Below are 57671 nucleotides of genomic sequence, written 5' to 3' on the forward strand. Positions count from 1 at the left end.
TTCACCCAACCGGAGCAGTTTCTCCAGGTGCGCGGCGTCTTTGGCGTCGGTCTTGACTCGATCACCCACTGGCCGTTGAAGTTTCGATGGTGCGGCCACGGTGCACGCCATCCCTGCCGCAATCATCGCGCGGGCCAACCCATATCCGGTCGGACCGGCTTCGTAGGCCACCTCGACCGGCCCGACCAACGCCCGCAGCCACTCGATGATCGACCGGTAATCCGGCGTCAACCGCGCTTTTCGCACCTGTCCGGTCCGCACCTCACAAGCGTGCACCACCACCGAACGTGCATGAACATCCAACCCAACACTTGTACCCTGAGTAATCACCGGAGGCCTCCTGAGTCTGCAATGTGGCTCTACCAGTGTGTTCTGGCAACCCACGTCTTGACTTGCAGCTCGAGGCCTTCGGCCCCGAACCTCCTCATACCGTCTAGGCCAAGGGCTGTTTGGCAATGAACAGATGCATGTGGGGAACAGTGAATGCGACCACTCCGTGATTGGGTGCGAAGACCAACCCCTTGCTGATGAGATTCGCACGAGTTGGCCCGAGACTGCCGATGCTCCGACCCAGACGGCTCGCGATCTCGCCGGATTGGCTATCCTCTCCGGAATCTTGCGCCATCGCGCGCATATAGTCCTTCTCGGCTTTGGTGGCGCGGTCCCAGCGAACGCTGAAGAAGCCTCTGTCGAGGTGGTTGTTACCCAGCGCAATTCCATAGGCGGCGTCGCGCCTGTCAATCGGCGACCCTCCTGCGACATCCCAGGTCTCCTTTCCGAACTGCTGCAGGAAGTAGGGGTAGCAACCCGAAGCGGTGATTACCTCGTCCAATGCGGCATCGCTCCATTCCACGCCCTCGTCGCGCGCGGGCAGAATCAGAGCCGCGCGTGCAGCAGATTCGTCAAGCTCTTCTACTCCCACGTAGCGAAACCGCTCCGAGTAGGACCTTGCCTGAGCCAGCATGCCCCGCAGACTCGGAAGACCAGCGAAGGCAAGCAAGAATCGCCAATCATCCTGTGCCGCCTGATGGGCGACAACACAGAGCGCTCTGAGATCGTCCACCTCCAGATCCTGGGCCTCATCTATGAGCACGGCCAGACCGACACCAATCGACGCAGCCGCGTCTGCAAGCTCGCGAATGAGCTTGCGCAGGTCGGTCTCAATGACGCCAGTATCCGCACCACCACCAGGAGAGGCCGTGAAATCGAGACCGAAAGACCACACCCCATCTGAGCTGTAGGAGGCCTTGAAGCTAGACGCCGTCTTGAGTGCTTTCACCACCCGCTCGCCAACCCCCGGACGAACCATGTCACTCAGCGGCTCATACAAGGCTTCGCCGAGCGCTTCGCGAAAGTTGAGATCATGCGAGGCCTCGATCCGAGCGACCACCCAGTCACGTTCCCGCGCTTCAGATGCAAAGCGTGCGAGCAGCACGGTCTTCCCGACACCCCTTCTTCCGATGAGGACCTGCGGCGAGTCAATCCGGTCCTTCTCAGCACGCCTGAGCGAGTTCTGCCACTCGGCAATCGCTGGATCACGACCGACCAGAGCCGCGGGTCTACGTCCTGCACCAGGTGAATACGGGTTACCGACCGCGTCCATATCTAGGAGAATATAGCGATCTATAGCAAATTGCTATACTCCGCTATAAACAGGTACACCTCGCTTCTGATCGACTCGCACCTGCCCAGCCGCCAGCCGTACGCGGATCCGTACCGCCCCGCGCCACGTCAGACCGGTCGCCGCAACACCCCGTGCGCCACGAGGCCGACGACGATCGCCCAGAACGCCCCGCTGATCCCCCAGAACGTGACACCCGCCGCGGCGGTGACGAAGGTCAGTGCCGCCGCGATGCGGAACTCGTCGTGGGCGAAGGCACCCAGCAGGGCGTTCGCGAAGGTCGCCAGCAGCGCCAGGCCGGCAACGGATTCCAGGAGTCCCTGCGGCGCGATGGCGGTGATGGTGACGAGCACCCCGGACAGACCGGCGAGCACCAGATACGAGATGCCGGCGGACACCCCGGCGATCCAGCGACGACTCCGATCGGCACCGGCCTCCTCACCGGCGGCCAGTGCCGCCGACAGTGCGGCCAGGTTGATGGCGTGCCCGCCCAACGGTGCGCCGATCACCGTGCCGACCCCGGTGACGAACATGGCCGGGCGCCACGGTGTTTCGTAGCCGAAGGATTTCAGGACGGCGACGCCGGGCACATTCTGCGACGCCATGGTGACCACGTACAGCGGGATGGCCAACCCGATGATCGCCGAGACGTCGAACGACGGTGTCGTCCAGGCGATCTGCGGCCACCAGTCGATGGCGATACCGTCGTCGATTCCGTGCACCCCGACGTAGGCGCCGATCACCACGAGTGCGGTCACCAGGGCCAGGACAAGCGCCCAGCGCGTCCACCATCGGGTCGCGGCGAGCCAGACCACCAGGATCGGCAGAGTCAGCAGTGGTTGCACGGCAAGTGATTTCATCGGCGCCAAGCAGAGCGTGAGCAGCACCCCGGCCAGCATGGCCTGCGCTATCGGCGTCGGGATGCGCCCGATCAGATCCCCCAGGGCCGGGATCAGACCGGTCGCGAGGATGAGCACGCCGACGACGAGGAACGCCCCGACCGCCGCCGACCACCCGGCGTGATATTCGGCGCCGGCGGCCACCAGCATCGCCGCGCCCGGCGTCGACCAGGCCAGGGTGATGGGTTTGCGGGTCGCGACGCACAGGACGACGATGCCCACCGCGAAGGTGACGGTCAGGGCCAACAATCCCGACGCGGCCTGCTCCGACGACGCCCCGACCGCCCGCAACCCGGCGACCACGACCACGAACGACGAGGTGAACCCGACGAGCGCGGTGATGATTCCGGCCGTGATGGGTTCGCTCATCGAGGGTGCTCTGGTGGTCACGTCGGCCAGCATAGCGTGTATCGTTCTGTTTACAGAACGCGGAAGGGAGGATCGACGCCGTGCCCGACAAGGACCCGGATGCCACCGCCGCACGCCGCCGGGCGATCGGTGACCGGATCGCCGGGCTGCGTTCCGCACGCGGGATGAGCCTGTCCGCGTTGGCCCGCGCCGCCGGCATCGGCAAGGGATCGTTGTCCGAACTCGAAGCGGGACAACGCAACCCCACCATCGACACGCTGTACGCGGTCGCCGGGCCACTCGGCGTCCCGCTGTCGGCGCTGCTCGGCGAGGACGCGGGCACCGAGGGTTCCGGCACCCACCTGTCGGCGCGGCTCCTGCACGTCGAGCATCATTCCGACGGCGCGACAACCGAGGTCTTCTGGCTCCACGTGTTGCCCGGCGGAATCCGCACCTCACCCCCGCACGGCGACGGCGTCGTCGAGCACGTGCACGTGGTGTCCGGGCGACTGGTCGCCGGCCCGACCGGGGCCGAAAAGGCTGCCGGACAAGGTGAATCGCTGCAGTGGCCCTCAAACACCGAACACACCTACCGCAGCGACGACGGCGCCCTCGCGGTCCTCACGATCCACTCGCCGGCGCCGCACTGAGAACACGCATCGAAAAAGCACGGCACCGGAACATGACACGGCCCCCGCGGAACGAATCCGCGGGGGCCGTGCTGGTTGTCGATGGTGCCGATCAGGCCTCCGGGCCGGTGGCCTTCTTCGCCGGAGCCTTCTTGGCGGGAGCCTTCTTGGCGGCGGCGATCTTCTTGGCCGGCGACGAGTTGGCGGTACGCGCCTTGCCCTCGACGGTGCCGGCGGCGCCGTCGACCTTCGACGCGGCGGTGGCCGAGTTGGCCTTGATGGTCTGACCGGCTTCGGTCACGGCCTCGCCGGCCTCGTCGAGCTTCTCGCCGACCTCGAGGGCGGCCTCGTCGATCTTGTCGCCGAGCTTGTCGGCGGCGTCGTCGAGCGCATCGCTGGCCTCGCCGACGCGGGCGCCGACCAGTCCGGCGATCTTCGCGGCCTGCTCACCGACGGAGCGGGTCTGGTGCGATACCACTCCGAGGGCGTCCTCGGTCAGGTCGACGGCGTCGTTGTAGGTCTTCTCGGCGCGGGTCAGGCCTTCCTGGACCATCGGCTGCTGACGCAGACGCTCGAGGGTCTCCTCGCCACGCTCGGCCAGCGAGTTGTAGAAGCTGGTCGCGAGTTCGACGTAGGGCTCGACGAACTTCGTGATCTCCTCGGTGGTCAGCTTCGCGCGGATCTCGTCGATCGAGGGAACATCCTCGGGCAGGCTGTTCAGCTTGGTGCGGGTTTCCTCGAGCTTGGTCTTGGACTCCTCGAAGCGCGTGGTCGCGCTCTCGGTGGCGGCCTCGGTGCGCTCACGCAGCTGCGTGACGGCATCGGTGACCTGCTGCAGGGCCAGATCGCCCGCACCGACCACGGCATAGAAGGGATTCGCAAGGGTACGTTCGGTGGTGCTCATATCGGCCTCCTCGATAAGGGTTGGGCAGAAGTTTTGCGGCGCAAGAATTTTCGGGCAGCAGACCAGGTGGGTGATCGATGACTGCCGGTTGGGGATCACTTGTGCAGCGCTTCCACTTACCAGTATCCACGTCTCGCTTGCAATTGCAAGCAGTTTGTTAGCACGGTCATAACAGGTACGGTCGTACCATCTCGCACGAAGAGCCGAACTCGGCTCCGGTTATCCCGAAGTTGTTGCCGCGCAAAAGATCTCCGGAAGCACGCGGCCATGGCTCGAGCCCACCCCTTGAACTCACCACGAGTTCATTATCGCGCATCGGGAATCCGCCAAGCCTAACGACGGGTTGCGGGAGCCTCGTAATCGTAGAAACCGGCACCGGCCTTCTTGCCGAGCCGCCCCTGCGCGACCATGCGCGCCAGGATGGGCGGCGGGCCGTAGAGGGGTTCACCGAATTCCTCGTACATCCCCTCGGCGATCACCTTGACCGTGTCCAGACCGACCAGATCGGCCAGCCGCAACGGACCCATGGGATGCGCACAGCCCAGCACCATGCCCTTGTCGATGTCCTCGGCCGCGGCAAAACCGCTCTCCACCATGCGGATTGCCGACAGCAGGTAGGGAATGAGCAGTGCGTTGATGATGTAGCCGGATCGATCGGCGGAGCGGATGACCTGTTTGCCCAGGACCTCGCTGGCGAATGTCTCGGCCCGATCGGCGACCCCCGCAGCGGTCAGCGGGGTGAACACCAGCTCGACGAGCGGGAGGACCGGAACCGGGTTGAAGAAGTGCATGCCGATGACCCGGCAGGCGTCGCCGGTGGCCTTGCCGAGGACGGCGATGGGGATCGACGACGTGTTGGAGGCGAGTACCGCGTCGGGGTCGGCGACCACCTTGTCGAGCGAGGCGAAGATCTCGGTCTTGACGCCCTCGTCCTCGATGACGGCCTCACACACCATTTGACGATCGGAGAAATCCCCGAGATCGGAGGTGAACCGCAATCGGCCGACGGCCTGTTCACGTTCCCGCTCGGTCAGTTTGCCCGACGACACGCCACGGTCGAGCGACCGCAGGATGCGGGACCGGCCGGCCGACACCGCCGCCTTCGTCGGCTCGAACACGAGGACGTCGACGTGGGCCCGCGCGCACACCTCGGCGATCCCGGAGCCCATCTGCCCGGCGCCGACGACACCCACGCGCGAGATCATCTCACCGGACACAACCACGACTCCTCACAGATCACCCAGATGCCGACAGGCGGCCCGCAGCGAAGGCCGCGGACCGCCTGTCTTGTCAACTCCGAAACCGCGTGCTTGCGGTCTGGCCGAGTTCCTAGTGGAACTGGCCTTCCTCGGTCGAGCCCTTGAGAGCCGCGGTCGAGGTGTTGGGATCGACGGTGGTGGCGATCTTGTCGAAGTAGCCGGCACCGACCTCACGCTGGTGCTTGGTGGCGGTGTAGCCACGGGCCTCGGCAGCGAACTCGCGCTCCTGCAGGTCGACGTAGGCGGCCATCTGCTCACGGGCGTAGCCGTAGGCCAGGTCGAACATCGAGTAGTTCAGGGCGTGGAAGCCGGCCAGGGTGATGAACTGGAACTTGAAGCCCATGGCGCCGAGCTCGTTCTGGAACTTCGCGATGGTCGCGTCGTCCAGGTGCTGCTTCCAGTTGAAGGACGGGCTGCAGTTGTAGGCGAGCAGCTGGTCCGGGAACTCGGCCTTGACGGCCTCGGCGAACTGGCGGGCGACCTCGAGGTCGGGCTTGCCGGTCTCCATCCAGATCAGGTCGGAGTACGGGGCGTAGGCCTTGGCACGCGCGATGCAGGGCTCGATGCCCTTCTGCACGTTGTAGAAGCCCTCGGAGGTGCGCTCACCGGTCACGAACGGCTTGTCGCGATCGTCGACGTCCGAGGTGATCAGGGTGGCGGCCTCGGCGTCGGTACGGGCGACGACGACGGTCGGGGTGTTGGCGACGTCGGCGGCCAGGCGGGCCGAGGTCAGGGTGCGGATGTGCTGCTGGGTGGGGATGAGCACCTTGCCACCGAGGTGACCGCACTTCTTCTCCGACGCGAGCTGATCCTCCCAGTGGGTACCGGCGGCACCCGCGGCGATCATCGCCTTCTGCAGTTCGTAGACGTTGAGGGCGCCACCGAAGCCGGCCTCACCGTCGGCGACGATCGGGACGACCCAGTTGTCGACGGCGTTGTCACCCTCGACGCGGGCGATCTCGTCGGCACGCAGCAGCGCGTTGTTGATGCGACGCACCACCTGCGGCACCGAGTTGGCCGGGTAGAGCGACTGGTCGGGGTAGGTGTGGCCGGAGAGGTTCGCGTCACCGGCGACCTGCCAACCGGACAGGTAGATGGCCTTGAGGCCCGCGCGCACCTGCTGCACGGCCTGGTTACCGGTCAGAGCGCCGAGAGCGTTGATGTAGTTGTCACCGTTCACGCCCTCCCACAGGATCTCGGCGCCACGCTTGGCGAGGGTGTGCTCCTCGAGGACGTTGCCCTGGAGTTCGGCCACCTGCTCGGCGGTGTACTCGCGTGTGATGCCCTTCCAACGCGGGTTGGTGTCCCAGTCCTGCTGGATCTCCGCGGCGGTGCGGGGCTTTCCGACGTTGCTCATTAGCCACTTCGCTTTCGTTGTGCTGCTCGGCCGACGTAAGGGGCCGTGGGTGGTTGCGCCGGTACGGCGAACCCTGCTGACAGACATCCGGGGGCACGGTTGCAAACTCTCCGTAGCTCTCCGGCGGTGTCTGCAATCAAGAGTGCCACAGGGCAAACCCGCAGGTCCAGTCGGGTTTATCGTGCGAAAGGCGGCCAGCTTTCGCGAAGATTTTGCAAATCTTGCGAAGGTGAGAGTGTGAAGGAACCCGGCGGCGCTCTCAAAAAGTACGCGCGTACTGGGTTTTTCCCATCGTACGTGGCCGACCCGTCGTGCACGCGCCGAGGCGCCCTGGCCGCACACGGCGTCGTCCGCCGCTCACCTGCTGTGACAGGATTCACAGACAAACGCCGAAAGGTCAGGTGTCCTCCCCCGCGACCACGACCGGTTCACGGCGTGTGATCAGGGACGACATCGCCGTCAGGTGTGACCTTGGGCCGCGGTGGTCACGGCCGTGCCGAAGAGGGTGACGAACTCCTCGCGGGACATCGGTGGACGTGCCACGGGCGCCGGCGCGGGAGGCCGCACCGCGTCGGTGGTCTCGCCCGACACCGTCAGCGACACCGTCGCCGGCGACCGCACCGGCACGCCACCGGGCCGGGTGAGCAGCGCATATCCGCTGTAGGAGACGGCGGTCTGCACGCCCTTGTCGGGCAGGGTGGTGGTGGTCGCCGACTCCACGACGTGCATCTGTTCGACGTCGTCGGCGTGATCAGTGAGTGGCGGCTGCGGCAGGACGGTCGACACGGTGACGATCGTGGTGCCGGCCAGGTTGCCCTGCCGGATGGTCGTCTCGGTACGCGCGCAGGCTCCCGTGGTGGCGGCGATGTCCGCACCGAGATCGCGTGTCTGCATGGTCACCAGTTCGACGAGATTCCCGAAACCCGACTGGGCACCGAGGACCGCGGTGTCGGCCTCGGTCAGCCGGTGATTGAGGTCGGCGTCCGCGCTCGGCCGGCACTGCTGCGGGGTGACGGTGGTCGACTGTGCCGCCGACAACTGCGTCGCGTTGGCGTCGATCAACTGCTTCACGGGCAACTGCACCGGGGTGAAGCCGGCCGGCAGCCCCGCCGGGTCGAGGAGCAGATCCGCGGGGGCCACCGAGGCGGCCGGAATCGTCGTGGTGCCCTGCGAACATCCCGTCGCCAGAATCATCGCCACCGACAACGTCACCGCTGCCCCGACCGTCCCCGCCATCGCTCTGCGCCGAAGAGCGCGCCTCACCCGCACGCGGTCACCGTATCCTGTGATGACGAGGAGGTGGGGCGATGCCGAAGACGTATGTGGGGTCCAGGTTGCGCCAGCTGCGCTCGGAACGAGGGTTGTCCCAGGTCGCACTGGCCCAGACGCTGGCGATCTCACCGTCGTATCTCAACCAGATCGAACACGACGCGCGGCCGCTGACCGCCGCGGTGCTGGAGAAGATCACGCACACCTTCGGGGTCGATGCCGGATTCTTCGACTCCCAGGACGATGTGCGTCTGGTCGCCGAGTTGCGTGAAGTGCTCCTCGACGACGACGTGGAGGCCGCCGACACCGCCCACGACGCGCAGGGGATCAGCACCATGGTCTCCGGCCACCCCGAGATCGCGGCGGCCATGGTGAACCTGTACCGCCGCTACCGGATCGCCACCGATCAGCTCGCCGCCGCCACCGATGAACGCGGCGACCGTTCCATGCGCGGCGCCATCAGCGCCCCCCACGACGAGGTCCGCGACTACTTCTCCCAGCGCCGCAACTACATTCACGAGCTCGACGTGGCGGCCGAGGAGATGACCACGCGCATGCGGATGCACTCCGGTGATGTGCGCCGCGAGATCATCGACCGGCTCGAGAAGCGCCACGGCGTGACCGTCGCCCGCCGCGTCGACCTCGGTGACTACGTGCTGCATCGCTTCGATCCGGCCTCACGGCGCCTCGAGGTGTCCGCGGCGTTGTCGGCGGGACAGCGCGCCTTCAAACTGGCCGCCGAACTCGCCTACCTGGAATACGGCGACCTGATCGGGCAACTCGTCGACGAGGGTAACTTCAGCAACGACGACGCGCGCTCGCTGGCCCGCTACGGACTGGCCAACTACTTCGCCGGCGCGGCACTGCTGCCCTACGCCCAATTCCATGGCGCCGCAGAAGATTTCCGCTACGACATCGAACGCCTCTCGGCCTTCTACGCGGTCAGTTACGAGACCGTATGCCATCGCCTGTCCACCCTGCAACGCCCCAACCTGCGCGGCATCCCGTGGTCGTTCGTCCGCGTCGACCGCGCCGGCAACATGTCGAAACGACAGTCCGCCACCGGTTTTCACTTCTCCGCCTCCGGTGGCACCTGCCCGCTGTGGAATGTCTACGAGACCTTCGCCTCGCCGGGCAAGATCCTCACCCAGATCGCCGAGATGCCCGACGGCCGCGAGTATTTCTGGATCGCCCGCACCGTCGAACGACGCGCGGCGCGCTTTGGCCAGCCGGGCAAGACCTTTGCCATCGGCCTCGGCTGCGAGCTACGGCACGCCGCCCGCGTCATCTACTCCGACGGCCTCGAGATCGGACCGCAGGCCCGCATCACCCCGATCGGCGCCGGTTGCCGCGTATGCGAACGTCAGAGTTGTACCCAACGTGCGTTCCCGTCACTGGGCACCGAATTGCGGATCAACGAGCACGGTTCGACGGTCTCGCCGTATATGACGGTGTGACGCATGCAGATCGGCGATCGAGTACCGGCTGCCACCGGGTCAGGAGTGATAGTCCGCCGGCGAGGTGAAGTCCTGCAACATCTCGGCGAAGTCACGCAACCGTTGGGTCGGCCAGGTGGACAGCGCTTGCCGGTAACCGGCGCCGTCGCCCGATTCGAGGTCTCGGATACGTTGGCCGGTGGCCTCGGTGAGTGCCATCCGGATGATGCGTCCGTCGTCGGGATCCACATGTCGTTCCACGAGATCCAGCTTTTCCAGTTGCGACAGCTGACGACTGAGGACGCTCTTGTCGCTGCCGAGGCGATCGGCGAGGTCTTTCGCGCGCTGCGGGCCCCCACCGTACAGAGCGGCGATGATCCGGAACCCGATCGGCTGGAGGTCGGGATGGATCTGATGCGCAAGGTCCTTCCAGCGCAGCCGCACCGCCTGTACCAGCTGCTCGATACCGTCCTCGACCGCGAGCAGAGCCGCCGAATGCGCGGCGGCGCTGTCCGGGAGCGTTCTGGCCTCGTCGGAGCGTTCGGTCACCATCACCACAGTCTGCCCGACCTCTCCCTCACCGGACCTGCCCCGGGTCCTCCGATCTGCGCGTCACGGCACTCTCGAGCACCCGTTCGGCGGCGATGGATTCGGGTGAATCACTCGACGTGATCGCCCCCGCCAGATCGACCGCGGCCTTCCCTGCTTGCTCACCCAACTTCTCGGTGCCGGTGCTGCGCGACAGGCTCTTGTTCGGCAGCAGGAGCGTCGCGATCACCGCGACGACGCCGAGCGGCACCGACCACAGGAAGATCTCCGCTGTCGCTGTGCCGTAGGCACTCTCGATGGCCGATCCGAACACCTCCGGCAGGGAGCCGAGGTCGGTCACCGCACCGCTGCTCAATTGTTCGTGCGCGCCCTGCAACTGCTCGGGGGTGAGCCCGGACACGTCGGCGTCAGCGATGTTCTGCTGCATCAGGGTCGGCACACGGGCACCGAGTAGCGCACCGAGCGCGGTGACACCCACGGCGCCGCCCAGGCTGCGGAAGAACGTCACGCCCGCACTCGCGGCACCGAGGTTCTTCGCCTCGACCGAGTTCTGAACCACCATCACGAGATTCTGCATCACCGAGCCGATCCCGAGGCCCAGCATGAACATGTAGACGGAGACGAGGACGAAGTTCGTGTCGTAACCGACGGTCCCCATGAGGGCAAGACCCACGGTGAACACGATGGTGCCGCCGACAACGAAGCCCTTCCAAATGCCCCACTTGCTGATCAGGTTGCCGACGAGCATGCCACCAATGAGCTGTCCGGCGACCATCGGCAGGGTCATCAGACCTGCCTGGGTCGGACTGGCACCGCGCGCGTACTGGAGGTACTGGCTCAGAAACACGGGCACTCCGAACATCGCCACGCCCAGACCGATCGACGCGATCACCGCGAGGGTGAACGTGCGGTCGCCGAACAACCGCATTGGGATGATCGGCTCAGCGGTCTTGAGTTCGACGAGAACGAACAGGCCGAATGCCGCGACAACACCGCCGAGCATGGCGGTGGTCTGCCACGACCACCAGTCGTACTTGTCACCAGCGAAGGTGATCCACAGGGTCAGCGTCGCAGCGCCCGCCGCGATCAGAACGGCACCGAGGTAGTCGATCCGGACCGCACGCGCCGGACGTTTCGGCAGATGCAGGGTGAGCTGGATGACGATGATCGCCACGACCACCAGCGGGGCGAACAGCCAGAATGTCCACTGCCAACCCATACCGTCGGTGATGACACCGCCCAACAACGGACCGCCGACCTGGGCGACACCCATGATGCCGGCGATGACGCCCATGTACTTTCCGCGATCACGCGCCGAGACGATGCCGGCGATGATGACCATCACCAGAGTGTTCATCGCACCGACGCCGACGCCCTGGATCGCCCGGCCGGCGATCAGCCAGGACGGGTCGAACGCGAAACCGGCCAGCACCGATCCGGTGACGAAGAACCCCAGACCGATCTGCACAAGCAGCTTCGGGTCGATCAGATCAGACAGCTTGCCCCACAACGGTGTCGCGATACTCGACGTCAGCAGGCTCGCGGTGATCGCCCACGTCAGGATGTCCTCACCACCGCCGAGATCCGACACGATCCGCGGCAACGCCGGCGAGATGATGGTGCTCGAGGCTATCGCCGCGAACATTCCGACGATCAGCCCCGAAATCGCCAGGATCACCGACCTCTGGGCGCGCGGACCCGTCTCGGCCGGCGCGATGGATGTAGCCATGGACCATGACCTCCTACGTAAGTTGACTCTGGTCAACTCTATAACTATGAGTTGATATTGGTCAACTCATATGAAGGTTCATCTATTCCCGTCATTCCCGCGGGCAAACAAAACGCTCAGCGTTCCGCGGAACGCTGAGCCGACCGTTCGGCCCCGGCTACCGCCGTGTGCCGGCTTCGGGACCTCGCAGTACCTCCTCGTCGACGCGGCACCCGCGTATCGGCGCGGTCATTGCAACGAAGGAGCCTGCACGCGGGCGGCGCGTCGACACGAACCGCCCGCGTGAAGGCAGAAAGCTTGCGTCAGAACACCATCACGCGAACGTTTTCGGCGACACACGCCGGTTTGTCGGCGCCCTCGATCTCCACGGTGTTGACCACCACCATGGTGACGCCCTTGGCGCCCTCCTCGATCGAGGTGATCACCGCGTTGGCGCGGATCCGCGAGCCCACCGGCACCGGATTGGGGAAGCGCACCTTGTTCAGGCCGTAGTTGATGACGAGTTTCGGTCCCTCGACGGTGAAGATCGAGCCGGCGAGCATCGGCAGCAACGACAGGGTCAGGAAGCCGTGGGCGATGGGGGCGCCGAACGGACCGGACGCCGCACGCTCGGGATCGACGTGAATCCACTGATGATCACCGGTCGCGTCGGCGAACTGGTTGACGCGGTCCTGGGTGATCTCCAGCCATTCGCCCGATCCGAGGTCCTCGCCGATCGCGGCCTTGATGTCGTCAACGGAGGTGAACACGCGCGGTGTGATGGTCGTCATAATCGTCGTAGTCTACCGTGACACCATGAGCACCCCACGGATCGCTCCCGGCGGCCTCGGCGACCTCGGCCCGATCAATTGGGCGTTCAGCCGTATCGCCGCCCGCGCCATCGGCGTGCACGACGCCCACATCTTCTCCACCCTCGGCCGCACCCGCGGCCTGTTCCGCGGCTGGCTGCACTTCTCGGCCCGGCTGATGCCGTTCGGGACGTTGCCGCGCAAGGATTCCGAGATGATCATCATCCGCGTCGCCCATCTGCGCGGCTCGGAGTACGAACTCGATCATCACCGTCGACTCGGCAAGCGGGCCGGCCTGTCCGACGACGAGATCACCCGCATTCTCGAGGGCCCGGACGCCGGATGGGGTGATCGCGAACGCGCCCTGCTGCGCGCCGCCGACGAACTGGTCCACGACTCCGACATCAGCGACATCGCGTGGGCCGCGTTGCGACGTCATCTCGACGAACGGCAGGCGGTCGCCTTCGTGTTGCTGGCCGGGCAGTACGACATGCTGGCCACCACGCTGCACACCCTGCGCGTGCAGCCCGACGTGCGGGCCTGAGGTCCACGCGATGGAGTCGCCGGCCACCCGCTTGATGCGCAACCCGGTCTTCTCCCGGATCTACCAGAAGGCGTGGCGGCCGATCTTCACCCGCGGGTTCTCCCTCGGCGGCAGTGCCACCGCCGACTACGACAAGGCCCTGCGCGCCTACCTGTGCCGCCCGGGTGAACGCATGGTCCTCGACATCGCCTGCGGCCCTGGTAATTACACCCGACACATAGCCGACGGCCTGACCGGCGACGGACACGTCGTGGGCATCGACTTCTCCGCGCCGATGCTGGCCACCGCCGTCGCCACCAACGCCGCGCGGCGGGCCTCGTACATGCGTGTCGACGCCCACGCGATCCCGTTCGCCGACAACAGCTTCGACGAGGTTATCTGCCTCGCCGCGCTCTACCTGATCCCCGACCCGCTGCCGGTGCTCGACGAGATGATGCGGGTGACGGCACCCGGCGGACTGCTGGTGGTGTTCACCTCGGTCGCCGGTCCGATCTCCACCCTGCCCGGCGTGCGCACGCTCGCCGGCATCGGCGGTTACCGCGTCTTCGACCGCGACGAGATCACCGGCCGACTCCGCGAACTCGGCGCCGAACACATCGAACAGACCCTCATCGACGAGGGACAGTATGTGTTGTGCCGCAAGCCTTCCTGACCCTCACGTCGGCGAGGTGACCGCTGGCAGACGATCGGCCGCCCGCACCAACGGGACCACCCCTTCGGCGAACCAGAAGGCCTCCTCGATATGTGGTTGGCCGGACAGGATGAAGTGATCGATGCCGATCGCGCGGTACTGTGCGATCAGGTCGGCCACCTCGGCGTGACTGCCGACCAGAGCGGTACCGGCACCCGGCCGCACCAAGCCGTATCCGGCCCACAGACCCGGATAGACCTCGAGGTTGTCCACGTCGGCGTTGAGTGCGAGTTGACGTCGCTGACCCTCGGAGTCGCTCTGCAACAACCGTTCTCGCGCCAACGCGATCAGTGCCGGGTCCATCCGGCCGACCAGCTTGCGGGCCTCGGCCCACGCCTCCTCCCGGGTGTCACGGGTGATCACGTGCGCCCGGATACCGAAGGACAGTTCCCGGCCGTACCGGGCGGCCCGCGCGCGCACGTCGTCAACGAGTGCGGCGACCTTCTCCGGCGGTTCGGTCCAGGTGAGGTAGGTGTCGACGGTCGCCGCGGCGGCTTCACGGGCGGGCTCGCTCGCACCGCCGAAGAAGACCTGAGGCGCCACGGCCGGCGGATGCCCGACCACCGCGCCGGTCACATCGTAGTGATCGCCGGTGAAGTCGAAGGGCGTTCCGGTCCAGGCCTGTCGGACGATGGTGACAAATTCACGCGCCCGGGCGTAGCGTTGCTCCTTGGTCAGCCGATCCCCGAAACGCTCCTGCTCCTCCCGATCGCCGCCGGCGACGATGTTCAGTGCCAACCGGCCGCCGGAGAACTCGGCGAACGTCGCGGCCTGCTGTGCGGCGAGCGTCGGGGTGATCAGCCCGGGCCGGAACGCCACCAGGAATCTCAGCCGGCTGGTCTCCCGGATCAGCGCCGCCGTGGTCAACCAGGCGTCGTGGCACCAGGTTCCGGTGGGCGTCAGGACGGACTCGAACCCGAGTCGCTCCGCGGTCTTGGCGACGAGGGCGAGGTAGTCCAGATGCGGGGGCCGCACCGCCGACGCGGTGCCGAGGATTCCGGCCGACTGGAGCCCGCCGATCACCTCCCGACCGTCTCCCGAGGTCGGCAGGAACCAGTGAAAGTGCTTGTCGCTCATCGATTCTCCGATCGGATGGCGGCGCCGCCGACCAGCGCACCGACGCCGAGGTATGCCAGCACCCGCTCCCGCAGGGTGACGAGCTCGGCCGCATCGCGCTCCCGCGGACGGGGCAGGTCGACCGTGACGTCGTGCGCGATCGCCCCGTCCTCGAGGACCAGGATGCGGTCGGCGAGCACGACGGCCTCCTCGACGTCGTGGGTGACCAGTAGGGCGGCGAAGCGGTGCCGTTCCCACAACCGGGTGAGCAGGCCGTGGGCCTCCAGCCGGGTCAACGCGTCGAGCGCACCGAACGGCTCGTCGAGCAGCAGCAGATCCGGATTGCGTACGAGTGCCCGGGCCAGTGAGACACGCTGCGCCTCACCGCCGGACAGCGTCAGTGGCCAGGCTCCCGCCCGATGCGAGAGTCCCACTTCGGCCAGCGCGTCGGCGGCGCGGGCATCGGCGTCGGCGACCTTGAGGTTGAGCGAGACGTTCTTGTCCACCCGCCGCCACGGCAACAGTCGCGGTTCCTGGAAGGCGACCGCCCGGGACCCGTCGACGGTCAACTCACCCTCGTGATCGGGATCGAGGCCGGCGATGATCCGCAGCAGCGTCGACTTCCCGGAGCCGGAACGTCCGACCAGAGCCACGATCTCACCGGAGTGCAAGGTCAGGTCGATGCCCTCGAGCACGTGGACGTCACCGAACGAGCGGGACAGCCCCTCCGCGCGCACCACCACCCGCGCGCTCATCGGGCCACTCGCCAGCGCAGCAGGTAGCTCTCCAGGCCACGGACGATGGAGTCACTGATCAGGCCGAGGAGCGCGTAGATGACCAGGCCGAGGACGATGATGTCGTTGCGGAAGTAGGTGCGCGCGTTCATCACCAGGTATCCCAGGCCGGCGTCGGCGTTGATCTGTTCGGCGACGATCAGCGACAGCCACGCGACCCCGAGCGACAGCCGGAAGCCGGTGAGCGCGCCGGCCATCGATCCGGGCAGGATCACGGTGCGTGCCAACCCGATTCGGCCGAGACCGACGGATCGTCCGGCCTCGATGAGTTTCGGGTCGACGCCCTTGATCGCCGACACCAGGTTCAGGTACAGGGGAAACAGCACGCCGAGGGCGACCATGTAGATCTTCGGTTCCTCACCGATCCCGAACCACACCACGAACAGCGGGATCAGACCGAGGAACGGGACCGTCCGCAGCATCTGCAACGGCGGGTCAATGGCGAGGTCGGCCACCCGGAAGAAACCGACGAGCAGGGCCAGCGAGACGGCCACCACCACACCGAGGACCAGTCCCAGGCCCACCCGCTGCAGCGAAATCGCCAGTGCTTCTTGCAGACTCCCGTCGGCCCAGAGTTCCTGGGCGGCCGCCCACACCTGCGTTGGCGGCGACAACTTCGCCTCGGGGATGACCCCCCGCACGGAGAGGAGCTGCCACAGCCCGAGGATCACCAGCGGCGAGATCAGCCGCAGCCAGGAGCCGGCCCGCAGGCGCGGCAGCCGCGACCACAGCGAGCCGCGGGGCGCCTCGGCCGTCACATCGCCCGACCCCTCGACCGCTGTTCCCGATACCCGCCGATCGAGCACAATCTGGGTCATCGGGACGCCCCCGCGCCGGTCACCGCGGCATTGAACTGCGGATCGAAGTAGGCACCGGCGTCGGAGGCCTTCGGGATCTCGCCGGCCTTGGCGAACAGGTCGATCAGCCTCTGCTGCTTGGCGATCTGCTCGTCCCCGATCGCGACGAGGGTTCCCGACGAGGTCGCGAAGGTCGCCCGGGCGACGGGTTCGGGGAGCTTGGTGAGCCTGCTGTAGGTGGGAATCCAGGCATCCTCGTGGGTGACCGACCACTGGTTGGCGCGGGTGATCCGACCGATGAGGTCCTTGATCGCGGCATTCTTGCCGGAGTCGGCGAGCGCGGATTCCGGTGCCAGGTAGTAGCCCTGCTGGGTGGTCAACTCGGCACCGTCGGCGATCACCTTGCCGTGGGCCTGTGTCTGGCCGACGGTCGCGAATGGATTCCACACCGCCCAGGCATCCACCTGGCCCGCGGAGAACGCCGAAAGCGCCTCGGTCGGTGACAGATACGTCGCCTCGATGTCATCCGGACCCAACCCCGCCTGTGCGAGCAGGGCCAGCACCAGACCGTGCGAACTCGACCCCTTGGCGAACGCCACCTTCTTACCCTTGAGCGCGGCGATGGAGGTCACCGACGAACCGGCGGGCACCAGCAGGAAGTCATTGGGTGCGGTGCGGGATTGCACCGCAACGATTTTCAGGGGTGCACCACCGGCCTGGGCGAACACCGGCGGGACGTCCCCGGTGCCACCGAAGTCGACCTTGCCGGCCGCGGCGGCTTCCAGCAGCGGTGGCCCGGATTCGAATGCCGCCCAGTCGATGTCGTAGGGCAGATTGTCGAGTTCGCCCGACGCCTCGAGCAGAGACCGGGTCTGCTGCACCTGGTCGCCGACGACGAGCGTCACCCGGCCGCCGGAGCCGCTCGCGGCGTCGTCGGAGGAACACCCCGTCACCGCCGCGGTGACGACGGCAATGACGGCCACGACGGCCCCGGCAATTCTCGATGACATCAACAGTCCCTTCACACGCGCCATGACCCGGGCACGGGGCACGGCAATCCTTCGAGAGGGAATTCTGGTAGCGCCGACCGGGACGGACAATTCGGCACATCCGGCCGGTGCGGACTCGGGCCGTCATCACCGCAGGTGACCGGGGAGATCGAGAGTTCTGTTCAGCGCGAGTCGATCTCGGGGACGATCTCAGATTCCCCGGTAGTCGCGCACACTCATCCGGGCGCCGCGTCGCTGCGGCGCGCTGCCGTACATCTCGATCATCCGGATGAGGCGATAGCGGTGTCCGGCATAGGGTTCGAGGAGTTCGAGCATCCCCGCGTCGTCGACGCGTTCACCGATGAGGGTCTGCCCCACCAGCGACGGAATGTGATAGTCACCCACCGGCACCGCGTCGGCGTCGCCGACCGCCCGGGCGCGGGTCTCGGCGACGGTCCACGGACCGACGCCGCGCAACACGTCGAGGTGGCCGGCGTGACGTTCGGTGTCGATGGTGGCCGCGCCGCGGATGGTGCGCATGCGTACCGGTTCGGCGCCGCTGCGGTGCCATTCCCACACCGGGATGTCGATCCAGGCCGACCGTGGCGGCGGGACCCGCATGTCCGCCGGCACCGGGCCCGGCGCGGGTTCACCGAATCGCCGGAGCAGATATCGCCAGGCCCGCCACGCCTCGGTGCCGACCACCTTCTGTTCCAGAATCGCCGGGGCGAGGGCCTCCCACACCCGGCCGGTGCTGCCGATCCGCAGTCCGGTGGCGCGGGCCGCGAGACCGGCGACCACCTCGTCGTGGATCGGCATCGCCTCGGGATGGTCGTCGGCGCCGAGCGCGTCGGGCAGCGTCTCCAGCAGCCAGTCGGCGCCGGGCCCCCACGCCCGGCCCACCACGCGGTCGTGCTCGACGCGCATGGTCACGGTGCCCGGGCCGTCGGGAGTCCACACCGCGCGCCACACCGAGCCGTCACGTCCGTACCGGAACGCCGGATCGCCGCTGCCGCGTCGGTGCAGACCCACGGTCGCCCGCAGATCGAGTGGACCGGGCGGGGTCCACTGACGCGCGCGGGGCGAGGCTGACATCACCGTCCGACTCTACGGCCCCCTCCCCGGTACCGCGCCGCGCGATCAGGCACACAGCCGCGCGGGATGGGGTCCAAAGCCTCGTGCCCCGCCGTCGCGATCGGCACACACTGGAGGTATGAGGTACTCGAAAGGCATCGCCGTCGGTACCGACGGCTCGACGACCGCACTGGAAGCAGTGCGCTGGGCGGCACACACCGCAGCAATCCATCAGACCCATCTCGACCTCATCTACGCGATCGATGCCGTCTCTCCCCCGTTGATCGAATATGCCGTCCCGGAGGTGTACTTCGACGGTGCCCGCCAGGTCGCGCAGACGGTCCTGCAGGACTCGAAAGCCGTTGCGCTGGAAGCCGAGCCCGACCTGGAGGTGCACACCCACATCATCCGGGATTCGGCGCGCGGCGCACTCCTCGGACGCTCGCGGCACACCTCGCTGCTCGTCGTGGGCAACTCGGGCAGCGGGCGGGTCAGTTCCGCCCTGGTGGGTTCGGTGACCGGTGCACTGGCGACGCACGCCTCGTGCCCGCTGGCGGTGATCCGTGGCCCGGAATGGGATCGGCCACCGTCGGGCGTCGTCACGGTCGGCGTCGACGGTTCGGCGTCCGCACAGGTCGCCCTGGACTGGGCGGCACACGAGGCCGCCGAACGAGCCGCTCAACTCGACGTGGTGGCCGCGTGGGATTCGAGCGGATTCGACGGCCCGGACAACGCATTCGCCGATGCGTACGCGCAGATCGAGAACCACCTCGCCGACGACGTCGACCGGCTTGCGCGACGACTGCCACGGGTGCGGGTGACCACGCAGGTCGTCGACGACGATCCCGTCTCCGCATTGGCCAAGGCGGCGCAGTCCTCGGATCTGCTCGTCGTGGGCAGCCGCGGACGCGGCGGCTTCACCGGTCTGTTGCTCGGATCGACCAGCCAGGGCCTGCTCTACGCGACGCATCGCCCGCTCGTGATCGTCCGCTGACACACACGCATCACCATCGATAAGCACTCATGAAAGGTACGGTGTTGATTTCGTGACGTATCGCGCGCCAAAGTGGGACCAATTGCGCGAACGTCCAGGACTGATTTCATGTCGATGACATTCACGGACGAGAAAGTCGGTTGTGTGCACCGACTTTGGGCGACGTCGAAGGTCATCAGCCGTTATTTTCACAGCACTAGAATTGACATTGTCACGTACACCGATGCGCATTTGCGCACGAAGGAGATGACCCATGTGTACACGCGTAATCTGGCCCGACGCCAATGGCGCGGTCGTCGTCGGCCGCAATATGGATTTCCACAAGGATCTGATGACCAATCTGTGGAAGCAGCCCCGAGGCGTCACCCGTGACGACGGCGTCAAGGGCGAGCTGACCTGGACGTCGAAGTACGGCAGCGTGATCGCGGCGGCCTTCGACATCATCTCCGTCGACGGCATCAACGAAGCAGGCCTGGGCGGGCACATCCTCTGGCTGGCGGAGTCCACCTACGGTGAGCTCGACGAGTCGCGGCCGGCCCTGAGTCAGGCCGTCTGGTTGCAGTACTTCCTGGACAACTACGCCACCGTCGCCGAGGTCGTCGAGTGGATCGAGAAGACCGACGTCCAGGTCATCCAGATGCCCGATCCGACCGGCGGCAACCCGCCGACGATCCACCTCGCACTTGACGACGCCACCGGAGACTCGGCGATCATCGAGTACATCGACGGGCAGGCGAAGATCTACCACAGCTCCAAGTACCACGTGATGACGAACTCGCCCACCTACGATCAGCAGCTCGAACTCCTCGGCCGCTGGGAAGGCCTCGGCGGCGACCAACTGCTGCCGGGTGACACCATGGCGGAGCACCGATTTGCCCGCGCCGCCTTCTACGCCACCCGACTGCCGCAGCCGAAGTCGCAGCTGGAATCCATCGCGAGCATGTTCAGCGTCATCCGCAATGCGGCGCAACCGTTCCGCATCCCCGATCCCGGCAAACCCGATGCGTCGCAAACCATTTGGCAGGTGGTGCTCGACCTGACCAACAAGCGCTATGTGTACGAGTCGACGACCCGGCCCAACGTCGTCTGGGTGGATCTCGCCGACCTCGACTTCAGTGAGGGTTCGCCGCAACTCAAGCTGGATCTCATCGGCAAACTCTCTCTGGAGGGCGGTATCGCCGGCAACGTCGCCAAGCATTTCGAGGACGAGGGCCCGATGACCTTCCTGTCGTTCAAGCTCCTCGAACAACTCGGGGCCGCGCAGAAGGCGCAGGCCGCGACGAGCATCAACGCGTGAAGCGGCAGTCATGCTGACCGAGGGCTCCCCATCGGGGTGATCGATTCGGGCGTGGGCGGGTTGACGACGCTCGCCCAGCTGTCGCACCTGTTGCCCGGCGAGAACACCATCTACTGCGGGGAACGTCGCGTTCATCAACCCGGCCAAGGACCAGGCCTGTGACGTGCGTCTGCACCTCGTGGGCCGGAAGCTGTTGCGTGACGGTATCCACGACTCCATCGGTACGGTGGAGATCAACACCAGCCGAACGCGACCCGTGTATGAGACGGTGCTCGGCGAGCTCGGCATCGAGCGACCCTACACGCTCACCGAGAAGGTCGACTTCGCTTCGGCCACCGCTGGTTCCCACTGATCGGTCGCTGGAGAAACGATAACGCGGTTCGTCCTCGGGGACGAACCGCGTTGTCGTATCGGAGCTTTCGCTATGGGTTGGTCATGATCACAGGTTGATCATGTGCCCGATCGCGCCATGCAAGCGCGTCCGGGCGCGCGGATCACAGATTGATCATGTGCCCGATCGCGCCGTGGAACGTCTCCTGCAGTGCCTCACTCATCGTCGGATGGGTGTGCACGTTGCGGGCGAGTTCCTTGGCGGTGAGGTCCCACTTGTGGGCCAGGGTGAGCTCCGGCAGCATCTCGGAGACGTTGTCGCCCACCAGATGTCCGCCGAGCAGTTCGTCGGTCTCACCGTTGGTGACGAGCTTGACGAAGCCGGCGGTCTCAGCCAGACCCTGCGCCTTGCCGTTGGCGCTGAACGGGAAGGTCGACACCTTCACGTCGTACCCCTCGTCCTTGGCCTGCGCCTCGGTGAGCCCGAACGAGGCCACCTGCGGCTGGCAGAACGTGGCCCGCGGCATGAACCGGTAGTCGCCGAGGGTCATGGTCTCGGCGCCGGCCATGGTCTCGGCGGCGACGACGCCCTGCGCCTCGGCGACGTGGGCCAGCTGCAGCTTGGCGGTGACGTCGCCGATGGCGTAGATGCCCTCGACGTTGGTGCGCATGTGGTCGTCGATGGCGATGGCACCGCGGTCGGTGAGTTCGACACCGGTCTTCTCCAGACCGAAACCGTCGACGCGGGGAGCGAAACCGACCGACATGAGGACCTTGTCGACGGTGATCTCGCCGTCGTTGCCCTTGGGGTCCTTGTAGGTGACGCGGACGCTGTCGCCGTTGTCGGTGACGGTCTGCACACCGGTGGAGGTGAGCACCTTCACGCCGAGCTTCTTGTACTCCTTGGCGATGGCCTTGGAGACGTCGACGTCCTCGTTGGGCAGCACGCGGTCGAGGAATTCGATGATGGTGACGTCGACGCCGTAGTTGGCGAGCACGTACCCGAACTCCATGCCGATGGCGCCGGCGCCGACGATGACGATCGAGGAGGGCAGCTCGCGGGTGAGGATCTGCGTCTCGTAGGTCACCACGTTGTCCGACAGCTCCACGCCGGGCAGCAGTTTGACGGTGGAGCCGGTGTCGATGATGACGTTGTCGAAGGTGATCTCGCGATCGCCGACGGCGATGGTCTTGGCGTCGGTGAAGACGCCGTAGCCGTCGATCTCGGTGATCTTGTTCTTCTTCATCAGGAAGTGGACACCCTTGACGATGCCGTCACTGACCTTGCGGCTGCGGTCGAACGCCGAGCCGAAGTCGAACGAGACGTCACCGGACATTCCGAAGGTCTTCGCCTGATGGTTGAAGATGTGGGCGAGTTCGGCGTTGCGGAGAAGCGCCTTGGATGGGATGCATCCGACGTTGAGGCAGACACCGCCCCAGTACTTCTCTTCGATGACGGCAGTTTTCATGCCCAGCTGGGCGGACCGGATCGCGGCCACGTACCCACCTGGACCAGCACCCAGGACAACTGTTTGAAAGTGTTCAGCCACGTCGACCACCCTACGTCGGTGCCTGATCATCGCGCATGACGTCCCCGGTACCGGCCGGTAACCGAAACAGGTTTCAATCAATGATTGAAACGGTGATGGGGATGTGTTTGGATCAGTTGCCATGGCCCCGACACGTTCGGCGACGACCCGAGAGCGACTCCTCACCGCCGCCGAGACCCTGTTCCTGTCCGACGGGTTCGAGACCGTGTCGGTGCGGGCGATCTGCTCGGCGGCCGGAGCCAATCCCGCTGCGGTGCACTATCACTTCGGCACCAGGGACGACCTGGTCACCGCCCTGCTGGAGGATCGTCTCGGCCCGATCTGGGCCGACCCGCTCGATCACCTCGATCCGTCGGCGACGAGCATCGCCGCGATCGTCGAGCTCATCATCGACCCACTGGTGCGCCTGCAGGCCGATCCGACGGGGCACCTGCATCTGCGGTTGCTGACCCGCTTCGTCGACGATCATCCCGAGGCCGGATGGTCGCGCCCGTGGTTCCGGCTCGACGACTGGACCGATCTGCTGCTGGCGATCACTCCCGGTCTGGACCCGCGCGCGGCCCGGCGACGCTGGGCCCTGGCCTTCACCCTCATTCTCACGCGTTTCGGCGGCGCGCAGCCCCTGTCGCCGGACGCGGTCACAGCCCTCGCGGGCTTCGTCGTCGCCGGACTCGGCGCACCCATCGAGGAGACACCATGAATGCCGTTCCCGATCCCTTCGCTCCCGCCACGCTCGGCCCCCTGCGTCTGCGGAACCGGGTGATCAAGTGCGCCACCTTCGAGGGCCGCACCCCCGATGCGCTGGTCACCGACGACCTCATCGATTTCCACCGGGAGGTCGCCGCCGGCGGGGTGGCGATCAGCACCGTCGCCTACTGCGCGATCTCCCCCGAGGGCCGTACCGACCGCCATCAGATCTGGTTGCGCCCCGACGCCGCCCCGGGACTGACGCAACTGACCGGCGCGATCCACGCCGAAGGTGCGTTGGCCGCCGCCCAACTCGGACATGCCGGACCGGTGGCCAACTCGATCTCCAACGGCGCCAAGGCCCTTGCGCCCTCACGGATTCCGGCGCCGATGGGGATGTCGATGACGCACGCGCCGTCCGTCGAGGACATCGCCGGACTGCGTTCGGTGTTCCGACGCGCCGCCCGTATCGCGGTGGACTCCGGCTTCGACGCACTCGAAATCCATTGCGGCCACAACTATCTGATCAGTTGTTTCCTGTCGCCGATGCTGAATCGACGACGCGACGGATACGGTGGTGCGCTGGTCAACCGGGCGCGTTTCGCCCGGGAGGTTCTCGAATCGGTCCGCGAGGAGGTCGGCAGCGAGGTCGCCGTGTGGGCGAAACTCAACATGTACGACGGGGTCGGCGCGGTGGGCGCGCCGGCGCGCAGGTGGCGCGGCTTCAACGTCGACGAGGCCTGTGAGGTGGCCCGGCTCTTCGAGCAGGACGGCTTCATCGACGCCATCGAACCGACCGCGGGCAGTTCACTTCTCAATCCGATGTACCTGTTCCACGGTGAGGCACCGCGGGCCGCATTCGCGAGTGCCTTCCGGGGTCCGATGAAGTGGGGGCTGCAGGCGGCCGGACCGTTCTTCCTCAAACGGTACGAGTATCACCCGGGTTACCTTCTCCCACTGGCCCGGCGGCTGCGCGAGGCGGTGGATCTGCCGATCATCCTGCTCGGCGGCATCACCGACCGGGCGACGATGGATTCGGCTCTCGCCGAGGGATTCGACTTCCTCGCGATGGGCCGCGCCCTGCTTCGTGAACCCGATCTGCCCCAACGGATTCAGGCCGATCCGTCGACCACGTCGCAGTGCATTCACTGCAACCTGTGCATGCCGACGATCTACACGCGCACCGAGTGCCCGGTCCGCGAAACGGCCGGGGGTCTCTCCGCCGGGTGAACCGCCTCTCCGTGACTCATCCGATCCGGATGGTGTGCGCCGATGCACCGCGTGGGATCGTCGACGCATGACCCTGGAGGAGCCACGTCCCCTCGACCCTGACGAACGTGCCGAACTCGAGCGACTGCGGGCTCAGGTCGCCGAGTTGGAGGAGACGCCCACCACGGTTCGGAAGGGACCGTCCGGACTGCTGTGGCGCCGGATCGGTTCGGGCATCCTGCTGCTCCTGGTGGCGGTGTGCGCCATCCTGTCGGTCACCACCCACTTCGTGCGCAGCCAGATCCTCGACACCGATCACTACGTGAACACCGTCGCGCCGCTGGCGTCGAATACCGCGGTGCAGAACCAGGTCATCACCATCGTCACCGATCAGATCAACGATCAGGTCGACATCGAGGGGACGACGACGGCGGCGCTGCAGCAACTCGTCGATCTGACCCCGGCGGAGCGCCCGCACCTCGACAATGCGCTGGTCGGGCTCGCGCCGGTCATCGCCTCGCAGGCACAGTCGTTCGTTCACCAGACCGTCACCGATTTCGTCCGGTCGCCGACCTTCCGGGATCTGTGGGTCTCGGCGAACCGCGCGGCCCATCAGGGTGTGGTGGCGGCCGTGACCGGCAACACGAATCGCGACGCCGTCGAGATCGACCCCGACGGCACCATCAGCATCCAGCTCGGCCCGATCATCACCCAGGTGCAGGACCGGCTCGAGCAGCGCGGTTTCGCCTTCGCCACGAACATCCCGAACGTCGACAAGGAGTTCGTGATCTTCCGGTCGCCGGAGCTGGCCAAGGCCAATCGCTGGGTGAATGCGCTCGACAAGGTGGCGACGGTGCTGCCGTGGATCGGCATCGCCTGCGCCCTCGCCGCCATCGCCCTGATCGGTTCGGGCCGGCGACTGCGGATGACCGCCATCGTGGGTCTCACCATCCTGTTCAGCATGCTGCTGCTGGCGATCGGCATCCTCGTCGGCCGGACGATCTACCTCAACGAGGTTCCCGCCGACGTCCTGGCCCCCGACGCCGCCCAGGCGATCTTCGACACCGTCATCGCGCCGCTGCGATTCGCCCTGCGCGCCGTCGCGGTCCTCGCCCTCGTCGTGACGATCGCCGCGTACCTCGCCGGCGGCTCCCGTTCGGCGCTGGCCACCCGACGCGCCTTCACCCGTGGTGTCGGCGCCCTCGACTCGAAGCGTACGCAGCGGCCCCCCAACGCGTTCGAACACACACTCTGGCAGGCACGAATCCCGTTGCGCATCACGGTGGTCGCCGTCGGCGCCCTGATCCTGATGTTCTGGAACTACCCGACCGGTCTGGTCGTCATCTGGACCGTGGCGATCGCGATACTGGTGCTGATCGTCCTGGAAGTCACGATGCGGCCCGCGCGGCGCGAGCCCCCGAACATCGAGACCACCTCGACCGAGTTGGTCGAGTAGCCGCCTCTTCCCGCTAATCAAGCCGCCTCTTCCCGTTGGTCGAGCCGGTCCACTCTCCGTTGGTCGAGCCGCCCCCTTCCGTTGGTCGAGCCGGTCCGGAGCGATAGCGGAGGACCGAGTCGAGACCTCCGCAACCGACAACGCAACGCACGCAGCAGCTTCCCCGCTGGTCGAGTGCCGACGAGCTTGCGAGTCGGTGTATCCGCCGGGCCGAGCCTGTCGAGGTCGAGGCCACCTTCGCAACCCCCGCTGGTCGAGTGCGCCGCGCGAGCGAAGCGAGCCCGTCACGTATCCGCCGGGCCGAGCTTGTCGAGGTCGAGACCACTTCCGCAACCCGACAGCGCAATACCTCCCCCGCTGGTCGAGTGCGCCGCGCGAGCGAAGCGAGCTCGTCGCGTATCGAGACCACTCCCGCATGCCGAAAGCTCGACCCAAGCAACAGCTTCCACTCACGTGGCCTCGATACGGGGCTCCGCAAGCTCCGACCCACTCGGCCAGCGGTGGGCAACACCCGCTGGCCGAGTGCCGACGAGCTTGCGAGTCGGTGTATCCGCCGGGCCGAGCTTGTCGAGGTCGAGGCCACCTCCGCCACCCCCGCTGGTCGAGTGCGCCGCGCGAGCGAAGCGAGCTCGTCGCGTATCGAGAGCACTTCCGCATGCCGAAAGCGAAACCAGCCGAGCGACAACCGAAGCCAACCCTGCGGGAACCGACAGCGTTCATCCCCACCACATTCCACGCCGGAAGAACTTGTCGGTGCCCCTCGCTACACTTGACTCAGTTCAGTTGGAGCGACCGAGCAGAGGAGGTGAACACCATGGCCGACACTATGATTCAGACCAATCAGGTCCCGCAACTGTCGATGACCGCCGACGACGCCACCATGATCGATCACCTCCCCGTCGAGGCGGCCACCGCACTCGCCCGACTGTTGCAACGCCAGGAACGACAAGTGATCGCACGGAAAGTGTTGTCGGCGGCGCGGATCGGGCACACCGTATACGACGAGATGCTGCTCTCGGGCCATCAGACCAACGTGCACACCACCGGTGCCGTCGACAAAGCCGTCACCGGCAAGGTATCGACCACCCTGGGTGTCTCGGTGCCGCAAGCCACCGCGTGGATGACGCTGAGCTTTCTGCTGTCGACGCTCCCGACGGTGACCGCCGCGTTCCTCGACGGTGACCACTCGTTGGAACGTATCCGCATCATCGCCAACGAGATCGGCGTCCTGTCCGACGACGATGTCCGCGCCTTCGCCGAAACCCGTGCACTGCAGCTCGCCGAACGCAATCAGGCGGATACGACATTGCGGGATCAGGTCGTCGAGATGGTGATCGCGCTGGATCCTGACGGTGCCGCCGACCGGCGCGAGGAAGCCGCCGCACGCGATCAGAACGTGCGGGTGCGTCGGGATACCAACGGGCACTGCAGCATCTCCGTCTACGCCCCCGGCGAGATGGGTGCCCACCTGGCGGCGCGGATCGCGAAGATGATCAGTGAGCGGATCTGCCCACGTGATCCGCGTCGTCAGGGTCAGGTGCAGGTCGCGGCATTCGCCGAAATCCAAGGACTGCCCGGCGCGCACCTGTCGTGCGAATGCGGGCGAGGCGACTGCTCCCGGGCGATCCCCTTGCCGGAGGAGCCGAGTGGTCTGACCGACCTCGACATCGACGTCGACGAGACTGATCCGTCCGACGATGTCGATGCGGACGCCGACGTAACCGACGATCTCGAGACGACCGACGATGCACAGTCGGACGCTGATGGTGACGCCGATGTCACCGACGATGCCGAGACGATCACCGACGACGACGCTGACTTCGATGCAACGGATACCGAAGAGGCGCAACCCGACACCGACACCGAAAGCGATTCGCAGTTGTCGCTGTCGTTGATCACCGACCCGTCAGGGCAGCGGGAGGCCCGGTTGGAGTACTTCGGCGTGATTGACAACTCCCACGCCCGATCGCTGATCAGCTCGGGACAGCTGGTCACCGTCAGCGAGTTTCCCACCCTGGACATCCCCAGCATCAACACCGCCACCTCACTCGATCGGATACCCGCGGCGTGGCGTCGCCTCGACGATCCGTTCCCCGCGGCACCGATCGACCCCACCGGACACGGCGGACATCTGCTCCCACCATCGGGTGCGTTGACGTATCGGATACCGGCATGGTTGCGGGAGAAGATCATCGAGTTGGATGGCACCTGCCGGTACCCGCATTGCGGCCGCCCGGCCAGTGAATGCCAGATCGATCACCTGGTGAAATTCGTGCACCAGGATCCGATCACCGGTGGCTGGACCGTGGAATTCAACCTGATGCCGCTGTGTACCCCGGACCATCAGAGAAAACACATGGGATTGTTGATCCCCACCATGCTGTCGGATCGGGCTGTCATCTGGCGCGACCCGGTCACCGGGGAGACCATCACCACCTATCCGCGGTAGGTCACTGCCGTCGGGTGATGTTGCGCTGCAATCGGTTTCCAGCTCCATGTTGCGTGGTCTCGACACGCCACGGGCTCGCAAGCTCGCACGAGGCGGCTCGACCGGCGGGATGGGCCGCTCGACCGGCGGGAGTAAGGTTGCGCTGCAGTCGGTTTCCAGCTTCGGGTTGCGTGGTCTCCTTGCGTTGAGCTCCGTCGAAACGACCTCGACAAGCTCGGCCCGGCGGACACGCCACGGGCTCGCAAGCTCGCACGAGGCGGCTCGACCGGCGGGCGGGTGGCGGCTCGACCGGCCCGACGGCACGTCGGCGGGACTCGGCCTACGGCCCCGTCAGGTGCTGGTACAGGTATCGTCCGGTCACCGAATCCGGGTTCTGTGCAACCTGTTCCGGTGATCCCACCGCGACGATGCGTCCGCCGTCGGTGCCACCACCCGGGCCCATGTCGATGATGTGATCGGCGTTGGCGATCACGTCGAGATCATGCTCGATGACGATGACGGTGGCACCCCGGTCGGTCAGTCGGGTCAGCACCGCCAGCAGGGTGCGGACGTCGAGCGGATGCAGCCCGACGCTCGGTTCGTCGAGGACGAACACGGCATCGTTCTGATTGCGGTGCAACTGATTCACCAGCTTCAGGCGTTGCGCCTCCCCACCGGAGAGCGCCGGGGTCGCCTCGTTGAGCGTGAGATACCCCAGGCCGAGTTCGTCGAAGGCGCGCAGCCTCCTGGTGACCCGCGGCAGTCCCGTCACCACTCCCACGGCGTCCCGGATGGTATGGCCGAGCAGATCCGGTAGCGCGAGGCCGTCACGACGAAAGTCCTTGGCCCGTGGCCCGTAACGGCTTCCGTCGCAGTCCGGGCAGACGATGTCGACATCCGGCAGGAACTGCACGTCGAGCGATACCTGACCGGTACCGTCGCACCGCGGGCACGCCAATGATCCGGTGTTGTGGGAGAAGTCGGACGCGGTCAGCCCCGCAGCACGGGCCTCATCGGTGGCCGCATACGCATCACGCAGATCGTCCATCACCTTCGAGTAGGTCGCGACTGTCGAGCGGACGTTGATGCCGATCGGCGTGGCGTCCACGACATGCACCCGGATCTTCTTGCCGGATACGGGTTCCGGGACATCGAGGCGACGCACGTGGCCCGGCATCCGAGCGGCCTGGCCGGCGGCGTGTGCGGTGAGCGCCGGCACCAGCGAATCCAGGACCAGCGTCGTCTTGCCGGAACCGGACACCCCGGTCACCGCAACCAACCGTCCCACCGGGATGTCGACGGCGAGGTCGTGCACGGTGTGGATGGCCGTCGTCTCCAGATGAAGCGTACCGAGGTCGAAAACCGTATCCGGAGAGCACTTCTCCCGGATCACGACGGGTTCATCCCCGGTCAGGAACCCGGCGAGCCGCGATGCCGGTTCGGCGGCGAGTTCACGCACGCCGCCCTGTGCGATGACCCGTCCACCCTCGGTACCCGATCCCGGGCCGATCTCGATCAGCCAGTCGGCACGACGGAGGATCTGCACGTCGTGGTCGACGAAGACCACCGAATTGCCGTCGACGAGAAGATCATCCATCACACCGAGGAGGCCGTCGATGTTGGCCGGATGCAATCCGATCGACGGTTCGTCGAGGACGTAGAGCACCCCGGTGGTGCGGTTGCGCACGGCGCGGGCCAGCTGGACGCGTTGCCGTTCACCGGTTGACAGCGTGGCCCCGGCACGATCCAGGGTGAGGTAGCCGAGTCCGAGTTCGATGAGTCGTTGCGCCATGCCGAGCAACGTGTCCACCAATCCCTGTGCCATGGTGCGCATCTCGGCGGGCAGCGTCGGCGGGATCGTCGGCGCCCAGTCGAGCAGATCATCGAGGGACAGTGCGGTGACGTCGGCGAGGTTCTGCTCGCCGATCCGCGGGGCACGGGCCGCCTCACTCAGGCGGGTGCCATGACAGTCGGGGCACACCCCCTCGGTGAGGAAGCGGCTGACCCGCGCCAGTCGCTTCTCGGTGTCGGCACGTCTGAGTTCCTCGGTGACGGTCAGCCGTGCGTTGCGGAACGTGAAGTCCAGGTCGTGGATGCCCTTCCGGGAGGCGAAGGTGATGTGCTTCTTCTCCTCGGGGCCGTCGAGCACGATCTCGCGTTCGGCGTCGGTGAGATCGCGCCACGGGACGTCGGTGCGCACCCCGAACTCCCGGGCGATGGTCGGCTGGACGTTGAAGCCGAACATGTTCCACGGGACCACCGCGCCCTCGTCGAGGGTCTTGCCCGGGTCCGGGACGAGGGCGGCGTCGTCGACGGCGCGGACCACGCCGGTGCCCGAACACGTCGGGCAGGCCCCGCCCGAGTTGAACGCCAGTGCTTCGGCGCCGGGCGCGTCGACCTGCGCACCGCACTCCGGACAGAAGAACGGGACCTCCGCGGCGACGTCGATGGTGGGCGGCACGTAGTGCCCGTTGGGACACCGGTGCGAGGCCAGTCGCGAGAACATCAGTCGCACCACGTTGAGCAGCTCGCTGGAGGTCCCGAACGTCGAGCGCACGCCCGGCACGCCGGGTCGCTGCCGCAACGCGAGGGCGGCCGGCACGTGTTCGACGGAATCCACCGCGGCCCGCGGCGCGTGCGCCATCCGCCTGCGGGTATAGGTCGAGAGCGCCTCGATGTATCGCCGCGCGCCCTCGGAGTAGAGCACGCCCAGCGCCAGGGAGGATTTCCCCGACCCGGACACCCCGGCGATCCCGACCATCGTCCGCAGCGGGATGTCGACGTCCACGTCACGCAGGTTGTTGACGCGCGCACCGCGTACGGCGATCTCCTCGGGTGCGGCGTGCTCGGCGCGTCGGGTCACCGTGCCCAGAGTAGGTTGGGCGGTCATGAGCAGCAATGAGTTCGATTCCGACCCCTACCTGTGGCTGGAGGACGTCACCGGCGACGACGCCCTGGAGTGGGTGCGGGCGCACAACGAACCGACGCTGGCCGATCTGACCGACTCCGACCGGTTCCGCGAACTCGAGTCTCAGGCACTGGAGGTGCTCGACACCGATGACCGCATCCCGTATGTGCGGCGGCGAGGTGAGTTCCTCTACAACTTCTGGCGCGATGCCACGCACCCGCGGGGACTGTGGCGACGCACCACCCTGGAGTCCTACCTGACCGACTCCCCGGACTGGGACGTGCTCATCGACGTCGACGCCCTCGCCGCCACCGACGACGAGAACTGGGTGTGGAAGTCCGCGACGATGAACTGGCCGGACTACGACCGCGCCCTCATCTCGATGTCGCGGGGCGGTGCCGACGCCGCGGTGATCCGCGAATTCGACGTCGCCTCCCGCAGTTGGGTCGACGACGGTTTCGCGCTACCCGAGAACAAGTCGTCGATCTCCTGGATCGACCGCGACACCGTCTACGTCGGAACCGATTTCGGCCCGCAACCCGACGGCGCGGGATCGCTGACGACGTCCGGGTATCCGCGGATCATCAAACGCTGGACCCGCGGCACCGCCCTCGACGACGCACCGACGGTGTTCGCCGGGGAGGTCACCGACGTCGCGGTCAGCGCCGTCTACGATCACACGCCCGGTCACGAACGTCACTTCGTGGGTCGCGCCACCGACTTCTTCAACGAACTCGCCTACGAGTTGCGCAACCCCGAAACCCACGGCACCGAAACAATTCTCATCGACATCCCCACCGACGCCCACTTCGTCGTGCACCACGACGCGATGTTCGTGCGACCCCGCACCGACTGGGAGGTCGACGGCGTGGTACGCGCCGCGGGCACCCTTCTGGTGTTCGACTACCCGGCCTTCCTCACCGGAAACCGCACGCACACAGTGCTGTTCACCCCGGACGCGCACACCAGCCTGCAGTCGTTCACCTTCACCCGCTCGCACCTGATCATGCTCACCCTGCATGACGTGCACACCGAGGTCACCGTCCTCACCCTGGGTGACTGGACGCCCGTCGAGCAGCCCGGCCTGCCGGATCTGGCCACCGTGTCGGTCCTCGACACCGACCCCGACCACACCGACGAGGTGTTCTGGTCGGCGACGTCGTTCACCGAACCACCGAGCCTGCTGCACGGCGAGTCCGGCGGCGAGACCACCGTCATCAAGCACACTCCGGCCTTCTTCGACGCGGATGTGGTTGTCGCCGAACAGTTCTTCGCCACCTCCGACGACGGCACCGCCATCCCCTACTTCGTCATCCGCCGCACCGACGTCAGCGCCGGACCGACCCTGCTCTACGGCTACGGGGGCTTCGAGAACTCACTGACCCCCGGCTACCTCGCGCTGGCCGGACGCAGCTGGATCGCCCGCGGCGGCATCTACGTCATCGCCAACATCCGGGGCGGCGGCGAGTACGGGCCGTCGTGGCACACCCAGGCACTCAAGGCCGGACGCCACCTGGTCTACGAGGACTTCGCCGGCGTCGCCAAAGATCTGGTGTCCCGCGGCCTGACGACGCACGAGCAGTTGGCCGCGCAGGGCGGCTCCAACGGCGGCCTGCTGATGGGCGTGATGCTCACCCGCTACCCGGAGTTGTTCGGCGCGTTGGTGTGTCAGGTCCCGCTGGTCGACATGCGCCGCTATCACCTGCTACTCGCGGGGGCCTCGTGGATGGCCGAGTACGGCGACCCCGACAACCCGGACGAGTGGGCCTACATCAGCGAGTACTCGCCGTATCAGAACCTCGCGAAGGACCGCACCTATCCACCGATCCTGGTGACCACGTCGACCCGCGACGATCGGGTACACCCCGGACACGCCCGCAAACTCGTTGCGCGACTGGAGGAGTACGGCCACACCGTGTCGTACTACGAGAACATCGAGGGCGGCCACGGCGGTGCCGCCGACAACAAGCAGTCCGCCTTCAAGACCGCCCTGGCCTACGAATTCCTGTGGCGCACCATCGGAACCGCCGAGTAGGCACCGAAACTCAGCAGTAGCCCGACTCAGCGGTACACGACGACCGCCGCCGGCCGCACCGACCGCTCCCCGACACGCAGTCCCGGACGCAGCAGTTGCGCGACGGTCCGCGACTGCGCGTCGCCCTCGGTCGGGACGGTGTCGACGGCGTCCATGGTGGCGACGTCGAACGCATCCCCGACGCGCGGCACCACGACGAGGCCGCCGCGTCCCGCGATCAGCCGATCGAGCCCGTCACGCAACGCCACAAAGCCCGCCCGATCGGTCTCGCCGTCGGCACCCTCGGCGCACGCCGCGGCATCGGAGTACAACGCCAGCAACTCGACGAGCAAAGGCAGGTCCGCGGTGGCGGCGGCCGCCCGCTTCGCGTCGGCGTCGACGAGCCGCTCGATCGTCTGCGCCTGACGCGCGATCACCCGTGCCAGATCGGACACCTGCTCATCGAGACTGCGGAGCTGCTCGGCGAGCCCGCCGCCTTCTGCACCTGTGGTCATCCGCGTAGCGTAATCACACCGCCCGCCCTCGCTCGACCACCCTCGGGGCGTCTCGGTCGCTGTTACGATCGCCGACCGTGGGCGTATACGGGATCGACCTGGGGACGACGAACTCTGCCATCGCGGCGATGGATTCCGACGGCAGGCCGTCGGTCATCGCCGATTGGAACGGTTCGCCGACCACGCCGTCGGTGGTCCTGCTGCCCTCGGCGCACGACCACATCGTCGGCGAGGCGGCCCGCCGGCAGGCGCGACTCGACCCGGACAACGTGTGCACGCTGGTCAAACGGCGGATGGGCGACGCCGACTGGCGGTTCGTCGCGCATGGTCAGAGCTGGTCGGCGCCCGCCATCTCGGCGTTGATCCTCAAATCGCTGGCCAGTAGCGCCGAGTTCGCCGGCCAGAAGGTGGAACGGGCCGTCATCACCGTGCCCGCCTACTTCGGCGACGAGGAGCGCCGCGCCACCATCCAGGCCGGTGCCTATGCCGACATCGAGGTGGCCGGCGTGTTGTCGGAGCCGATCGCCGCGGCCCTGTCGTACGGATTCAGTCGTTTGACCGACGCCCTGGCCAAGGGCACACCGGATGAGACCGTCCTCGTCTACGACCTCGGCGGCGGCACCTTCGACGCCACCGTCATCGAACTGGCCGACCGCCGGATCTCGGTGCTCGCCGTCGACGGTGATCACCAACTCGGCGGCGCCGACTGGGATGAGCGTCTCGCCCTGCACCTGTCCCGGGCCTTCTGCGCCGAACACCCCGATGCCGAGGATCCCCTGGACGACTCGGCCGGTTCGCAGTCGCTGATCCTGGCCGCCGAACGCGCGAAACACGAACTGACCGAGGCGGAGTCGACGTCGGTGATCGTCTCGCACGACGGCCAGCGGTCGGTCATCACCGTCACCCGCGCCGAACTCGAGGATCTCAACGCAGGGCTGCTGGCCCGCACCATCGACCTCACCAAGGCGTGTCTGGCCGCGGCCCGCGACCGCGGTGTCACCCGCGTCGACCGCATCCTGCTGGTCGGCGGTTCGTCCCGGATGCCCGCGGTGGCACGCGAACTCACCACCGCGCTGGGCATCGTCCCGGAACTGTCCGATCCGGATCTCGCGGTGGCCAAGGGCGCCGCCATCTACGGCGAGAAACTCGAGATCGAACGTCTCGTCGCCGCCGACCTGCAGACCCGCGGGCGGCTGCCCGCGCACGGCGGCATCTTCGACGCCGACCCCGCCGACATCGAGGCGGCCGCATCACGGGTGGCGCAGGCCTTCGCGATGCCGGTGGCCGGCGTCCGGCGGATGCTGGAGATCTCCGTCGACACCGTCGTGTCCCGGGGTTTCGGCATCCTCGCCGTCAGCGGCCGCAGCGGCGACCTCGAGGTGACGTGGCTGGTACACCGCAATCAGCCGCTGCCCATCCGGGTGCGCCGCTCCTTCGGCACCGTCCGTGCTGATCAGCGACGCATCGAACTGACCGTGATGGAGCAACTCGGGCAGCAGGCCTCCCCGCTCCCGCAGGACGCGAAGGTGCTCATCGAGGGCGCCATCGACGACATCCCCTCGGGCTACGACGAGAACAGTGAGGTACGGGTGACCTTCGAGATGGGATTCGACGGTGTCCTGATCGTCACCGCCCACCACGTCGACGCCGACCTCCCGCTGCGCCTGACCGCGAAAACCGGTGCGACGCTGTCACAGTCGGAGGTGGCCCGCGAGCTCGACCAGGTACACCGCAGCCGGCGCCGGGACGGTTGAGCGGGATGCAGCCGTTCGTCGGGAACGACTACCGCAAACGCGTACTGGCCGCGGTCGAACGCCGCGGCGGGGTGGACGAGTCGGATTCCTTTGAGCTGTACGACCTTCCGCTCGAGCAGGCCGCCGATCTCACCGACGACGCGGTCCGGACACGACTCGACGAGGTGTGGGCGTTCTGGCAGAAGCATCGCGATCACCCCAAATACCGGGTCCTCGTCGAGCAACTCGTCGCCGAACATCCGCAACGCAGCGCACCGCTGCGGGAATCCGCGTCCCGGATCGCCGAGGCCCGGATGATCACCGACCGCCGTCGGCGCCGCGACGAGGATCGATATGCGTTGCTCGACAACGCGATCGAGCGCCTGATCGGCCGCTACGGCGGCATCCCGACCAGCAAACGCGGCGGCCTCGACGAGATCGGCGCGATGGGCGGACTCAGTGCCGACGAGGTCGCCACCCGCGTCCGTCGGCACCGGGTCATCGACGATTCCCCGGCAGCACCGCCGGAGACCACCGCCCCCGCCGCCCCGGCACTGTCGGCGCACCGGCTGGCCCAGATCACCGAACTGCTCGCCGAGTTCAGCCGCCGCGGCAGCGGCCCCGCCTCACACACTCTGCTCGCCGTGCTCGGCCTCGACACCGACGACGCCGCCAACCTCACCGAGATCACCCTGCGCGCCGAGGCATTGCAAAGCCGCGCACGGGAACTCCCGGCCGGGCGGATGCGGGCGCTGATCGACGAGCTGCTGATCACCATCAACGAGGTGTTGCTCGGCGGCCCCGCGCTCGCCGACGCCTACCTGGCCTCGGTGCGGGAATCGGTGGGCGCACACCTGCGGCCCCGTATTCGCGCCGCCATCCTCGTCGAGGATCGTCTGCACCCCGACGACCGGCAGTACATGCTCGAAGAGGCCCGCGACCTCGGCCTCGGCACCCGGGATGCGCGGCGCCTCATCGACGAGATCACCCGGGAGTTCGACGGCGAGGTGGACACCGAAGCGCCGCCACCACCCCCGACACCGACACGACCGGCACCGGCACCGGCACCGGCACCAACACCCACACCCACACCCACACCCACACCCACACCGACACCGCCCCAAGGTGATTGGCAACGGTCCCTCCGATCCGCGCGTCAGGCACTGCGCAAGGGCAACCTCGACGATGCCCGCACACGATGCGATCAGGCCCGCTCCTTCGCCGGCGACGACGACGCCGCGCGACGCCAGATCGACGCCGTGGCCGACGAGATCGCCCGCGCGTCACGTACGCCCGCAGCACCAGCTCCCGCGACTCCCCCTGCCCCGAATCCCCCTGCCCCGACTCCCCCTGCCCCACAACCTAATCCCGCCCACACGTCCGCCACACCACCGACGGCCGCGCCCGACACCACCCCCGCACCACCGTCGAATGTGCACGCGGCCTTCGCCAACGGGGCGGTCGTCGTCGCGTGGGAACCGTCGCCGACGCCCGGTGCGACCTACCGCGTCACCCGTGTCGATCGCACCGGCCGCCGACAGGTGGTGGGCCGCACCGCGACCACCGAACTCGAGGACGGCGGCACCCGCCCGTCGGAGGGGCTGCCGAGCTACGAGGTCACCGCCTCCGTCGACGGGATGCACTCGGCACCGGCGGTGTCGTCGGCCGCGGCGAACCCGCCCGCCCCCACCCACACCACACCGACCACCCGCACACCCCCGTCCCGCATCCCACCACCACCCGCACCACCGTCGCCGGCCCCACCGCCGACCCTGTCGCCGGCCGCCACCGCCGCCGATCTCCCCGACATCACCGACGTGGTGGTGACCGGTGACCTGCTGACGTTCACGTGGCCGCCGGGTGTCACCGAGGTGATGGTCGTCATTCGGTCGGATGCACCTCCGGAGAATCCGCAGGACCCGGCCGCGGTGAGCAAGAAGGTCACCAACACGCGATACGAGATCGACGGCGGCTACCGGATTCCGGGCTCCGCCGCACGTCCCGCGCATATCGCCGTCGCGGCCTGCCAGCGTGTCTCGCCGGACACGCTGGCCGTGGCCGCGCACTTCGGCCCGGCGGCACGCGCACGGCTCTGAGTTGACCGCCGCCCCGCGTTCACCGCGTTTCGCTAGGCTGGGCCACACTCAAATCGGACATCAGTGATCATCGAGGATTCGACGAAGATAGGGGTCGAGGGACTTCCATGGGTATCGACTACACCAAGCGACCGAAGGCGCAGCCTGCGCCGCAACCTGCCGCACAACCGTATCCGGCACAACCTGCCGCACAGCCGTATCCGGCACAGCCGGGCCAGCAGCCGTATCAGCAACCGCCGCAGGCACAGCCGTATCAGCAGCAGCCACCGGCCGCACCGCCGGTCTCCCTGTCCAAGGTGACGCTGACCAAGTCGGCGCCCAGCGTCTCGCTGACCAAGCAGGGATCGGCGACCGGGCAGGTGCGGATCAACCTCAACTGGACCTCCAGCAAGGGCGGACTCTTCCGTCGCGCGGCCGGCGTCGACCTCGACCTGGCCTGCATGTGGGAGTTCACCGACGGCAGCAAGGGCATCGTGCAGGCGCTCGGCAACGCCTTCCAGGCGCCGTACGAGGGCCGCCCGATCATCTGGCTCGACGGCGACGACCGCTCCGGGGCGAACACCGGCGGCGAGAACATGTACATCGACCTGTCGGCGTCGAATCAGATCCGCCGCATCCTGATCTTCGCCTACATCTACGAGGGCGCACCCAACTGGGCCGCCGCCAACGGCGTGGTCACCCTGTTCCCGGCCAACGGCCCGCAGATCGAGGTGCATCTCGACGAGGCCGATCAGAGCGCGATCTCGTGCGCCATCGCGATGCTGGAGAACCGCGGCGGCGAGCTCGTCATCAACCGTGAGGTCCGCTACATCCGCGGGTCGCAGTCCAAGGTCGATCAGGCCTACGGATGGGGCCTGAACTGGAAGGCCGGCCGCAAGTAGCCCTCCCCCGACGCACCCCGGCAGTTGTGCCACCGCTCACACCGGGGTGCGTCGATGACCACCGATCACGTAGCGTGAGCGGTTGTCATCGCACTCAATCGGGGGATTGTGCACTGTGTCTGCTGTTGGTTCGTCTGTTCGTTTCTCTGTTCGTCGTTGTCTCGCTTGCGCTTTCGCGCTCATCACGGTGGCCGTCGGGGCAGCGCTGATCCCGGGTCCGGCGCATGCGGCGCCCGATCCGTTCTACGCCACGTCGCCACCGGCACCCGACGCCCGCCTCGGCTCGATCGTGCGGATCGAACCGACGTCCGGGGCCGGCATCGCCGAGAAGGTTCCGGGTACCCGCAGTTATCGGCTGCTGTATGTCACCACCGGCCCGCGCGGGGGCCGCACCACCGCGAGTGGCTCGTTCTTCATCCCGCCGGACACCATGACCGCGAGCACACCCGACGGGCACCGCTCCCTGATCGGCATCGGGATCTCCGACGAGAGCATGGGCGCCTACTGCCGGCCGACCACCACACTCACCCGTGATTCCGTCCTCGACCGTGCCGTCGGCATCGCACCGGTCAACTCGACGGTCGCCTCGCTGCGCGCCGGGCACGCGGTGTTCGTCGCCGACCTCGCCAGCGACGGCGTCGCACCGGCCCCGACGTTGCTGCCCCGGTTCGACGGGCACTCGATGCTCGACGGCCTGCGGGCCGCCCTGCAGATCCCCGGGTCGGGACTGACCGCGTCGAGCACCATCGGCATCTTCGGGCCGTCGGGCGGTGGCAGCCAGGCCGCCGCGGTGTCCGCCGAACAGGCCGCGACCTACGCGCCGGAACTGCACATCCCGGCGATCGTCATCGGGCAGATGGTGCCCGATCATCGAAACTTCATCCGCGCCAACGACGGTGGGGTCGGATCCGGTTTCGCCTTCGCCGACCTGCTGGGCCTCGAGGTCGGGCATCCCGAGATGCGCATCGACGAGAAGCTCACCCCGGTGGGTCGCGGCATCGCCGAGGTCTTCCGCTCCGGGTGTGCGACACCGACCTACATGACCCTCGGCGGGGTGCCGCTGAGTGCGCTGTTCCTGCCGGGCCATTCACCGTACGACGACCCGGACTTCCAGCCCGCCTTCGCCGCCGCGGCGCTGGCGACGCCGACCTCACCGACACCGACGGCGGCACTGCGGATGACGCGCTGCGACTCCAACGTGTCACCGATCGCGGTCACCCCGGTGGACGATCTGCGGCGTGCCGTGGACACCTATCGGGCCGCGGGCGTCGAGGTCAGTGATCGAGTCGCCGCGTGCCTGGGCGGTCCGCGCGATATCTACGCAGCGGACCTGCCGTGGCTGTTGGCCCGCGTCTGAGCCGCCGCAGGCTCGCGACCGGATCCCATTGCGCGCCAGGGCGTCCCCGGGTGATCGGGTACCAGGCGAGACCGATGAGGACCGACGCGGCGTGTCCGAACCCGGTGAAGGTGATCTGCTCGGCCAGCGGCAGCCCGTAGACGAGCGCCACGCCGGCGAGGTACACCCACCGCCACGGCCGCACGATCCGATAGGCCAGCACGCCCACGATCCCGGCCAGGAAGTAGCTGACCCCGACGTCGAGCACGTTGACCATCGACGGGCTGCGCAGTCCGTCGTCGATGGCCCGGTCCAGTGCGCCTTCGCTGAGGAAGGTCGCGATGACGTGCGCGCTGAACCCGACGACGAACCACCGCACCGACCCCAGCCATTGCTCGGCGGGCCGATGAAACACCAGGAACAGGATCAGGTACGGGAACCACCACTCCCCGTCGATCCAGAACAGGCTGGCGACGAGGACGTGGAAGGCCTCCAGCGGATCGCTCGTGAGGTTCGCGATGTTGGTCGAGCGGTCACCGAGAGCGTCGTGGAGTTCTCTGGGGGTCAGCGAATGCTGGATGGACGTGGTGACGAACAGGATGATCAGCCAGCCGAACGTCAGCGGGGCGCCGCGGACCTGCCGCCACGCCGCGCCCGCGACTCGCCTCGTCCATGCGCTCACGTCTCACCCCGCGGATCTACATGCGGGCGGGTCCGCGGAACGCGACACGGGCGATGAGGCCGAGGACCATCACCACCGCCCCGGCGATCGCCGCGATCACCGACCACTGGGTGAGGTCGTCGGCGAGGGCGTCGGTGGTCAGGCGTACGACGGTGTTGTCCGACCCGGACGAGGAGACCTGCCGGTCGACGATGGTGGTGGCGTTGAGCGCCACCAGCCAACACGCCAGCGCGGCCGGCAACGCACCGATGCCCAGCCAGATCAGCACGGTACCCCGACGTCGCGCGATGATCAGCGCGAGCAGTCCGGCGACCACCGCGACCGCCACGGAGACGTATCCGATGGTGGTGATCTGGGTGCCGATGAGGTGATAACGCCCGGCCTCGAGGCCGCGCTCGGTCATCTCCACCTGGATCGGACCGTCGACACTCACCGTGAACGGCAGGTTGGCGCCCTCGAGTGCCCGGTTGACCATCGCGGTGATGTCCAGTTGCATCGTCTGGTCGGCCGAGCCGCTCGGCGCCGGGTCGAAGAGCCAGGCATGTTCCTGGCGGACCAGGTCGGTGAAGTCCGCCGGGAACTGCGGGCTCTTGGTGTAGTTCTCCGCGACCGGCGCGATCACCGCCGACGCCCCGGGGAAGCTCACCCGCGAGGACACCTGCGCGGTGATCTCGTCGGCGATGTAGTCCTGGACCTCGGCGTCGTGGGCCAGCGGCGCCACGACGGAGACGAAGCCGTCGTCATCGACGATCCGCTGCGACACCCACATCGAGGGCAACGCGACGACGATCGCGGCCATCGCGATCAACGTCAGCAGGGCACTGAGAAACGTTCGCACCGGGACGAGGCTACCGGTCGGCGCGGACCGTCACCGACGGGCGCACGCCGCGTCACTCATCGACGAGGTCACGTGCCCGCCCGACGATCCGCGGGTCCGGGGTGCCGACGAGTTCGTGGTTCTTGCCCTTGTACTCGAACAGGCTCAGGACGTGGCGCATCGCGTTGATGCGGGCACGCTTCTTGTCGTTGCTCTTGACCACGGTCCACGGGGCGATGTCGGTGCTCGTCTTCTCGAACATCGCCTCCTTGGCCGCGCCGTAGGAGTCCCACTTGTCCAGCGACGCGAGATCCATCGGCGACAGTTTCCACTGCCGGACCGGGTCGATCTGGCGGATGGCGAACCGGGTGCGCTGCTCGAGCGGGCTGACCGAGAACCAGAACTTCACCAGGTTGATGCCGTCGTCGACGAGCATCTTCTCGAAGGCCGGGACCTGATCCATGAACTGGTCGTACTGCTCGGGTGTGCAGAAACCCATGACGCGTTCGACGCCGGCGCGGTTGTACCAGGACCGGTCGAAGAACACCATCTCGCCGGCGGCCGGCAGATGCTGCACGTACCGCTGGAAGTACCACTCGGTGGACTCCCGCTCCGACGGCTTCTCCAGCGCGACGACGCGGGCGCCGCGCGGATTGAGGTGTTCGTTGAACCGCTTGATGGTGCCGCCCTTGCCCGCGGCGTCGCGTCCCTCGAACACCAGCAGGTGGCGTTGTCCGGTCTGCTTGGACCACTTCTGCAGCTTCAGGAGCTCGATCTGCAGACGCCGCTTGGTCACCTCGTACTCGCGGCGGCTCATCCGCTCCTCGTACGGGTAGTCCTCACGCCAGGTGTCGACGACGTTGCGTTCGGGCAGCGTCAGGAGCACCGGGTCATCGTCATCGTCGTCGTTGACCTCGAAGTTGGTCGTGTCGTGCAGATCGACGAGCTGTTGAAGGGCCTCGCGTCCGTTCAGCTTGCTGAAGTCGGGTCCCAGGGTTTCGAGATCGGTTAACTCGGTCACCACTCAACGATATGCCGCACGCACGAACGCCGTGTATCGAAGGGGTGAACTGCAGTTCTTCGGCGCCAATTGGGCAGGTTTCTGCCGTGTCGATTGAGCAGTTTCTGCCGCGTCAATTGCGCAGGTTGATCGACCCGTATTTGAGGCACACCCGGCCGGTGGTGGAGTCGGCCGCCGCGGCGAATCCGCCGCTGCACTGCACGCCCGGGGCACCGGCGTAGGCCTGCCCGCCGACACCGCCGACGGCCACCGAGTACCCACCTGCACGTGCCTGGGCGACCGACAGCGCCTTGGGGCCGGTGGTGATGGAGTACGACGTCCCGCCGGTGGTCGCCCCGGCCAGCGCCGACGATCCGGGCTGCTGGTTGATCGCGGTGGCGCGTCCGCCGCGGTCTGCGACCGCCACCGCGGTGCCGCCGCCGGTCTCCTGCGCGCTCGCGGTGCTGCCCGCACCGGACCGCGCGCCACATCCGCTGGTTCCCTGAATGCGTTGCACCTCATGGCCATTCGAGGCCTGGCAGGTCACTGCGGAGGCGTCACCGCCACCGAGATGCATTCCCCAGATCACGCCTGCACTCCCCGCAGCCACCACCAGTGCACGCGCTGTCAATCCGTGGAATCGCACAGTGAATCGGCCTCCTCGCCGTATCGGATGTGTTGGACCAGATGGCCAGACCTCGCTCAGCCTACTCCCGCTTTTCGGCCCGCCGATCGGCGCCGTGGTCACGGAACGACAACGTTTGCCCACACCCGGCACAGCCGTCTCCCGGCAGGTACGCCAACGGGGCCAGGAGATACGAAATCACCTGGCCCCGTTGGCAAATGGAGGAAACTCAGGCCTTGGCGCGACGCTCCGACTCGGCGGTCAGACCCTTCTTCGCCGTCTCGACCGCGGTCTTCTGCCCGCGCTTGACGATCAGCCCGGGAAGTTTGACCTTGAGGTCGATCTCCAACTCGAACTCGACGTGGGCACCGTCGCCCTTGGCCGTCACGGTGTAGATGCCCTGCTGCTCGGCGAGCATCTTCGATTCGACCAGAGTCCACGCGCAGGTGTTGTCGGTCCAGGTGTAGGTGACGGTCTGATCGTCGTTGATGCCCGCCGCCGACACCGTCATCGTGACCTGCTCGGGTGCGCCGTCGTCGTGGGAGGTGACGATCGAGGCCGCCTTGTGCGGTGCGGACCAGTCGGGCAGGGATTCCACGTCCAGCAGCACCTCCATCACGACCGACGGGGGCGCAGCAACATCGAACTCGGTTTTCGCAGTGACAGCCATGTGACAGAACCTACCCTTCAGGCCTCGCGATCGACGAGTTTCAGCGGCCACGCCTCGTCGGGGATGTCGCGCAATCCGCAGGCGACGTCGGTGACGGTGAACCACCCACGGAAATGCAGGATCTCGCCGATGACCGGGTTGCGGACGGTCGCGTCGCACCGGAACCGTTGGTGTTGCTCGTCCCACCCCTCGATGTACTTCATCTGGGAACGGAACAGACCCCGCATGCCGACCTTGGGCCCGCGACCCAGCCACCGCAGGGGGCCGCTCTCCAGCAGCAGTTCACCCGCGGCGGTCACCGACGGTTCGATCGGATAGAGCAGTTCGGGACCGTCGCCGAAGTAGTCGACGAGGCCCGATGCCCCCGACACGAGCAGGGAGTTGAGTTTGCGTGATCCCGACGTGTAGTCGAAGGAGCGCAGGACCGCCAGACATTCGCGGCCGAGTTCGTCGCGGTAGCAGTAGTGGCCCTGGGTGAAGGGGACCATCCGGCTCGACTTGGACGGCAGTGCGTTGCGTTTGCCGTAGTACCAGAAGAACGGCGGCGGCAGCGCGGAGGTGATGTACACCGACTCGAGGATGCCGGTGCCCATCTGGGCGACATTCGAGGTCGAGTCGATGCTGTAACGCCACGCCACGTTGGGGTGCAGTCGGTCGAAGTCGGAACCGAGGGCGTCCTGATAGACGGGCGTCACGAGGACACCACCTCCTCCGATGTGATCGGCGCGACAGTCGTTGGCGAAGAACCTACTACGCCGCATCCGAACACCGGAGTTCGAGGGGTTTGTCCGGGTGTATCCGGGGGCGGGCCCGCTACGGCCGGGCGGCTCCGTCACACAGTCGGGCCAGCTCCCCGATCACCCGGTCGAGCGGTTCGACGCTGCGCTGGGTCTGACACAGTCCGACGGCCCCTTCGATCGCGGAGACGACGAGAATCGCCAGCGAGTCGGCGCGGTCGGGATCGACGCCCTCGGCGACCAGCCGGGTGGCGATGAGCCGGATCCAGTTGCCGAAGATCTCCTCGGCCTCGTCGGCGACGGCCGGCTCGGAGCGGCGGGCGAGGCCGCCGGCGAGCACCGGACATCCGAATTGGTAGTCGGTGTTGACCAGCATCCGACGCCACACGTCGCCGACCCCGATGACGGCCTCGGCCGGGGAACCCGGATGCTGCGATCCGATGCGGGTGGCCACGAACTCGCCCGCGTAGCGGACGGCCTCGGTCATCAGCTGCGTCTTTCCGCCGGGAAAGTGGTGATAGATGGAACCACGCGGAGCCGAACTCGCCGTGATGACGTCGCCGATCGAGGTGGCCGCCACACCGTCGCGACCGATCAGGTCGGCGGCGTGCACCACCATCCGCTCCCGCGGTCCACGCTCCCGGGTCGCGGTCGTGAGGATTTCGGTGGACTGGTCGTCCATCGAGCATCAGCTCCTATGCACACCTTCATAATCACGCTGCTTTATGCAACCATACATAATCATGACGACGACGAACACTCCCGACAGCGATCCCGCGCAACTGTCCGGACTGGAGTTGCTGCGCGCCTGGCAGTTCGGCTCCGACGAACGACCGAGCATCGGCCGGCTGCTCGGCATGCGACCGGTCCGCATCGACGAAGGCGACGTCGAGTTCGTGGTGACCCCCAAGCCCGACTTCTCCAATCCGCTCGGCACTGTCCACGGCGGCATCTGCGCCACCCTCCTCGACTCCGTCATGGGCTGCGCCATCCACACCACCCTGCCCGCCGGCGTCGGCTACACCACCCTCGAACTGAAGGTGAACTACATCCGATCGGTCCCCCTCGACGCCGACGACCTCACCGGAATCGGCACCGTCATCCACGTCGGCGGGCGGACCGCCACCGCCGAGGGCAAGGTGTTCACCGCCGACGGCAAGCTCGTCGCACACGGTTCGACGACGTGCATGGTGTTCCGCTGATCCGGTGTTCCGCTGATCCGGGCTGCTGTCGCGGTATCAGCCGCGCAGCGGGGTCCGCAGCCACGGACTCCCCGGATCGGTGAGCAACCGACCGAGCACCGGGCGGGTGCGAGCGCACGATTCGTCGGCGAGTTCGATTGGGCGGGTTCCACTCTCGGCGGACGCCAGCGCCCGACCCCACTCGAAGGCGACCGCGAAGTCGTTCCAGTCCGGGTAGGCCGCGGCGGCGCGCTCCCCCAGCGACAGGACCAACTGGTGAACCCAGTCCTCGTCGCCGAAGCCGACGTGCAGACACATGCGCGCGAGTTCGACGCACTGACCGATCTCCCATGCTGCCGTGGTGATCGGCACGGCGAGCGGTAGCGCACGGGAACCGGTGGCCACCTGCACACAGGTGGTGATGCGGTGGGCCGGGATGTGGGGGTGATGGGCGGCGAACGCCGACAGCTGCGCCGGATCGACGCGAATATGGTTGCGTGGCAGTCCGTTCGGCGCGATGAAACCGAGGACGGAATCGTAGTCGGGAGTGATGAGGCCCTCGGCGATCGACTCGACCATGTCGAAGGCGGTCTGCGAATCGGTGACCGCCCAGGACTTTCGCAGCGCGCGGCGGATCGCGCGCGGCGTCTCGTGGATCTCCAGGGCGTCGACGGCGTCGGCGCCCGAGGTCAGTGCGAAGTAGGCACCGCAGGCCAGGCCACGGCGTTGCTCGGGGGTCAGTGGTCGGCCCGCCCAGCGGATCGGCGACCCGGGCTCACCCGGGGTGGCGTGCTGCTGGAAGAGGTTGTGCGGGAGGGCGTTCTGTGGGGTGGGGTTGTGCGGGGTGGGTGCGGTCGAGATCGGGAGCGGGAGTGGTGTCGCCACCTGAGTCGGAGCATTGTATGAATTCTTCAGGGGCACAAAGGCATCGGCATCACTCAATGCGGCGGTGAGCGCGTCGGCGAAATCGGCACAGCAGGCGAACCGTTGTTCCGGCCGCTTGGCCATGGCCCGCGCGAAGGTGCCGTCCACCGCTCGCGGGACCTCCGGGCACCGCTGCGACGCGAGCGGCTGTGGCGTGCTCACGTGGTGATGGACCGCGGATGCGAGATTCGAAGCGGGAAAAGGTGTTGTGCCGGTGAGCATTTCGAATGCTGCACAGGCCAGCTGGTACTGATCGGCGGCCGCGGTGATCTCCTCGGTGGCCAGCACCTGTTCCGGCGCACAGTACGCCAGACTGCCGACCAGCAGACCCGTTGCGGTGAGCGACATCTGCGAGTCCTGTGGCTTGGCGATCCCGAAGTCCGCCAGATAGATTCGTCGTCGGCGGTCACGCGTCACCAGGATGTTGGCCGGTTTCACGTCGCGGTGGAGCAAACCCGTTTCGTGCGCGTGATCGAGTGCATCGGCGATCGCGGTCACGATCTCACCGACCAGGGTCGGCGGCAGCCGGTGCGCCGGGTTCTCGCGGAGCATCGATGCGACGTCGGAGCCGTCGATGTAGGCCATCGAGATCCAGAGCCGCCCCTCGGATTCGCCTCGGTCATACAAGGGAACGATGCTCGGGTGCAACAGGCCGGCGGCGATGTCGGCCTCGCGGTTGAACCGTTCGCGGAAGGTGACGTCGTGCTGCAGCGCCTGCGCGAGGACTTTCACCGCATCCTGCCGCGGCAGACGGGGATGCTGGGCGAGGTAGACCTCCCCCATACCGCCGACGCCGATCTGGCGGAGGATGCGATAGCCCGCGCATTCGTCACCCACCGCCAACGTCGCCATGACGGTAGAGAGTACCCACTCGCGTCCACTCAGAAGGGTGGTGGTGCGCCGTCATCGGGAACGACGGGGTATCGCTTCTTGCGTCGTCGTGGGCGTGGCGGGTTCAGCGGGTCCACGCCGTCGGTGATGCGGGCGCGGTTGCGTTCGCGTTCGCGGCGACGCCGTTCGTACTTGGCGGCGAGCCGATCCCGGGTACTGGTGGGAATCACTCCCGGTTCCCGTGATGTCGGTGGTGCGGCCGGTGGGTCGGCGAACCGGTAACGACGTAACCCGCCGAAGAAGTCTTCGAGGGTTTCCGCCGGCCCCGGAATGTTCAAGCCTTCCGGGGTGGTGAAAATCGTGACCAGCCGACCGTTCTCATCCCGGTACTGGTCATCGAGCCAGCGGGAGTGCGTCTTCTGCAGGTGATGTCCCCGGCACTTCGCGTTGAGTCCGTCGGGGGTGGTCAGCCCACCGAGTTCGGGATGCTCGTGGTCGTATTCGTGCACGTGATCACAATCCCCGTCGAACGCGTTTCCCCGGCAGGCGGGGATCACGCACTCGCCGTGGCGAATCCGGATGAATGTGTCCAATGCCGTTGACAGCCGGTACGGATCCGACGGCAACGCCGACGGGAGTTCGACGTCCTCGGGATTGACGCCCTTGGGCACCAGCCGTCGGATCGTGGTCGGGAAACGGCTGATCAGATCGAGGACCTGCTCGGGGATGACCGCACCCTGCCCGACGAGGTAGCCGAGGTTGCCGTCGATCGGCGTCTCGGCGGCCGATTCGGTGTCGGCAGAGGATGATTCGCTGCCGGTTGACGCGGTGTCGGATTGGTCGGTGTCGGTCGCCGCATCAGGACGCGGGTCATCGGCAGCAGCGCTCTCCTTGGGCATCGACATCCGCGCCATACCCGCGCGGGTATCCGCGGTCGGCTCCCGCTCAGTGTCGGGTCCGCGTGCGGGTTCCGCGGCGAGTTCCGTTTCGGCAGTTCCACTCTCCTCGTCAGAGCTGCCCTCCTCGAGCAAGGACATCTGCGCCACACCCGCATCGGTGTCGGCATCCGCATCGGTGTCGGCATCCGCAGTCGACTTGGGCTCGAGAGCCGGTTCGGCCTTCGGTTCCGAACGCCGGGACTGCACCACCGATTCGGTTGCACCACCCCCGGATTCGCGGTCGGCGGCAGAACTCCGCTGTTCCTGCTGATCTTGTTCCTGCTGTTCTTGTTGTCGTTGGCGTTCCTCGATTGCCGCGGCGGTGGTCTCATCGGCGATGACGTGCAACACGATCTGCACATCCGGAATACAGCCGGGTTCCGGAATGTCGGCCGGGCAGTCCTCGTTGCCGCAGTCACAGGTGAACTGCGTCCCCGACAACAACGAGTACATGGCATCGGCCTGACGTTGCCGCCGCGTCCGCGGATCCTTCCGGCAGGCGCAGTCGGCCAGGGCCGCGATCGTCTTCTCCGCGATCGTGATGTGTTCGGCGGACATGGTGCCGGTGATCTCCCCGGTCCCATCGCCCTCAAAGTGGACGAACACAGCCCGCTTGTCCAGGTTCCGCTTCCGCGGTTCCCGCACCGCATCCGGAGCATGCTGGAAGACAATCTTGTCGACCATGTCCCGCAAACTCGTCGCCGGCCACTGCCCAGTCCGCTCGAACAACCGCTCCGCGATCGCCGCATCCACCAGCGCGGTGTTCGGATGCATCTCCGGTCCCGGATCGAGCAGGTTGGTGCGATCGATCAGCGTCCGGAACTGACTGTGACTGATCCGCCCCTCCCGCAATGCCCGCCCGGTCTTCGGCAGCCGGGTGGCCATCACGATCGCCTCATCCAGCATCCGCCGTGTCGTCACCATCGCCAGATTCCGGGTCCGGGAGATGTGTTCGGCCGCGATCTGCGCGTACTCCGCCGACTCATCCAACGGGCGATCGGTCAGACACCTCACCACATACGCGGTGAAATACGAATCCAGCCACGCCATATACGAACGACACCGATCCAACTCGGTCATCGCCACCAGTACTTCGTTGATCGAATGCTGATCCAACCGATCCGGATCCACCCCGAACAGAAACTCCAGCGGCAACCCCGGCCACGGCGACGGCCCCTGCTTCAGCAACGCATCGCGCACATCCCCACGAATCCGCGCGCTCCATGGAATGGTGCTCACCCTCGCCCCCTCGAACAAGATGACCGTCGAAGCTCTCTTCGATCTGACCATCATTGTAGAGACGGGCACCGACAAAACCGTTCACGCCGGGAACCGGCCCCGGAATCTGCGGATCGACAAACCTGTGGGGATGGAGGCTGACCACCACATGCCCGGGGCGGTGTCAGACCGAGTAGCGCTCCCGTAGTGAATTCTGCTGCGACTCGTCGATACCCAGACCCTGCGCGAAGTAGCCTTCGATGTCGCCGTACTCCTTCGTCACGGTCGCGAAGGCAGTGTCGAGATAGACGGCGTCGACGCCCAGGATCGGCAGGAGGATGTCGGGATCGCCGCCCTCGGCCGCGAATTGGTCGAACAACGGCTTGAGGGCGGGAACAAGGCGGTCGTTGGTCAGCATCTAGTCGTGGTAGACATCCCCTTTGGACACACCCATCAGGGTCAGAAACGACGCCGCAGCCCAGCCGGTGCGATCCTTGCCGGTGGTGCAGTGGAACAGTGACGGCTCGGGATGCTCACCGAGCAGCCCGCGATAGAACGTCCGGTAGCCGGTCAGTGCGCTCGGAAGATTCACCAGTTCGGAGTAGGTTCCGGAGATGAGTTCCTGGGCCTTGCCGCCCTTGAGTTCCGCGGTTGCCATCGCCACGGTCTTGGGGTCGGAGAGGAACTTTCCGATGTTGGCCGGGATGGCCATGCCGGCGTCGGCAAGCACGTCGAGGTGGACGTCGGTGACGTCGGGGAGATCCGGGTCCGGCAACGCCGTCCGCTCCACGCTCGACCGCAGATCGTAGATGGTGCGCACGCCGAGCTTCTCGAACTCGGCGAGGTCGGCCGACGCCATCGAGGAGAAATCGGTCGACCGGTACAGCATTCCGGTCCGGACGCTGCCGGCGCCGGCGGGATAGCCGCCGAGGTCACGGAGGTTGGGCAGGGTCGAAATCGGACTGGGGGCACCGGGTGTTGTCGTCACGATCCAATCATCGCAGCGCGGTGTTCGGGTCAGTGGGTTGGAGTGGGATCCGCTCGCGCGATGTCACAGATCCGCTCCGGCTGTTGACACGGAGTTGTCGCCGCCCGGCACCCATCCGCGCCGACCCGCCGGACTCGGTCGGCCCGACAGCCGCATAGTGTTCGGATATCCTGAACACCATGCCCGGGTCCGACGAGTCCACCTCCGCCCAGATCGGCTGCCGCATCCGTGCGGCACGAGTCGCCCGCGGAGTGTCGCTACGCGAGTTCGCCCGCCGGCTCGGCGTCAGTGCGGCGACCCTCAGCGCCACCGAGACCGGTGGCACCGGCATCAGCGTCGACCGTCTCGCAGCCATCGCCGACGCACTCGGCGTGGCACCCGGCGAACTTCTCGGCATGCAGTCGCACACCGTCGAAAGTGAAATGACCACAACCACTCTCGATCGTTCCGGTCCACTGCCCCGCTGGCGCTTCTACGAAGGGCCCGACGTCACGGACCCGGTTCTCGCCGCGGCGTTGCGGTGCATCGTCGAGCGCGGCTATCACGGATGCTCCATCCGTGACATCGCCGAGAGCGCCGGGTTGTCGATCGCGTCGCTCTACCATCACCACGCGAGCAAACAAGCCATGCTCGTGGCCCTGTTCGACCTGGCGATGACCGACCTTCTCGATCGCGTCGGCGGCGCTCGCGACGAGGCGGGAGACGATCCGGTCCGAGCCCTGCGCCTGATGACCGAGAGCCTGGTGCTCTATCACAGCCACCGGCGCCGACTGTCCTTCCTCGCGTCCACCGAGATGCGCAGTCTCGTCGAACCCGACCGCCGGCGCATCGCCGATCGGCGCACCTCGCTGCAGCGAATGTTCGACGTGGAGGTGGAAAACGGTGCCGCACAGGGACTATTCCTGGTCGCTCGCCCGCGTGAGGCCGCACGCGCGGTGGTGGGATTGTGCATCGCGGTGGCCGACTGGTTCGACCCGGAGGGCTTATCGACTCCCGAGGAGTTGGCAACCACCTACGCGGGCTACGCCCTCAACCTGATGGACGTGCGTCGTCCGTAGGACGAAGTGTTCGGATATTCCGAACGCTCTGCCACGTCTTTCCGGGCAGTCCGGACCCACTGTCGCCGTATGCACCGGCTATTGACAACGACTGCCTGGTTGGCCACCCTGAGGTGACCGATCGATCGTTCGCTTTCGCGGCGATCGGCCTCGACCGACGAGAGGACCTCATAGTGAGCACACCGTCCACCCTGCACGGCCGCACCGCGATCATCTCCGGCGGAAGCCGTGGCATCGGCGAGGCGATCGCCGTGCGATTGGCGCGGGCGGGGGCCAACGTCACGTTGCTCGCCAAGACCGCGGAGCCCCATCCAAAGCTGCCCGGGACCATCTACACCGCCGCGCAGGCGATCGAGGAGGCCGGCGGAGCGGCGCTGCCCATCGTCGGCGACGTTCGGGACGATCAGCAGGTGGCCGATGCCGTGGCGCAGACCGTTGACCGTTTCGGCGGCGTCGACATCGTCGTCAACAATGCGAGCGCGCTCGATCTGACCGCCACCGAGCAGATCGACATGAAACGCTACGACCTGATGCAGGACATCAATGCGCGCGGATCATTCGTGTTGGCCAAGAACGCGATTCCGTATCTGCGCAAGTCCGATCACGCACATGTGCTGACGCTGTCGCCACCGATCACGCTCGACCCGCAGTGGTTCGACTCGATCGGGACGGCCTACACGGTGTCCAAGTTCTCGATGACCCTTGTCGCGCTCGGTCTGGCCCGCGAGTTGGCCGCCGACGGTGTCGCGTCGAACACCCTGTGGCCGCGGACCACGATCAGTACCGCCGCGGTGCGAAACATCCTCAGCGAGAAGCTGATCGAGCGCAGCCGGAGCACCGAGATCATGTCCGACGCCGCGTACGCGATCCTGTCGAAGTCGCCGGACACGGCGACCGGCCAGTGCTACATCGACGACGATGTCCTTGCCGCCGAAGGCGTCACCGACTTCTCCCGCTATCGCACGGTCGACAGCGATGACGACCTCGAGTTGGACTTCTGGATGACGCGGCGCTGACCATCGTCTCGCAGATTCCGGGGCCGGCGTGGGTACCGGCTCCGTCACGAGTCGGCGTCATCAACGCCGGGGATCGCACACACCCCGTCGACGCACACGGCCCCCGACTGGCCCAGCATCTCGAATGCCGGTGTCGGCGGCAGTGTTTCGTCGTTGGTCGTCTCGGTCCGGTCCGGTGTCTCGTCAGGCATCGACGTTCTCCTGAGCCGCCTTGCGGAGCACGTCGGCGAAGGTCTCCGGTGACTGGGCACCGGAGACGCCGTATCGCCCGTTGATGACGAAGAACGGGACGCCGCTGATGCCGTAGGCGCGGGCCTGGGCGATGTCGGCGCTCACCGCGTCGGCGTATTCACCGGATTCAAGCGAGGCCGTGACCTGCTCCCGGTCGAGGCCGATGTCGGCGGCGAGGTCCGCGAGGTCGCCGATGCGTCCGATGTGGCGTCCCTCGGTGAAGTAGGCGCGGAACAGGCGCTCGACCATGTCGAGTTGTCGGCCCTGCGCCTTCGCGTGATGCAGCAGTTCGTGCGCCTTGAGCGTCTTGGTGTGCTGGAGGGCGTCGAAGTCGTAGTCGAGTCCCGACTCGGCGGCGATCGCGGTGACCTGGGCGAGCATCTGCTCGACCTGTGCGCGGGGCATTCCCTTGTACTCGGCCAGGAACTCGATCTCGGTGCCGTCGAAGTCGACCGGCGTGTCCGGGGCCAGCTCAAAGCTGTGGTAGGTCACCACGACTCGATCAGAGAGGCCGGAATCGGCCAGTCCCGCTTCGAATTTGCGCTTCCCGATGTAGCACCACGGGCAGGCGATGTCGGACCAGATGTCGACGGAGATGGGGTCACTCACGATGCTTGTCAACGCGGAGTCCTGGTCAGCAATTCCTCGGCTCATCCGACCAGGAATACGTCGCGGAGTCGGTCCTGTGTGTCGGCGTCTATGCCGAGTGCTTCGGTGAAGTAGTCGTCGATGCCGCCGTACTGGATGGCCACCTCGTCAAAGGCGACGCCGAGGTATGTCGGTGACACCCCAAGCAGCGGGCGGAGCAGGTCGGCGTCGCCGCCGGCGGATTCGAATCTCTCGAAGATGCCTGCCATCGTCGGCAGGAACAGGTCATTGGTCGCGAGGTAGTCCCGGTAGACCTCGTCACGATCGACACCCATCAGGCTGAGGAAAGCCGCTGCGGCCCAGCCGGTGCGGTCCTTGCCGTGGGCGCAGTGGAACAGCGTGGTCGGCCCGGCCAGGAGACCGGTGAAGAAGGTGCGGTACGCGCGCTTCGCACTGGGCAGATTCACCAGCTGCCGGTACGCCCCGATCATGCGCTCGACGCCACTCCCCTCGGCCAATCGCGCATTGGCCGTCGCCACCGCCTCCGGATCATCGACCAGGGCGTCAAGATCGGCGGGAGCGCCGTCGTGCGCAGCGTCGGCGAGCACGTCGAGCAGCACCCCGGCCGCGTCACCGATGACCGGGTCCGGCGCGGCGTCGGCCTCGACGGGCGACCGCAGGTCGACGATGCTCTGCAATCCCAGATCCACCAGCACCGCCCGGTCGGCCTCGGATGCCTTGTCCAACGCTGCGGATCGGAACAGTCGGCCGGTGGCGACCTTGCGTCCGTCGCTGGTCGTCGGGCCGCCGATGTCGCGGAAGTTGGGGACTGTGGGCAGCTGCAGCGGTTCACTCACACGTTGATTGTGCGGGGTGAGTGGGGATGCGGTGAATTGGGCTGGTGATGGGGCTCGTCACAGCCCGGTAGCCGTACAGTGGCGGACATGTCCGACCTCGCGTTTTATCGCATCGCGTCCGCTGTCGCCGTCGACGACGACATCTTGCCCGAGTCGATCGCCCGGGCCGGTGACATCGAAGAGGCGATCTTCTGGCTTCTCGCTCAAGCGCGCAAGGAGGGTAGGCGGCTGCCGGATGAGCAGGCGCAGCGGATCGTCGCAATGTTTCCGCGACTGACAGATGCCGTTGCGGACGTGCGGATCCAAACACGTGCTGTCTGAGTTCGTTCTCGTCGTTTGATCCTCTCGGCACTGATTCGACGAAGGCCCACATGCTCGGGTGGCGAGACTTCGGTCGAGTATCTTTGCGAGCGTTCCGATTTCGACAATCAATCCGGTCTGCGACTACGGCCTCTCCAGACTCAGCGTTCCGCGTGCGTCCATCTCGTCGCGACGATGACACGTTTGCGCCCGCCGACTACCCGGCGTGTAGGTCGCCAACGAGGGCACGCTGGATTCGTGGCCTGCGGCTCATCCCGCAGCTTGCGCAGGCCGGCTGCGTCGAGCCCGCCGGACTCATCCCCGCGTCCGCGGGGAGCACGTGCCGTTAGTTAGACAGCACGATGCGTGGGGTGTCGGGCTCATCCCCGCGTCCGCGGGGAGCACAGGAGGCCGCGCATGTTGGCTTTGTCGTCGGTGGGCTCATCCCCGCGTCCGCGGGGAGCACTGACCGCGACCAACCAGGGGGCCTGCGCCACCAGGCTCATCCCCGCGTCCGCGGGGAGCACCTCGCGCTGCAGAATCTGAACGGCACGAAGGTGACCTCATCCCCGCGTCCGCGGGGAGTACCTACCGACTCATCTAGGCCGCGTTTCCCGCCCGGGCTCATCCCCGCGTCCGCGGGGAGCACAAGCGCAGCGGGGCGCGTAACGGTAAGGGGCAGGGCTCATCCCCGCGTCCGCGGGGAGCACTCATCGGATACTTCGGCGCGATGCAAGCCGCCGGGCTCATCCCCGCGTCCGCGGGGAGCACGTGGGTGTGGGTGCTCCGACGTCCCGGATGCGGGGCTCATCCCCGCGTCCGCGGGGAGCACATGTCGTTGTGCTGCAGCGTGTGTGGTCGGGAGGGCTCATCCCCGCGTCCGCGGGGAGCACCTCACTCGGTGGCTGGTGGCGACGGGGACTCGGGGCTCATCCCCGCGTCCGCGGGGAGCACGAGCGCGGGCCTCGTCTTCGAGCTGTCGCGGTTGGCTCATCCCCGCGTCCGCGGGGAGCACGCGTGCAGAGGCCCCTTCTGCGTCGACATCGAGGGCTCATCCCCGCGTCCGCGGGGAGCACACACCTGCGGCGTGGTCCATCGACGACCACCGGGGCTCATCCCCGCGTCCGCGGGGAGCACATCTGGGCACTCTCCACCCTCTGCGCACTCGGAGGCTCATCCCCGCGTCCGCGGGGAGCACTGGCAGAACATCCGGGCCTCGATTGACGCGGGGGGCTCATCCCCGCGTCCGCGGGGAGCACTACGCCGTAGGACGAAGCAGTCAGCGGCCGCCGGGCTCATCCCCGCGTCCGCGGGGAGCACGACAGGGGGCTCAGATCCTCACCGGCCTCGGCGGGCTCATCCCCGCGTCCGCGGGGAGCACTTTGGATGGGGCGCCGCGGTTGCAGGAGACGTGGGCTCATCCCCGCGTCCGCGGGGAGCACGGCGCTGCTACCGCTACGGGCAGGCGAGAGTTGGGCTCATCCCCGCGTCCGCGGGGAGCACTTCTCGACCTGTGGACCTGTGACCACCTGCCGGGGCTCATCCCCGCGTCCGCGGGGAGCACTGACGATTCTCTCGGTCATGCTGCTCCGACTCGGGCTCATCCCCGCGTCCGCGGGGAGCACGACCACGTCGTCGACTCGATCATCGGCCCCGAGGGCTCATCCCCGCGTCCGCGGGGAGCACTCCGCCCCGGTATGGTCGACCACTTGATACCAGGGCTCATCCCCGCGTCCGCGGGGAGCACTTCGTCCAAACTGGGGATGCTGATGTGCCGGTGGGCTCATCCCCGCGTCCGCGGGGAGCACGCCGCATCCTCCGGGCTGATCACGATCTTGCCGGGCTCATCCCCGCGTCCGCGGGGAGCACTCGACACCAAGACCCAGATCGAAGTCGCCCAAGGGCTCATCCCCGCGTCCGCGGGGAGCACGCAGCAATCAACCCCCGTGCCACCGAACACCAGGGCTCATCCCCGCGTCCGCGGGGAGCACGCATTCCTCATCCACACCGAGGAGCATTCGGCGGGCTCATCCCCGCGTCCGCGGGGAGCACCTCGCCTTGTGCGATGCCACGACTGTAGGCGCGGGCTCATCCCCGCGTCCGCGGGGAGCACGTGAAGTAGTACACCGCCCTGATCGACGGCGAGGGCTCATCCCCGCGTCCGCGGGGAGCACGGATTGCCGTATGTCGAGAACACCGCGCCAGGCGGCTCATCCCCGCGTCCGCGGGGAGCACGGGCCAGGGTGGCCGTAAGGGTTAGCACCACCGGGCTCATCCCCGCGTCCGCGGGGAGCACAGCAGATGCGCAAACGGCGGAATCACCGTCGCGGGCTCATCCCCGCGTCCGCGGGGAGCACGTCGACTCGGCGTTCGACTACTTCGACATCGGGGGCTCATCCCCGCGTCCGCGGGGAGCACTTCTGGCCCGACCCGTTGCCGTTGAGGATCTGGGGCTCATCCCCGCGTCCGCGGGGAGCACGCGGGGCGGTGGTCGCACTCACCCCGATCACAGGGCTCATCCCCGCGTCCGCGGGGAGCACGCACTGCGGGTGCGCTGGGTGGCGTTTGCCGAGGGCTCATCCCCGCGTCCGCGGGGAGCACTCGATCTCGGCGAGGCGTTTCGCCGCGGCCGAGGGCTCATCCCCGCGTCCGCGGGGAGCACGCTGTCGGCGCCGACGACGCCCTTCCGGAGCAGGGCTCATCCCCGCGTCCGCGGGGAGCACCGGGTGGTGCCGGAGTCGCAGTTGGCGCGCGAGCGGCTCATCCCCGCGTCCGCGGGGAGCACATCGGCGGGATGGAGATGTACGACCACAATCCGTGGCTCATCCCCGCGTCCGCGGGGA

49 protein-coding genes, 2 pseudogenes and 1 CRISPR repeat array (1 of these 52 running past the window's edge) are annotated in these 57671 nt (G+C 67.1%); of the genes and pseudogenes, 20 read left to right on the forward strand and 31 right to left on the reverse strand.

What is annotated here, in order from left to right; all coding sequences use genetic code 11:
- The 3 genes and pseudogenes from ABLE92_RS12675 to ABLE92_RS12685 all read right to left on the reverse strand — a co-directional run.
- A pseudogene (locus ABLE92_RS12675) lies at window positions 1-330 on the reverse strand (IS110 family RNA-guided transposase); the annotation flags it as partial.
- Between the two features lie 103 nt (window positions 331-433).
- Window positions 434-1603, reverse strand: coding sequence for a DUF8462 domain-containing protein (locus ABLE92_RS12680; RefSeq protein WP_348805132.1), 1170 nt, complete (start codon window positions 1601-1603; stop codon window positions 434-436).
- A gap of 128 nt (window positions 1604-1731) precedes the next feature.
- Complete coding sequence (locus ABLE92_RS12685; protein WP_496560801.1) at window positions 1732-3003, reverse strand: benzoate/H(+) symporter BenE family transporter; 1272 nt, start codon at window positions 3001-3003, stop codon at window positions 1732-1734.
- Between ABLE92_RS12685 and ABLE92_RS12690 the strand changes: the two genes are divergently transcribed.
- Window positions 2970-3518, forward strand: a complete 549-nt coding sequence (locus tag ABLE92_RS12690) for a helix-turn-helix domain-containing protein (protein ID WP_348805133.1) — start codon at window positions 2970-2972, stop codon at window positions 3516-3518. The two genes, ABLE92_RS12685 and ABLE92_RS12690, sit on opposite strands and share 34 nt — an antisense overlap.
- A gap of 91 nt (window positions 3519-3609) precedes the next feature.
- On the opposite strand, the gene ABLE92_RS12695 is transcribed toward ABLE92_RS12690, so the two are convergent.
- From ABLE92_RS12695 to ABLE92_RS12710, 4 genes are all read right to left on the reverse strand, one after another.
- Window positions 3610-4401, reverse strand: coding sequence for a heparin-binding hemagglutinin (locus ABLE92_RS12695; RefSeq protein ID WP_348805134.1), 792 nt, complete (start codon window positions 4399-4401; stop codon window positions 3610-3612).
- 332 nt (window positions 4402-4733) lie between these two features.
- Window positions 4734-5618 (reverse strand): 3-hydroxybutyryl-CoA dehydrogenase, encoded by an 885-nt coding sequence (locus tag ABLE92_RS12700; protein ID WP_348805135.1) that lies wholly within the window; start codon window positions 5616-5618, stop codon window positions 4734-4736.
- 112 nt (window positions 5619-5730) lie between these two features.
- Entirely contained in the window at window positions 5731-7017 is a 1287-nt protein-coding gene (aceA, locus tag ABLE92_RS12705) for an isocitrate lyase (RefSeq protein ID WP_348805136.1), read from the reverse strand.
- Between the two features lie 459 nt (window positions 7018-7476).
- Entirely contained in the window at window positions 7477-8253 is a 777-nt protein-coding gene (locus ABLE92_RS12710) for a hypothetical protein (RefSeq protein WP_348805137.1), read from the reverse strand.
- Window positions 8254-8324: 71 nt separating this feature from the next.
- On the opposite strand from ABLE92_RS12710, the gene ramB reads away from it, so the two are divergent.
- The gene (gene ramB, locus ABLE92_RS12715; RefSeq protein WP_348805138.1) at window positions 8325-9743 is read left to right on the forward strand and encodes an acetate metabolism transcriptional regulator RamB; all 1419 of its coding nucleotides are present in this window, start codon (window positions 8325-8327) and stop codon (window positions 9741-9743) included.
- 39 nt (window positions 9744-9782) lie between these two features.
- Here the strand turns inward: ramB and ABLE92_RS12720 are convergent, their stop codons facing one another.
- The 3 genes from ABLE92_RS12720 to ABLE92_RS12730 form a co-directional block, all read right to left on the reverse strand.
- Window positions 9783-10274, reverse strand: a complete 492-nt coding sequence (locus tag ABLE92_RS12720) for a MarR family winged helix-turn-helix transcriptional regulator (protein ID WP_348805139.1) — start codon at window positions 10272-10274, stop codon at window positions 9783-9785.
- A gap of 25 nt (window positions 10275-10299) precedes the next feature.
- Entirely contained in the window at window positions 10300-12000 is a 1701-nt protein-coding gene (locus ABLE92_RS12725; protein ID WP_348805140.1) for an MDR family MFS transporter, read from the reverse strand.
- Between the two features lie 302 nt (window positions 12001-12302).
- Window positions 12303-12770 carry a MaoC family dehydratase gene (locus ABLE92_RS12730; protein WP_348805141.1) on the reverse strand — a complete coding sequence of 156 codons (468 nt, stop codon included), beginning with the start codon at window positions 12768-12770 and terminating at the stop codon, window positions 12303-12305.
- 25 nt (window positions 12771-12795) lie between these two features.
- Between ABLE92_RS12730 and ABLE92_RS12735 the strand changes: the two genes are divergently transcribed.
- Window positions 12796-13332 (forward strand): carboxymuconolactone decarboxylase family protein, encoded by a 537-nt coding sequence (locus ABLE92_RS12735; RefSeq protein ID WP_348805142.1) that lies wholly within the window; start codon window positions 12796-12798, stop codon window positions 13330-13332.
- 10 nt (window positions 13333-13342) lie between these two features.
- Complete coding sequence (locus tag ABLE92_RS12740) at window positions 13343-13984, forward strand: class I SAM-dependent methyltransferase (RefSeq protein ID WP_348805143.1); 642 nt, start codon at window positions 13343-13345, stop codon at window positions 13982-13984.
- 3 nt (window positions 13985-13987) lie between these two features.
- Here the strand turns inward: ABLE92_RS12740 and ABLE92_RS12745 are convergent, their stop codons facing one another.
- The 5 genes from ABLE92_RS12745 to ABLE92_RS12765 form a co-directional block, all read right to left on the reverse strand.
- Window positions 13988-15100, reverse strand: coding sequence for an LLM class flavin-dependent oxidoreductase (locus ABLE92_RS12745; RefSeq protein ID WP_348805144.1), 1113 nt, complete (start codon window positions 15098-15100; stop codon window positions 13988-13990).
- The gene (locus ABLE92_RS12750) at window positions 15097-15834 is read right to left on the reverse strand and encodes an ABC transporter ATP-binding protein (protein WP_348805145.1); all 738 of its coding nucleotides are present in this window, start codon (window positions 15832-15834) and stop codon (window positions 15097-15099) included. Before ABLE92_RS12750 ends, ABLE92_RS12745 begins: the two co-directional genes overlap by 4 nt.
- The gene (locus tag ABLE92_RS12755) at window positions 15831-16691 is read right to left on the reverse strand and encodes an ABC transporter permease (protein ID WP_348805146.1); all 861 of its coding nucleotides are present in this window, start codon (window positions 16689-16691) and stop codon (window positions 15831-15833) included. The genes ABLE92_RS12750 and ABLE92_RS12755 overlap by 4 nt, the downstream gene beginning before the upstream one ends.
- On the reverse strand, window positions 16688-17680 hold the full coding sequence (locus ABLE92_RS12760; RefSeq protein WP_348805147.1) for an ABC transporter substrate-binding protein: 993 nt from the start codon (window positions 17678-17680) through the stop codon (window positions 16688-16690). Before ABLE92_RS12760 ends, ABLE92_RS12755 begins: the two co-directional genes overlap by 4 nt.
- A 189-nt stretch (window positions 17681-17869) precedes the next feature.
- On the reverse strand, window positions 17870-18754 hold the full coding sequence (locus ABLE92_RS12765) for a DNA-3-methyladenine glycosylase family protein (protein ID WP_348805346.1): 885 nt from the start codon (window positions 18752-18754) through the stop codon (window positions 17870-17872).
- A gap of 118 nt (window positions 18755-18872) precedes the next feature.
- Between ABLE92_RS12765 and ABLE92_RS12770 the strand changes: the two genes are divergently transcribed.
- The 3 genes from ABLE92_RS12770 (at window position 18873) to ABLE92_RS12780 (ending at window position 21376) form a co-directional block, all read left to right on the forward strand.
- Window positions 18873-19727 (forward strand): universal stress protein, encoded by an 855-nt coding sequence (locus ABLE92_RS12770; protein WP_348805148.1) that lies wholly within the window; start codon window positions 18873-18875, stop codon window positions 19725-19727.
- 253 nt (window positions 19728-19980) lie between these two features.
- Window positions 19981-21024, forward strand: coding sequence for a linear amide C-N hydrolase (locus ABLE92_RS12775; RefSeq protein WP_348805149.1), 1044 nt, complete (start codon window positions 19981-19983; stop codon window positions 21022-21024).
- Window positions 21025-21187: 163 nt separating this feature from the next.
- Window positions 21188-21376 (forward strand): hypothetical protein, encoded by a 189-nt coding sequence (locus tag ABLE92_RS12780; protein ID WP_348805150.1) that lies wholly within the window; start codon window positions 21188-21190, stop codon window positions 21374-21376.
- 142 nt (window positions 21377-21518) lie between these two features.
- On the opposite strand, the gene lpdA is transcribed toward ABLE92_RS12780, so the two are convergent.
- Window positions 21519-22904 carry a dihydrolipoyl dehydrogenase gene (lpdA, locus tag ABLE92_RS12785; RefSeq protein ID WP_348805151.1) on the reverse strand — a complete coding sequence of 462 codons (1386 nt, stop codon included), beginning with the start codon at window positions 22902-22904 and terminating at the stop codon, window positions 21519-21521.
- A gap of 121 nt (window positions 22905-23025) precedes the next feature.
- Here lpdA and ABLE92_RS12790 point away from each other — a divergent pair, with 121 nt between their 5' ends.
- From ABLE92_RS12790 to ABLE92_RS12805, 4 genes are all read left to right on the forward strand, one after another.
- Window positions 23026-23604 (forward strand): TetR/AcrR family transcriptional regulator, encoded by a 579-nt coding sequence (locus tag ABLE92_RS12790; RefSeq protein ID WP_348805152.1) that lies wholly within the window; start codon window positions 23026-23028, stop codon window positions 23602-23604.
- Window positions 23601-24821: an oxidoreductase gene (locus ABLE92_RS12795; protein WP_348805153.1), complete on the forward strand. Its 1221-nt coding sequence runs from the start codon at window positions 23601-23603 to the stop codon at window positions 24819-24821. Before ABLE92_RS12790 ends, ABLE92_RS12795 begins: the two co-directional genes overlap by 4 nt.
- Before the next feature lie 67 nt (window positions 24822-24888).
- On the forward strand, window positions 24889-26256 hold the full coding sequence (locus tag ABLE92_RS12800; RefSeq protein WP_348805154.1) for a hypothetical protein: 1368 nt from the start codon (window positions 24889-24891) through the stop codon (window positions 26254-26256).
- An 814-nt stretch (window positions 26257-27070) separates the two neighbouring features.
- Window positions 27071-28705: an HNH endonuclease signature motif containing protein gene (locus tag ABLE92_RS12805; RefSeq protein ID WP_348805155.1), complete on the forward strand. Its 1635-nt coding sequence runs from the start codon at window positions 27071-27073 to the stop codon at window positions 28703-28705.
- Window positions 28706-29024: 319 nt separating this feature from the next.
- On the opposite strand, the gene ABLE92_RS12810 is transcribed toward ABLE92_RS12805, so the two are convergent.
- A complete protein-coding gene (locus ABLE92_RS12810) occupies window positions 29025-31547 on the reverse strand; it encodes an excinuclease ABC subunit UvrA (protein WP_348805156.1) in 2523 nt (840 codons plus the stop codon).
- 25 nt (window positions 31548-31572) lie between these two features.
- Here ABLE92_RS12810 and ABLE92_RS12815 point away from each other — a divergent pair, with 25 nt between their 5' ends.
- Window positions 31573-33627 (forward strand): prolyl oligopeptidase family serine peptidase, encoded by a 2055-nt coding sequence (locus ABLE92_RS12815; RefSeq protein WP_348805157.1) that lies wholly within the window; start codon window positions 31573-31575, stop codon window positions 33625-33627.
- A gap of 26 nt (window positions 33628-33653) precedes the next feature.
- Here ABLE92_RS12815 and ABLE92_RS12820 read toward each other — a convergent pair whose 3' ends face one another.
- The gene (locus ABLE92_RS12820) at window positions 33654-34121 is read right to left on the reverse strand and encodes a nucleotide exchange factor GrpE (RefSeq protein WP_348805158.1); all 468 of its coding nucleotides are present in this window, start codon (window positions 34119-34121) and stop codon (window positions 33654-33656) included.
- A 77-nt stretch (window positions 34122-34198) separates the two neighbouring features.
- On the opposite strand from ABLE92_RS12820, the gene ABLE92_RS12825 reads away from it, so the two are divergent.
- From ABLE92_RS12825 to ABLE92_RS12840, 4 genes are all read left to right on the forward strand, one after another.
- Window positions 34199-35875, forward strand: a complete 1677-nt coding sequence (locus tag ABLE92_RS12825; protein WP_348805159.1) for an Hsp70 family protein — start codon at window positions 34199-34201, stop codon at window positions 35873-35875.
- A 5-nt stretch (window positions 35876-35880) separates the two neighbouring features.
- Window positions 35881-37950: a SaeA-related protein gene (locus tag ABLE92_RS12830; RefSeq protein ID WP_348805160.1), complete on the forward strand. Its 2070-nt coding sequence runs from the start codon at window positions 35881-35883 to the stop codon at window positions 37948-37950.
- Window positions 37951-38057: 107 nt separating this feature from the next.
- Window positions 38058-38831 (forward strand): TerD family protein, encoded by a 774-nt coding sequence (locus tag ABLE92_RS12835; protein WP_348805161.1) that lies wholly within the window; start codon window positions 38058-38060, stop codon window positions 38829-38831.
- A 187-nt stretch (window positions 38832-39018) separates the two neighbouring features.
- Window positions 39019-40188 carry a lipase family protein gene (locus ABLE92_RS12840; protein WP_348805162.1) on the forward strand — a complete coding sequence of 390 codons (1170 nt, stop codon included), beginning with the start codon at window positions 39019-39021 and terminating at the stop codon, window positions 40186-40188.
- On the opposite strand, the gene ABLE92_RS12845 is transcribed toward ABLE92_RS12840, so the two are convergent.
- The 7 genes from ABLE92_RS12845 to ABLE92_RS12875 form a co-directional block, all read right to left on the reverse strand.
- On the reverse strand, window positions 40106-40849 hold the full coding sequence (locus tag ABLE92_RS12845; protein ID WP_348805163.1) for a rhomboid-like protein: 744 nt from the start codon (window positions 40847-40849) through the stop codon (window positions 40106-40108). The genes ABLE92_RS12840 and ABLE92_RS12845 overlap by 83 nt on opposite strands.
- A gap of 16 nt (window positions 40850-40865) precedes the next feature.
- On the reverse strand, window positions 40866-41687 hold the full coding sequence (locus tag ABLE92_RS12850) for a hypothetical protein (protein ID WP_348805164.1): 822 nt from the start codon (window positions 41685-41687) through the stop codon (window positions 40866-40868).
- A gap of 52 nt (window positions 41688-41739) precedes the next feature.
- Complete coding sequence (gene ppk2, locus ABLE92_RS12855) at window positions 41740-42687, reverse strand: polyphosphate kinase 2 (RefSeq protein ID WP_348805165.1); 948 nt, start codon at window positions 42685-42687, stop codon at window positions 41740-41742.
- A 112-nt stretch (window positions 42688-42799) separates the two neighbouring features.
- Entirely contained in the window at window positions 42800-43297 is a 498-nt protein-coding gene (locus ABLE92_RS12860; protein WP_348805166.1) for a DUF6764 family protein, read from the reverse strand.
- A gap of 223 nt (window positions 43298-43520) precedes the next feature.
- A complete protein-coding gene (locus ABLE92_RS12865; RefSeq protein WP_348805167.1) occupies window positions 43521-43961 on the reverse strand; it encodes an SRPBCC family protein in 441 nt (146 codons plus the stop codon).
- Between the two features lie 17 nt (window positions 43962-43978).
- The gene (locus ABLE92_RS12870) at window positions 43979-44656 is read right to left on the reverse strand and encodes a DUF4166 domain-containing protein (protein WP_348805168.1); all 678 of its coding nucleotides are present in this window, start codon (window positions 44654-44656) and stop codon (window positions 43979-43981) included.
- 118 nt (window positions 44657-44774) lie between these two features.
- On the reverse strand, window positions 44775-45380 hold the full coding sequence (locus ABLE92_RS12875; RefSeq protein WP_348805169.1) for a TetR/AcrR family transcriptional regulator: 606 nt from the start codon (window positions 45378-45380) through the stop codon (window positions 44775-44777).
- 43 nt (window positions 45381-45423) lie between these two features.
- Between ABLE92_RS12875 and ABLE92_RS12880 the strand changes: the two genes are divergently transcribed.
- Window positions 45424-45900: a PaaI family thioesterase gene (locus ABLE92_RS12880; RefSeq protein WP_348805170.1), complete on the forward strand. Its 477-nt coding sequence runs from the start codon at window positions 45424-45426 to the stop codon at window positions 45898-45900.
- A gap of 36 nt (window positions 45901-45936) precedes the next feature.
- On the opposite strand, the gene ABLE92_RS12885 is transcribed toward ABLE92_RS12880, so the two are convergent.
- The 3 genes and pseudogenes from ABLE92_RS12885 to ABLE92_RS12895 all read right to left on the reverse strand — a co-directional run bounded on the left by ABLE92_RS12885 (window position 45937) and on the right by ABLE92_RS12895 (window position 50778).
- On the reverse strand, window positions 45937-47655 hold the full coding sequence (locus ABLE92_RS12885) for a protein kinase domain-containing protein (RefSeq protein WP_348805171.1): 1719 nt from the start codon (window positions 47653-47655) through the stop codon (window positions 45937-45939).
- 29 nt (window positions 47656-47684) lie between these two features.
- Window positions 47685-49811 (reverse strand): DUF222 domain-containing protein, encoded by a 2127-nt coding sequence (locus ABLE92_RS12890; protein ID WP_348805172.1) that lies wholly within the window; start codon window positions 49809-49811, stop codon window positions 47685-47687.
- Window positions 49812-49974: 163 nt separating this feature from the next.
- Window positions 49975-50778: pseudogene (locus tag ABLE92_RS12895) on the reverse strand (tyrosine-protein phosphatase).
- Between the two features lie 179 nt (window positions 50779-50957).
- Between ABLE92_RS12895 and ABLE92_RS12900 the strand changes: the two are divergent.
- Together ABLE92_RS12900 and ABLE92_RS12905 are read left to right on the forward strand one after the other, a co-directional pair.
- Window positions 50958-51836, forward strand: coding sequence for a TetR-type transcription factor C-terminal domain-containing protein (locus ABLE92_RS12900; protein WP_348805173.1), 879 nt, complete (start codon window positions 50958-50960; stop codon window positions 51834-51836).
- Between the two features lie 173 nt (window positions 51837-52009).
- Window positions 52010-52852 carry an SDR family oxidoreductase gene (locus ABLE92_RS12905; protein WP_425476269.1) on the forward strand — a complete coding sequence of 281 codons (843 nt, stop codon included), beginning with the start codon at window positions 52010-52012 and terminating at the stop codon, window positions 52850-52852.
- 44 nt (window positions 52853-52896) lie between these two features.
- On the opposite strand, the gene ABLE92_RS12910 is transcribed toward ABLE92_RS12905, so the two are convergent.
- Genes ABLE92_RS12910 through ABLE92_RS12920 form a run of 3 tightly spaced genes read right to left on the reverse strand, consistent with a single transcriptional unit; the run spans window position 52897 to window position 54528 of the window.
- Window positions 52897-53043, reverse strand: a complete 147-nt coding sequence (locus ABLE92_RS12910; RefSeq protein WP_348805174.1) for a hypothetical protein — start codon at window positions 53041-53043, stop codon at window positions 52897-52899.
- Complete coding sequence (locus ABLE92_RS12915; protein WP_348805175.1) at window positions 53036-53692, reverse strand: DsbA family oxidoreductase; 657 nt, start codon at window positions 53690-53692, stop codon at window positions 53036-53038. The genes ABLE92_RS12910 and ABLE92_RS12915 overlap by 8 nt, the downstream gene beginning before the upstream one ends.
- A 41-nt stretch (window positions 53693-53733) precedes the next feature.
- The gene (locus ABLE92_RS12920; RefSeq protein WP_348805176.1) at window positions 53734-54528 is read right to left on the reverse strand and encodes a tyrosine-protein phosphatase; all 795 of its coding nucleotides are present in this window, start codon (window positions 54526-54528) and stop codon (window positions 53734-53736) included.
- Window positions 54529-54615: 87 nt separating this feature from the next.
- Here ABLE92_RS12920 and ABLE92_RS12925 point away from each other — a divergent pair, with 87 nt between their 5' ends.
- Complete coding sequence (locus ABLE92_RS12925; RefSeq protein WP_348805177.1) at window positions 54616-54849, forward strand: hypothetical protein; 234 nt, start codon at window positions 54616-54618, stop codon at window positions 54847-54849.
- 290 nt (window positions 54850-55139) lie between these two features.
- Window positions 55140-57671: direct repeats of the CRISPR family, unit length 29 nt; unit sequence GGGCTCATCCCCGCGTCCGCGGGGAGCAC; it runs 5434 nt beyond the window's last position.

This window comes from Gordonia oleivorans, from assembly GCF_040044975.1.
Classification (GTDB): Bacteria; Actinomycetota; Actinomycetes; order Mycobacteriales; family Mycobacteriaceae; genus Gordonia; species Gordonia oleivorans.

Coding starts and splice junctions, on each gene's coding strand:
- ABLE92_RS12805 (WP_348805155.1), top strand. CDS start 27,071: ATGGCCGACACTATGATTCAGACCAATCAGGTCCCGCAACTGTCGATG.
- ABLE92_RS12725 (WP_348805140.1), bottom strand. CDS start 12,000: ATGGCTACATCCATCGCGCCGGCCGAGACGGGTCCGCGCGCCCAGAGG.
- ABLE92_RS12745 (WP_348805144.1), bottom strand. CDS start 15,100: ATGAGCGACAAGCACTTTCACTGGTTCCTGCCGACCTCGGGAGACGGT.
- ABLE92_RS12740 (WP_348805143.1), top strand. CDS start 13,343: ATGGAGTCGCCGGCCACCCGCTTGATGCGCAACCCGGTCTTCTCCCGG.
- ABLE92_RS12880 (WP_348805170.1), top strand. CDS start 45,424: ATGCAACCATACATAATCATGACGACGACGAACACTCCCGACAGCGAT.
- ABLE92_RS12765 (WP_348805346.1), bottom strand. CDS start 18,754: ATGTCAGCCTCGCCCCGCGCGCGTCAGTGGACCCCGCCCGGTCCACTC.
- ABLE92_RS12830 (WP_348805160.1), top strand. CDS start 35,881: ATGCAGCCGTTCGTCGGGAACGACTACCGCAAACGCGTACTGGCCGCG.
- ABLE92_RS12710 (WP_348805137.1), bottom strand. CDS start 8,253: ATGGCGGGGACGGTCGGGGCAGCGGTGACGTTGTCGGTGGCGATGATT.
- ABLE92_RS12875 (WP_348805169.1), bottom strand. CDS start 45,380: ATGGACGACCAGTCCACCGAAATCCTCACGACCGCGACCCGGGAGCGT.
- ABLE92_RS12925 (WP_348805177.1), top strand. CDS start 54,616: ATGTCCGACCTCGCGTTTTATCGCATCGCGTCCGCTGTCGCCGTCGAC.
- ABLE92_RS12800 (WP_348805154.1), top strand. CDS start 24,889: ATGACCCTGGAGGAGCCACGTCCCCTCGACCCTGACGAACGTGCCGAA.
- aceA (WP_348805136.1), bottom strand. CDS start 7,017: ATGAGCAACGTCGGAAAGCCCCGCACCGCCGCGGAGATCCAGCAGGAC.
- ABLE92_RS12835 (WP_348805161.1), top strand. CDS start 38,058: ATGGGTATCGACTACACCAAGCGACCGAAGGCGCAGCCTGCGCCGCAA.
- ABLE92_RS12815 (WP_348805157.1), top strand. CDS start 31,573: ATGAGCAGCAATGAGTTCGATTCCGACCCCTACCTGTGGCTGGAGGAC.
- ABLE92_RS12735 (WP_348805142.1), top strand. CDS start 12,796: ATGAGCACCCCACGGATCGCTCCCGGCGGCCTCGGCGACCTCGGCCCG.
- ABLE92_RS12910 (WP_348805174.1), bottom strand. CDS start 53,043: ATGCCTGACGAGACACCGGACCGGACCGAGACGACCAACGACGAAACA.
- ABLE92_RS12770 (WP_348805148.1), top strand. CDS start 18,873: ATGAGGTACTCGAAAGGCATCGCCGTCGGTACCGACGGCTCGACGACC.
- ABLE92_RS12680 (WP_348805132.1), bottom strand. CDS start 1,603: ATGGACGCGGTCGGTAACCCGTATTCACCTGGTGCAGGACGTAGACCC.
- ABLE92_RS12750 (WP_348805145.1), bottom strand. CDS start 15,834: ATGAGCGCGCGGGTGGTGGTGCGCGCGGAGGGGCTGTCCCGCTCGTTC.
- ABLE92_RS12795 (WP_348805153.1), top strand. CDS start 23,601: ATGAATGCCGTTCCCGATCCCTTCGCTCCCGCCACGCTCGGCCCCCTG.
- ABLE92_RS12865 (WP_348805167.1), bottom strand. CDS start 43,961: ATGGCTGTCACTGCGAAAACCGAGTTCGATGTTGCTGCGCCCCCGTCG.
- ABLE92_RS12885 (WP_348805171.1), bottom strand. CDS start 47,655: ATGGCGACGTTGGCGGTGGGTGACGAATGCGCGGGCTATCGCATCCTC.
- ABLE92_RS12730 (WP_348805141.1), bottom strand. CDS start 12,770: ATGACGACCATCACACCGCGCGTGTTCACCTCCGTTGACGACATCAAG.
- ABLE92_RS12900 (WP_348805173.1), top strand. CDS start 50,958: ATGCCCGGGTCCGACGAGTCCACCTCCGCCCAGATCGGCTGCCGCATC.
- ABLE92_RS12820 (WP_348805158.1), bottom strand. CDS start 34,121: ATGACCACAGGTGCAGAAGGCGGCGGGCTCGCCGAGCAGCTCCGCAGT.
- ramB (WP_348805138.1), top strand. CDS start 8,325: ATGCCGAAGACGTATGTGGGGTCCAGGTTGCGCCAGCTGCGCTCGGAA.
- ABLE92_RS12760 (WP_348805147.1), bottom strand. CDS start 17,680: ATGTCATCGAGAATTGCCGGGGCCGTCGTGGCCGTCATTGCCGTCGTC.
- ABLE92_RS12755 (WP_348805146.1), bottom strand. CDS start 16,691: ATGACCCAGATTGTGCTCGATCGGCGGGTATCGGGAACAGCGGTCGAG.
- ABLE92_RS12695 (WP_348805134.1), bottom strand. CDS start 4,401: ATGAGCACCACCGAACGTACCCTTGCGAATCCCTTCTATGCCGTGGTC.
- ABLE92_RS12790 (WP_348805152.1), top strand. CDS start 23,026: ATGGCCCCGACACGTTCGGCGACGACCCGAGAGCGACTCCTCACCGCC.
- ABLE92_RS12720 (WP_348805139.1), bottom strand. CDS start 10,274: ATGGTGACCGAACGCTCCGACGAGGCCAGAACGCTCCCGGACAGCGCC.
- ABLE92_RS12775 (WP_348805149.1), top strand. CDS start 19,981: ATGTGTACACGCGTAATCTGGCCCGACGCCAATGGCGCGGTCGTCGTC.